The following is a 57,413-nucleotide window of genomic DNA, read 5'->3' as shown; positions in this document are numbered from 1 at the left end:
CGCTGCCGTCCAGCTCGGTGAACACCTCCTGGCACGACCGTAAGGCGACACAAACGGCGGAGAAAGAGCGCATTGCGCGTAAGGTCGCCAGCCAGATCCCCAACGGCGCGACGCTGTTTATTGATATCGGTACCACGCCAGAGGCGGTTGCGCACGCGCTGCTGCAACACGAGAACCTGCGCGTGGTCACCAACAACCTGAACGTCGCCAATACCCTGATGCAGAAAGATGATTTCCGCATCATTCTCGCGGGTGGCGAACTGCGCAGCCGCGACGGCGGGATCATCGGCGAAGCGACGCTCGATTTCATCTCTCAGTTCCGCCTCGATTTCGGCATTCTGGGGATCAGCGGTATCGACAGCGACGGCTCGCTGCTGGAGTTTGATTACCATGAAGTTCGCACCAAGCGTGCGATCATTGAGAATTCACGCCACGTGATGCTGGTGGCGGACCACTCCAAGTTTGGCCGAAACGCGATGGTGAATATGGGCAGCATCAGCATGGTCAACGCGCTTTACACTGACGTGATGCCCCCGGCGGGCGTGTTGCAGGTGATTAAAGATAATAATTTGCAGTTAGAGTTGTGTTGATCGGTCTTTCTCCCTCTCCCTGTGGGAGAGGGCCGGGTGAGGGCATCAGGCCGCACAAAACCTACACGCCATACCCCATCATCTTCAGCAGCTGCTGCGCATGCTGCACCGCATCCTGACGATGCGCCACGCCGAGCTTCTGATACAGATTACGGATGTGCGTCTTAATGGTCGTCGCCGCGACGGCCAGCTCACCGGCAATCTGCTCATTGCTGTACCCTGAATAGATCAGCCCCAGCACCTGCCATTCACGCTGGGTGAGCGGACTGGTGCGGATAAGTTCCGGCACTTCAGGATGGTTCAGCAAACGTTCGACGAAATTCTCGTCAAAATGGGCGAACTTGTGCCGATGGTGCTGATTAATCTCACGCAGAATGCGCTGGGCGCGGTGCTGGTCCAGCTCTGGCAGCGTGTTGAGCTGAATCAGCTGGCGCAGCTGTTGCGCCATCACTTCACCCTCAATCACAAAGTGGCTGATAAACCCGGTACGGTTAGCCAGCTGCAGCGCTTCCAGCAGCACGCGCTGCGCGTCGTTTTTGCGACCCGCCTGCCAGTAAAGCTGGTTGAGCAGCAGCAGGTTGCGGTTCAGATCGCTCATCAGGCGCAGGCTGCGGGCGTTTTCGTTCAACTCTTCCAGCACAATTTCGGCAGGCTCAAATTCACCGAGCAGGATCTGCACGCGGGCAATGTTTCGCCACTGGCTTTGCAGGAAGTGGTTATTAGCAAATTCAGGTTTCGGCGTGTGGCGCAGCCAGTTGGCGGCGGATTTTTTGTCGCCGGTCATCTGCCAGTAAATCACCCGGACCTTATCGGCGTTGGAAACCCAGTCGCTGTGGTACTGGCCGTTGCCGAGCAGGTTTTCCAGGCGGTTAAGATGGTTGCGCGCATTGTCCAAATCCCCGCGCGCCAGCGAGCATTGCACCAGCAGCGCCAGGCATTGCAGCTGCTGCTGCGGCTGGAAGCTGGAGAGCACGTTCACGCCCTGACGCGCGGCGCTTTCCGCCTCGTCCAGACGCGACCACGCCCACAGCAGCTGAGCGCGAATGCGCAGCAGGAACTCGTGCATCGGCAGCTGTTCCAGATGCTGCTCACGAATAAGCTGGAAGGCTTTTTCCTGGTTCTCCCAGGCGGCCTGCAGGAACCCCTGCGCGAATAAAATCTCGCTTTGCTGGATCAGGCTCCACAGCGCGTAATGCCACACGTCATGGCGGCGCGCCATCTGTTCGGTTTGCTGCATCAGCGACAGCGAGCGCGTCAGGTCGCCTTTGCAGTGCAGCACTTCCCCGTGTACCGAGGTCGCCACAATGCGGCTGTAGAAGTTCGCCAGCGGCAGCTCGTCCAGCGCGACCATCGCCAGACGTTCGGCCTCTTCCGGGTCGCCATCGTTGATAGCCACCTGAGCGCGCAGCGCGTTGAACTCGCCGTGCAGGGTGGCGTCCATCTCGCTTTCCATCTCCTGCTCGGCGCGCGCCAGCAGCGTATTCACTTCGCTGTAGCGATGCTGGCTCTGCATCAGCCAGGCCTGCAGCAGCACCAGACGCGGGTTTTCCAGCAGGCTTTCCCACGGCAGCGCTTTTAAGGACTCTTCAAGCAGCGTCAGTTCGCTGTGGTTAAACAGCCCCCACGCATGGTTGAGCAGAATATCGCGCAGCATGTTGGCATCACCGGCGGCCAGCGCATGGTGGATCGCCTCGCTTGGGAAGCCCTGAGCCATCCAGCTCTCGGCGGCGGCGCGGTGGATCTGCGGCAGTTCGGCGGCCAGCTCCCACTGGCAGCGCTGGCGCAGGAAGCTGCCAAACAGCGGGTGATAGCTGAACCATTCGCCGGGATCGTCCATCCGCGTCAGAAAGAGTCCCTGACGTTCAATCTCTTCGAGCTGAAGCTGGCCGTTTTCCGTGCCGGTGACGCGCATAATCAGCGCGTCGTTCATGGAGCGCAGCAGGGAGCTTTTGAGCAGGAAGTTACGGGTAGAGGGATCAACGCTGTCCAGCACCTCGTCCACCAGATAATCCGACAGATGGCTGGCATTGATGCCTGCCAGACGACGCGCGGACTGATGCGTCGGGCTGTTATTTTGTCGCGCAGAGAGGGCAATGAGCTGCAGGGCGGTCGCCCAGCCGGCAACGTCATCGCACAGACGGCTGCTCTCGGAGGCTTCAATCGGGGAGGTCAGGCGGCAGTCAAAGAACTGTTTGGCTTCCTGATGGGTAAAGGCCAGCTGCTGGCTGCCCACCTCGAGAAGCTGATCGCGCACGCGCAGGTTTGCGATGCCGAGCTGCGGTAAATTGCGCGACAGCACCACCAGGGTGAGATTTTCCGGCTGATGGCGCAGGAAAAAGCGCATCGACTCATGAATAACCGGGTTGGTGATCAGATGGTAATCATCAATCACCACGTACAGCGGACGATGCCATTCGGCCAGTTCAATAAAGAGCTGTGAGAAAAGGGAAGACAGGCTGGCGTACTGGCGTTTTTGCACCATCACTTCGCTGGCTACGCAGTGGCCGTTGGTGGCCTGCTGAAGGGCAGCAATTAAATAACTGGCAAAACGCTCCTGCTGGTTATCGCCCTCATCAAGGGAGTACCAGCCGAGATCGCTTTTGCCCGCCGCCCACTGTGAAATGAGCGTTGTCTTTCCATAACCTGCAGGGCTCGTCACCAGCGCCAGTCGGAAATTATGCGCGCCGGAAAGTTTAGCCAGCAGACGCTCGCGAACCACCGTGTGGTCGAGGCGAACCGGGCGACTTAATTTGGACGGAATCAACATAGTTTTCACTTCACTGTGGGGAACGAGAAATTTATTTTTTTTGCGCTTCGTAATTAATAGATATAAGGTCGGTGAATAGAAGAACTATTGCAAGTTATGTCTGGGTTTTGTGCCTCTGAATTTGCACTGTGTCACAAAACATTCCAGCAGGCGGCGGAACTTTTTAAAAATGGCCCTCATGCCGCATGGATACTGGATTGTTTGCATGACATGCGCTTACGCTGAAACGGGTTTCATAACGGGATAATCACGCCCGCGTTAATAAAGTTTGGGTAATGTTCAGCAGGCGTAATACTTCTCTGAGAAACCTCTTATTTGCAAAAAGCGTATTCTCTGTCAGTAATCATTTCAACGTGTATTAATTTCTTACGAAACGGCATTTCATTTTTTTGACACTCTTCCCGGTTATCTTCTCGCCTTCAACGCACACTGCCGCCTGGCTCTCAAAGTGGCCTCGATCACACTTTTCTGCTCATCCCCGCTACTCCTCCCTGGCTAATCCTTTACGGGAGGAGGAAGTGGCGTAATGAGCCAGGCACACTAGCGCCAGTGGTTAATTTTCTTTTTACAGGATGCCGATTCCCTATGTCACAGCCTACCTTCAACAAAGCTCAATTTCAGGCTGCCCTGACGCGTCAGTGGCAGCGTTTTGGCCTTCATGCTGCAAACGAAATGACGCCCCACCAGTGGTGGCAGGCGGTGAGCGGTGCGCTCGCAGAGCAACTGGATGCTCAGCCGGTGGCGAAGCCCGTTAAGGGCCAGCGTCACGTGAACTATATTTCGATGGAATTCCTGATTGGGCGCCTCACCGGCAACAACCTTCTTAATCTCGGCTGGTATCAGGAGGTGGGCGATGTGCTGAAAGAGCACGACGTTAACCTGACCGACCTGCTGGAAGAAGAGACCGACCCGGCGCTGGGCAACGGTGGTTTAGGGCGTCTGGCGGCCTGCTTCCTCGACTCCATGGCGACCGTCGGCCAGTCGGCCATCGGTTATGGCCTGAACTATCAGTACGGCCTGTTCCGTCAGTCGTTCGCCGACGGGCATCAGATGGAAGCACCGGACGACTGGCATCGCAACACCTACCCGTGGTTCCGCCACAACGCGCAGCTGGATGTGCAGGTGGGCATTGGCGGGAAAGTCTCGAAGCAAGGCCTCTGGGAGCCAGCGTTTACTCTTACCGGTGAAGCCTGGGACCTGCCGGTGCTCGGCTACCGTAACGGCGTCTCTCAGCCGCTGCGCCTGTGGCAGGCGAAGCACGCGCATCCGTTCAACCTGACCAAATTCAACGACGGCGATTTCCTGCGTGCCGAGCAGCAGGGCATCGACGCCGAAAAACTGACTAAAGTGCTCTACCCGAACGACAACCATCTGGCGGGTAAAAAGCTGCGCCTGATGCAGCAGTACTTCCAGTGCGCCTGCTCCGTGGCGGATATTCTGCGCCGTCATCATCTGGCGGGCCGTAAACTGGCACAGTTGCCGGACTTCGAAGTGATTCAGCTCAACGACACGCACCCGACGATTGCGATCCCTGAGCTGCTGCGCGTGCTGATCGACGAGCATCAGCTGAGCTGGGATGACGCCTGGGCGATTACCAGCCGCACCTTTGCCTACACCAACCACACCCTGATGCCGGAAGCGCTGGAGTGCTGGGATGAGAAGCTGGTGAAAACCCTGCTGCCGCGCCACATGCAGATCATCAACACGATTAACGACCAGTTTAAAACGCTGGTGGAGAAAACCTGGCCGGGTGATAACGCCGTCTGGGCGAAGCTGGCCGTGGTGTATGACAAACAGGTGCGCATGGCGAACATGTGCGTGGTGAGCGGCTTTGCGGTCAACGGCGTGGCGGCGCTGCACTCCGACCTGGTGGTGAAAGATCTGTTCCCGGAATATCACCAGCTGTGGCCGACCAAATTCCACAACGTGACCAACGGCATCACGCCGCGCCGCTGGATCAAGCAGTGCAACCCGCTGCTGGCGGGCCTGCTGGACAAGACGCTGAAGAAAGAGTGGGCCAACGATCTGGACCAGCTCATCAGTCTGGAAAAACAGGCCGACAACGCCAAATTCCGCGAGCAGTACCGCGCCATCAAGCGGGAGAACAAAGTTCGCCTGGCGGCGTTTGTGAAGATGCGCACCGGAATTGAGATCAACCCGAACGCTATTTTTGATATCCAGATTAAGCGCCTGCACGAGTACAAGCGCCAGCACCTGAACCTGCTGCACATTCTGGCGCTGTACAAGGAGATCCGCGAGAACCCGCAGGCCGACCGCGTGCCGCGCGTGTTCCTGTTCGGTGCGAAAGCCGCGCCGGGCTACTATCTGGCGAAAAACATCATCCTCGCCATTAATAAGGTTGCGGCGGCGATCAACAACGATCCGAAGGTGGGCGACAAGCTGAAGGTGGTGTTCCTGCCGGACTACTGCGTCTCGGCGGCGGAAATGCTGATCCCGGCGGCGGATATCTCTGAGCAGATCTCAACGGCGGGTAAAGAAGCCTCCGGTACGGGCAACATGAAGCTCGCGCTGAACGGCGCGCTGACCGTCGGCACCCTGGACGGTGCGAACGTCGAAATCGCCGAGAAGGTTGGGGAAGAGAACATCTATATCTTCGGCCATACTGTTGAAGAAGTGAAAGCCATCAAAGCCAAAGGCTACGACCCGGTGAAGTGGCGTAAAAAAGACAAAGTGCTGGATGCAGTACTGAAAGAGCTGGAGAGCGGTAAATACAGCGACGGCGACAAGCACGCGTTCGACCAGATGCTGCACAGCATGGGCAAACAGGGCGGCGACCCGTACCTGGTGATGGCGGACTTCACGGCCTACGTGGATGCGCAAAAGCAGGTCGATGTGCTGTACCGCGACCAGGAGGCCTGGACCCGCGCGTGTATCCTGAATACCGCCCGCTGCGGCATGTTCAGCTCTGACCGCTCAATCCGTGACTATCAGGCTCGTATCTGGCAGGCAAAACGCTAAGGAAGCGCGATGGAGAGTAAACGTCTGGATAGCGCCGCGCAGGCGGCGGGGATAAGCCTCAGTTACATTAATGCTCACGGCAAACCACAGTCTATTGGCGCTGAAACCAAAAGACGTTTGCTGGATGCCATGCACAACACCGGCGCGAAAGCGTCGGCCTCCCCGGTGCCGAACGTCAAGGTCTTTACCGCGGGCAAAAAAATGTCGCTGACGGTGGAGGGGCGCGGCGAGTTTAGCTGGCAGCTCACTACCGAAGCGGGGCAGGCGCACACAGGCCACGCCACCGGCGGCAAACGCTTTACCCTTCCGGCAAAACTGCCGGAGGGCTACCACACGTTAACGCTCACCCAGAATGCCAAGCCGTTCGCCTGCCGGGTGATCGTTGCGCCGAAGCGCTGCTATGAGCCGCAGGCGCTGGTGGAGGGCAAAAAGCTGTGGGGTGCCTGCGTACAGCTCTACACGCTGCGCTCCGACAGTAACTGGGGCATCGGCGACTTCGGCGATTTGAAAAAGATGCTCTCGTCAGTGGGTGAGCGCGGCGGGGCGTTTATCGGCCTCAACCCAATCCACGCGCTCTATCCGGCGAACCCGGAAAGCGCCAGCCCGTACAGCCCGTCTTCGCGTCGCTGGTTAAACGTCATTTATATCGACGTTAACGCGCTGGATGATTTCAAAAACAGCAAAGAGGCGCAGGCGTGGTGGAGGCTGGAGACCACGCAGCAGATGCTGAAGCAGGCACGCGACGCCGAGTGGGTGGACTACTCTGCCGTCACCTCGCTGAAAATGGCCGCGCTGCGCCTGGCGTGGAAGGGGTTTGCGAAGCGCGATGACGAGCAGATGGCCGCTTTCCGTCAGTTTGTAGACCGGGAGGGCGAGAGCCTTTACTGGCAGGCGGCGTTCGATGCGCTGCACGCCTACCAGGTGAAGGAAGACGAGATGCGCTGGGGCTGGCCGGTATGGCCGAAGGCGTATCAACGGGTGGATACCCCGGAAGTAAAAGCCTTCTGTAAAAAATATGCCGACGAGGTGGATTTTTATCTCTGGCTGCAGTGGCTGGCGTACAGCCAGTTTGCCGTCTGCTGGCAGGTGAGCCAGGGCTATAACATGCCGATTGGCCTGTACCGTGATCTGGCGGTTGGCGTGGCAGAGGGCGGGGCGGAAACCTGGTGCGACCGCGAGCTTTACTGCCTGAAAGCCTCCGTGGGCGCGCCGCCGGACATCCTCGGCCCGCTGGGCCAGAACTGGGGCCTGCCGCCGATGGATCCGCACGTCATGGCCGCTCGCGCCTACCAGCCGTTCATCGATCTGCTGCGCGCGAATATGCAGAACTGCGGCGCGCTGCGCATTGACCATGTTATGTCGGTGCTGCGCCTGTGGTGGATCCCGTACGGTGAAACGGCCGATCACGGGGCATATGTGCAGTACCCGGTGGACGATCTGCTGTCGATCCTGGCGCTGGAGAGTAAACGTCATCAGTGTATGGTGATCGGCGAAGATCTCGGTACCGTGCCGGTGGAAATCGTCAGCAAGCTGCGCGACAGCGGCGTGTATTCCTACAAAGTGCTTTATTTTGAGAGCGACCATGAGAAAACCTTCCGCGCGCCGAAAGCGTACCCGGAACAATCAATGGCAGTCGCGACGACGCATGACCTTCCTACGCTTCGTGGCTACTGGGAAAGCGGCGACCTGACGCTCGGCAAAACGCTGGGGCTGTATCCGGATGAGGTGGTTTTACGCGGTCTGTACCAGGATCGCGAGCTGGCGAAACAAGGGCTGCTGGATGCGCTGCACAAGCACGGCTGTCTGCCGAAACGCGCCGGGCATAAGGCATCGCTGATGGCGATGACGTCCACGCTCAACCGCGGATTACAGCGCTATATTGCCGACAGCAACAGCGCGTTGCTGGGTCTACAGCCGGAGGACTGGATTGATATGGCGGAGCCGGTGAACATCCCGGGGACCAGCTATCAGTACAAGAACTGGCGACGCAAGCTTTCTGTGGGTCTGGAAGCGATGTTTACTGATGACGGGGTGAACAGGCTGATTAAAGATCTGGATAAGCGCAGAAGAGCGTTAACTAAGAAGCGGTGATTTTTCCCTCACCCTAACCCTCTCCCAAAGGGAGAGGGAATAGAATGTAAGCCGGGTAAGCGTTAGCGCCACCCGGCTTTTTTACATCAGATAGCCATATTCAGCAGCAGAACCCCGACCAGGCCGCACACGGAGATAATGGTTTCCAGCATGGACCAGGATTTGATGGTTTCACCGATCGTCAGGTTGAAGTACTCCTTGAACAGCCAGAAGCCCGGATCGTTGACGTGGGAGAAAATCACGCTGCCGGAACCTACCGCGATAACCATCAGCTCCGGGCTGACGCCCGTGGTGGCGATCAGCGGTGCCACGATGCCACCGGCCGTGATGGCCGCAACGGTTGCGGAACCCAGCGCGATACGCAGAACGGCTGCGATAAACCATGCCATAAACAGTGGGGACAGGTTGGTGGCATGCATCATGGACGCAATGTATTTGTCCACGCCGCTGTCGACCAGAACCTGCTTGAACGCACCGCCACCGCCGATGATCAGCAGCATCATGGCGATGATTTTGATGGACGAGGTCAGCGTGTCGTTGATCTGGTCCATTGAACGGCCACGGTTCAGGCCGAAGGTGAACATCGCAATCAGAACGGCAATCAGCGTCGCCATGACCGGGTCGCCCAGGAACTCTGCCACGCTCAGGAACGCGTGACCTTTCGGCAGAACCATCTCGGCAACGGCGCGCATCGCCATCAGGATCACCGGCACCAGCGAGGTCCAGACGCTGACGCCAAAGCCAGGCATCTCCTCTTCGGTGAAGGTTTTGGCGCTGTAGAGACCTTCCGGGATCGGCTTATCAATGCCTTTCAGGAAGCGGGCAAATACCGGACCGGCCAGAATCACGGTCGGGATCGCCAGGATGGTACCGAACAGCAGGGTTTTACCCATATCGGCGTGGAAGATGGTCGCGATAGCGGTTGGGCCCGGGTGCGGAGGCAGGAAGCCGTGGGTCACGGACAGCGCAGCCGCCATTGGCACACCGACGAACAGTAATGGGATGTTGGCCGCCGCCGCGATGGTGAACACCAATGGCAACATCAGGACGAAGCCCACCTCATAGAACAGTGCGAAACCGACGGTAAAACCGGTTAATACCACCGCCCACTGAATGTGCTGTTTGCCGAATTTGGCAATCAGCGTGGTGGCAATACGCTGCGCGCCACCGCAGTCCGCCAGCATTTTGCCGAGCATGGCACCAAAGCCCATGATCAACGCCAGGCTGCCGAGCGTGCCGCCGACGCCGGCTTTAATTGAGCTGATAACTTTTACCAGCGGCATGCCTTGCATCAGACCGACTGCAAGTGCCACCAGAACCAGAGCGATAAATCCGTTCAGTTTGAAACGGATCATCAAGAGCAGTAATAACACAACACCGATAGCGACGATGACTAATGGCATGATTTACCTGGCCTTTGAATTGTTATGGGTAACGTCATTGTTTCAACGACAAGTTCCGATTGTCCCAACTGGGAACAGAGCGTTAACGGCACTAATACGGTCGCCTGTGAAACGATTAAGTTTAGTCGGCTGTTATGGGTATGTTTAGTGTCCGCAGGAATGATACGGGTAACATGACGTGATTGAGAATCACCCAGGCAGGCAAAATTTAAATAATGAGACGCAGGTCAACATATACAGAGGGGAGAGGCGGGCAAACAAAAGCCGGGCGGCGGCTTCGCCTTACCCGGCTTACGAATCAAAATGTGCAGCGTCACTGTAGGCCCGGTAAGCGCAGCGCCACCGGGCAAAGGCTGGCGGCTTAGTAGTAAGAGTGCTCGCCGCGCTGGTGTTCGGTCAGGTCACGCACGCCTTTCAGCTCAGGGAACTCGTTCAGCAGCTGCTTCTCGATCCCTTCTTTCAGCGTCACGTCAACCATGGAACAGCCGTTACAGCCGCCGCCGAACTGAAGAATAGCCAGGCCATCTTCGGTGATTTCCATCAGGGTGACGCGACCACCGTGGCCGGCCAGCTGTGGGTTAATCTGGGACTGCAACATGTACTCCACGCGTTCCATCAGCGGAGCATCGTCAGACACTTTACGCATTTTCGCGTTCGGTGCTTTCAGGGTCAGCTGGGAACCCAGCTGGTCTGTGACAAAATCAATCTCCGCATCCTCAAGATACGGCGCGCTCAGCTCATCGACATAGGCCGTGAGCTGCTCAAATTTAAGGGCAGTGTCGGTTGCTTCCACGGCGTCCGGTGGACAATAAGAGACACCACATTCTGCATTCGGAGTGCCTGGATTGATCACAAACACGCGGATCTGCGTCCCTTCTTCCTGATTTGCCAGCAGTTTGGCAAAGTGCGCTTGTGCAGAATCGGAAATACGGATCATAGCTTTGGCCTAATAGTTGACTAAATTACCTGGGTATAATCATACGCCCATTGAAGAAGGGCTACAAGGTACGGCACAGACACCATACCTGAACCGACGCGGCGCCGCTTTGCAAAAGCAGCCGTGAAAGTTCGGCGACGGTGCTGCCCGTGGTGACGACATCATCCACCAGCGCGATATGGAGGCCGTTGACCGGCAATTCAAGGCGAAAGGCATTTTTCAGGTTTCGTTTGCGCAGCCGCGCGTTGAGCCGGTGCTGGGTCGCGGTGGCCTGAACGCGCGTTAATGCTGAGGCAGGGTAACGACACCCGAGCCAGTGGGCGAGCGGACGGCAAAGCAGGTCGCTTTGGTTGTAGCCTCGCCGCCAGTGGCGACGGCGATACAGGGGCACGTTCATGATCATGTCCACGCCCGGTAGCTGGCGCGTGCGTCGCGCCTGTAAAAGCGCCAGCAGCAGCAGACGGGCGAGGGGGCGCGCCAGCGAACTCTGACTGGAAAACTTCAGGGAATGAATCAGACCGCTCAGGGGCGGAACGTAGTGGTCTACTGCCACCAGGGCACACCACGGCGGCGGTTTTTTCAGGCAGCGGCCGCACGGGAGCTGCGGGCTAGTCGCCGGTAAACCACATTGCGGGCAGCCGCTGATACCCCCTTGCAGCGAGCGCGTACAGACAGAACAGATGCCCCATCCGCTCAGCGTAAGCGGCATTCGGCATAGCCAGCACAAGCCGGGCGCTGTTAGCATAGACAACCTCCATGTCAAAAAGAGAACGATAGCTGATGAAGACGCTGTGGTGGCAGACCGTTGGGACGGGAAATTGTCATCTTGTGCTGCTGCACGGATGGGGACTGAACGCTGAAGTATGGCGTTGCGTAAGTGAGGAACTGGCCTCGCATTTTACACTGCATCTTGTGGACCTGCCCGGCTATGGCCGCAGCAGCGGCTATGGTGCGATGACGCTTGCTGAGATGGCAAACGAGGTCCTGGACGCGGCGCCGCAAAACGCCATCTGGCTGGGCTGGAGCCTGGGCGGGCTGGTGGCGAGCCAGATTGCGCTTACCCATCCCGAACGCGTGCAGGCGCTGGTCACCGTGGCCTCGTCGCCCTGTTTCAGCGCGCATGATGCATGGCCGGGGATCAAACCGGAGGTGTTGGCCGGGTTCCAGCAGCAGTTAAGCGCTGATTTCCAGCGCACGGTGGAGCGTTTTCTGGCGCTACAGACGATGGGCACGGAAACGGCGCGTCAGGATGCGCGTACGCTGAAACAGACCGTGCTCGCTCTGCCGATGCCGGACGTGGCGGTCCTCAACGGCGGGCTGGAAATCCTGAGAACGGTCGATCTGCGTGAACCGCTTGCCTCGCTGGCGATGCCGCACCTTAGGATCTACGGCTATCTTGATGGCCTGGTGCCGCGCAAAGTCGTTCCTCTGCTTGATACCCTTTGGCCGGAAAGTGAATCGCTGGTGGTGGCGAAAGCCGCCCATGCGCCGTTCATCTCTCATCCTGAGGAGATCGTTTCTGCGCTCGTTGCGCTACGTCAACGTGTGGCCTGATTGATTTCTCACCCGCCTGGCAAAAATGCCGCACCGCAACAATACTCAAGGTGTCGTTGCGGTTGTTCTGCCTACGATAATCAAAACAACAATCCTAAGGAGAGTCGGGTTATGAAACTTGTTACAGGTATTGTCACTTCTCTGGTTATTGGGTCTCTGTCATTTGGCGTGTTTGCGGCAGAAGAGCTGCAAAAAGATAAGGTCAAAGAGATGAATCTGACCAAGGTGGGGGAGATCACCACGTCTGACACCACAGCACCGATGGATGCGAAGCGCGAGCTGTCCAAAAAAGCGGATGAGCTGGGCGGAAAATACTACGTGATTACCAGCGCGCAGAAAGACACCAAAAACGTGCATGCTACGGCTGAAGTCTTTAAGTAATACAAAAGAGCCGGGCAGTTACGCCCGGCTCTCGCTTAACGCAGCGCCCACCACTCCCTGAGGCAGGCCTTTCCTTCAGGACAGCTTTTGCAGCTGCCCGACAGGCAATCGTTCGGCTCTTCCTGAATACGCACGGCTTTTCCCATGGCTTCCAGCCTTTCCAGCATGGCATCGATCATCGGTTGCGGCGTATGCAGGTTGATGCTCATCTGTTTTGCCTCCATCCGTCCCTGTAATGCCAGTAAATCCCGAACCTGAATTAACGATGCCATGGTGTTCACCTCTTAATGACAGTCGCCAGCCGGGCTGTTGCAGCAGGTGGCGGGGGTTTTACGGGTCGCCAGCAGGTTAACGTCAACGCGGCTACGCGCCCGACGCAGCAGGCCGATCACAACCACGTTGAACAGGATCACCGCCAGAATGCAGACCAGGCTGTAGCGCGGATGCTGGCTGAAGTTAGCCGCCTGATAAAACACCGTCGACAGCGAGTAGGCGATGTTAAGCCCCCACAGTACGGAGAAGCCCATCCAGCCGCGGCTGGATTCACGGGCAATCGCCCCCATCACCGAGATGCACGGAATGTACAGCAGCACGAAGATCAGGTAGCTGTAGGCCGCTGACGCGCTGCCAAACTTCTCGCTCATCACGCCCATGGCACCGGTGGCCATTTCGCCGTCGCCTTTACTGGCTTCGATGGGGTTTGCCAGAACGCTCAGGCTAAAGGTGTCTTTCAGGCTCTGCCAGGTCTCATCCACCGCGCCGAGCAACTCGTCACCGAGGTGAAACTCTGCCGGGTTAAACTCCTGCTCCTGAATGTTTTCAGCGGTGTAGAGGGTGTTGAGCGTACCCACAACCACCTCTTTTGCCATCGCCCCGGTGAACAGGCCCACGGTCGCCTGCCAGTTATCTTCATGCACGCCAATCGGTTTGAACACCGGCGTGATGACGCGGCTGACTGAGGCCAGCGCGGAGTCGTTGATGTTATCTGCCGCTTGCCCGCTCAGGGTGAAGCTGTTCAACGCGCTCAGGAAAATACTGACAATCACGATAACTTTACCGGCGCGCAGTACGAAGCCTTTCAGGCGCTGCCAGGTCTGGATCACCAGGCTCTTAAGATGCGGCACGTGGTAAACCGGCAGCTCCATCACAAACGGCGACGCTTCCCCGCGCATGATGGTGTATTTGAGCATCAGGCCGGTCAGGATCGCCATCACGATGCCCAGCACGTACAGCGAGAAGACCGCCAGCGCACCCTGCTGGCCAAAAAAGGCCGCCGCAAAGACCGCGAAAATAGCCAGTCGCGCGCCGCAGGACATAAACGGTGCCATCATGATGGTCATCAGACGTTCACGTGGGGCATCGAGCGTGCGGGCGCCCATCACCGACGGGACGTTGCAGCCGAAGCCGACAATCAGCGGTACGAAAGATTTACCCGGCAGGCCCAGCGCCTGCATCAGACGGTCCATCACGAACGCGGCGCGGGCCATGTAGCCGGAGTCCTCGAGGAAGGAGAGGAACAGGTACATCATGCCGATCTGCGGCACCAGCGGCAGAACGGTATTGATACCGCCGCCCAGGCCCTGTGCGAGGAAGATGGTCAGCCATTCCGGGAAGTGCAGGGTGTAACCCAGCCACTGAATGCCGTGCACAAAGATCGCAACCGATCCGGCGTCGAAAATAGGCTGTAACGCACCGCCGATGTTAATGGCGAGCAGGAACATGAGGTACATCACGAGCAGGAAAACGGGCAGGCCGAGGAAACGATTGAGGACAATTTTATCAATCGCGGCGGTAAAGCGGCTCGGTTCTGCCGTTAACGCGTTGCTGACCACGTCGCAAATGGCCGCGATGGCCTGATAGCGCGCATCCGCGATATGCAGAGCCGGGTCGTCGAGTTCGTCATTGAGACGCGCCAGCGCAACGTCCAGCTTATCCGCCGCGTTGCCTGCATAGGCGCGGCTGTAAATATCGCCTTCCAGCATCTGCAGGCCGAGCCACTGGCGCTGGCGGGCGGGCAGGGTGCCGTCCATTGCCTGGGCCAGGGCGCTGGCTTCGCGCAGCAGCGGCCGGGCGTAATGCACCAGCTCAACGTCGCTGTTTCCGGTGTGACGGTCAATCGCCAGCTTCAGGGCATCAATGCCGCGAGCGCGGGTCGAAACCAGCGGCACCACCGGGCAGCCCAGACGGGCAGAGAGCGCATCGATATCAATACGCAGGTTCTGCTTTTCCGCAATGTCGAGCATGTTGAGCGCGACGATGCAGGGAATGCCCAGCTCAAGCAGCTGCAGCGTCAGGTAGAGGTTACGCTCCAGGTTGGAGGCGTCCACGACGTTAATCAGTAAGTCTGCATCGCCGCTCAAAATATAGTGGCAGGCGATCTGCTCATCAAGCGAGGTTTGCGAAGAGATGGTGGTTAACGAATAGGTGCCGGGCAGGTCAACTAACGTTACCTGATTATCCGTGGTCGTGAATTGACCCTCTTTTCGTTCTACCGTTACGCCTGCCCAGTTCCCCACGCGCTGACGTGCGCCGGTAAGCTGGTTAAATAAGGTTGTCTTGCCGGAATTAGGATTGCCAATTAAGCCAATAGTTAATTTTTTCATTGTAATAGACTCACTGAAACCGCTGGCGTGTTATCGGGATAAGGATTCGACTTCAATTAATGCGAGGTCTTTTTTACGCAATACCAGATTGACGCGTCGGGTTTCGATATGAACGGGATCGCCCAGGGGCGCAACGCGTACGACCTGGAATGACGAGCCGGGGAGCATGCCCAACGACAGCAGCTTCTGCCGATAGGCCGGGCTAATTTCACGGGTAAAACCGGTAATTTTCCATGCACTGTCTGGTGTAAATTGCATAATGCCTGATTCCACGGAAGGTTAAATAATCTACTACAGGATGATAATGAGAATAGTTTTTATCAGCAATAATAAAAATGTGACGGGATGTTGTCGGCGCAATTAATTTCGCGCCAGTTTGACCTTGCTCAATATTAGTGATTTTAAGAAATGAAGCGCAAAAGGGTTATTTGTTAAAGATGTGATAAATAGTGGTGTATATACGGATATACAACCGGTTTCATATTTTTGATAAATGAGTGAGGACTTAATTATTTAATTTTCTGCGATCTGTATGCCGGGCCTACAAAAATCGTAGACCCGGTAAGCGCAGCGCCACCGGGCGTTTAGCCACTTAGCGTTTTTTACCCATTGCCGCCGCCAGCGCATCCATCATCGCGCTATTGCCAGCCGGTTGTGCCTCGCGACCGCGTGGTTTTGCCGCTTTGGCCGCCGGGCGCTGCTGTTCGCGGCCACCGCCGTTGCTGCCACGGCGCGCGTTGGTTTCGCCAGGCTGCTCGTCCAGACGCATGGTCAGGGCGATACGCTTGCGCTGCAGATCCACTTCCAGCACCTTCACCTTCACGATGTCGCCCGCTTTGACCACGGTGTGCGGATCTTCCACGAACTTGTCGGCGAGGGAGGAGATGTGGACCAGGCCATCCTGATGCACGCCGATATCGACAAACGCACCAAAGTTGGTGACGTTGGTCACTGCGCCTTCCAGCACCATGCCCGGCAGCAGGTCGTTCATGGTTTCGACGCCGTCAGCAAAGGTGGCGGTTTTAAACTCAGGACGCGGATCGCGGCCCGGCTTTTCCAGCTCTTTGATGATGTCCGTCACGGTTGGTACGCCGAACTGTTCGTCGGTGAAATCGACCGCTTTCAGATTACGCAGCGCGCTGTTATCGCCCATCAGATCTTTCAGCGCCTGCTGGGTGGCCGCCAGAATACGTTCCACGACAGGATAGGCTTCCGGGTGAACGGTGGACGCATCCAGCGGGTTGTCGCCATGGTTGATACGCAGGAAGCCCGCGCACTGCTCAAAGGCTTTCGGCCCCAGACGGCTCACCTTCAGGAGCTGCTGGCGGTTCTTGAACTGACCGTTCTCGTCGCGCCAGGCCACAATGTTCTGCGCCATCATGCGGGTTAAGCCCGCTACGCGCGTCAGCAGGGGAACGGAAGCGGTGTTGAGATCTACGCCGACGGCGTTAACACAGTCTTCTACTACCGCATCCAGCTTGCGTGCCAGCTGCGTCTGGCTCACGTCGTGTTGATACTGGCCCACGCCGATGGATTTCGGGTCTATCTTCACCAGCTCCGCCAGCGGATCCTGCAGACGGCGGGCAATTGAGACGGCACCGCGCAGTGAAACGTCGAGATCCGGGAACTCCTGCGCCGCCAGTTCGGACGCGGAATAAACGGACGCGCCCGCTTCGCTGACGATGACCTTCTGCGCCGTGACTTTCGGGAATTGCTTCTGTACATCCAGGTAGAAACGCTCGGTTTCGCGTGACGCGGTGCCGTTACCGATGGCAACCAGCTCAACGTTGTACTTCTCGCACAGCGCCGCTACCGCAACAGCCGCTTTGGCTGCCTGGCCGGTATGCGGATAGATGGTGTCGGTCGCGACCAGCTTGCCGGTCCCGTCAACCACCGCCACTTTCACGCCGGTACGCAGGCCCGGATCGAGGCCCATGGTCGCGCGCAGGCCCGCCGGCGCGGCCATCAGCAGGTCGTGCAGGTTACGGGCAAAGACGTTGATCGCCTCGTCTTCCGCACGCTCGCGCACGGTACCCATCAGCTCGGTTTCGAGGTGCATCAGCACCTTAATGCGCCACGTCCAGCTCACTACGCCTTTACGCCAGGCATCTGCCGGGGCGTTGTTCAGGCGCAGGCCGAGGTGATCGATGATGATCTGCTCGCAGTGGCTCTCTTTTGGCGGCTCGTCGAACTGAGGGTCGGCATTCAGGGAGAGCTGCAATACGCCTTCGTTGCGGCCGCGGAACATGGCCAGCGCGCGGTGCGACGGCGCGGTAGAAATGGGTTCGTGATGGTCGAAATAGTCGCGGAACTTCGCGCCTTCTTCCTCTTTACCGCTGACAACGGTCGAGACGATATGGGCATTCTTCCACAGGTAATCACGCACTTTGGCGAGCAGCGCCGCATCTTCAGAGAAGCGCTCCATCAGAATATAGCGTGCGCCATCGAGCGCAGCCTTGGTGTCCGCCACGCCTTTATCGGCGTCGATAAATTTCGCGGCTTCGGTGTCTGGATCGTGAGAGGGGTCGTTCCACAGCAGCTCGGCCAGCGGCTCAAGACCTGCTTCGATCGCAATCTGCCCGCGCGTGCGACGCTTTGGTTTGTACGGCAGATAGAGATCTTCTAATTCGGTTTTGCTGAGGGTGCCGTTAATGGCTTTTTCCAGATCGCTGGTCAGTTTGCCCTGCTCGCCGATGGATTTCAGGATGGCCTGACGTCGGTCTTCCAGCTCGCGCAGGTAGCCCAGGCGGGTCTCCAGATTACGCAGCTGTGTGTCATCCAGACCACCGGTGACTTCCTTACGATAACGTGCAATAAACGGCACGGTGTTCCCTTCATCAAGCAGGCGAACGGCAGCTTCTACCTGTTCGGCTCTGGCCTGAATATCACCCGCAATAATGCGGCAGAGCGACTCTTTCATCATGGCTTTATCATCTGTTGGGTCGAAAAATCAGGGGATAGTTATACGGGCTGACACGGCAAAATGCCAGCCGTGGAGGGCGCTCTCGGACTATTTAACGTACTCGATTTCGTTCACGTACCAGCTCGCTTCCCCGCCAGGGGTCTGGACAACGGCTAAATCGCCCACTTCCTTTTTCAGCAGGGCGCGGGCCATGGGGGAATCGATGGAGATGTAATCCTTACGACCAAAAATTTCATCGTAGCCGACAATCCGAAAACGCAGGGTGTCGCCGTCGTCATTCTCTATTTCCACCCACGCGCCAAAGAACACTTTGCCCTCCTGCTGCGGAGAGTAATCGACGATTTTGAGGTGTTCGAGGCATTTCGTCAGGTAGCGTACGCGGCGGTCGATTTCGCGCAGCCGCTTTTTGTTGTACTGGTAGTCAGCATTTTCGCTGCGATCGCCCAGGCTCGCAGCCCAGGTGACTTTTTTGGTCACTTCCGGACGCTCTTCGCGCCACAGGTAATCCATCTCTTTTTTGAGCTTCTCGTACCCTTCGCGGGTGATCAGGGGCGTTTTCATGGTGTGACCTTCTGACTCGACATCGTTGCAAACCTTTCGCACATTACGTATCACATAAAATAACAGACAGTGTAAATAAGGGTTTATGTGATGATGTGTGCAGATAAGCTGCTGTTAAATATGCTTTGTAACAATTTCGACTAGAATTTATACCAGAATTCGCTGGTCGAATACGTGCACTTTTTTAGAATACGCTGTTATTAAACGATCCGAACCTTTGGGAGTACACATAATGCAAGAGAACTATAAAATTCTGGTCGTGGATGACGACATGCGCCTGCGCGCGCTGCTCGAACGTTATCTGACCGAGCAGGGCTTCCAGGTTCGTAGCGTGGCGAACGCCGAGCAGATGGACCGTCTGCTGACTCGCGAATCGTTCCACCTGATGGTCCTCGACCTGATGCTGCCGGGCGAAGACGGCCTCTCTATTTGCCGCCGCCTGCGTAGCCAGAGCAACCCGATGCCGATCATCATGGTGACGGCGAAGGGCGAAGAAGTTGACCGTATCGTGGGCCTGGAGATCGGCGCTGACGACTACATTCCAAAACCGTTCAACCCGCGCGAGCTGCTGGCCCGTATCCGCGCCGTGCTGCGCCGCCAGGCGAACGAACTGCCTGGCGCACCGTCGCAGGAAGAGGCGGTTATCGCCTTCGGCAAGTTTAAGCTGAACCTCGGCACGCGCGAGATGTTCCGTGAAGACGAGCCAATGCCGCTGACCAGCGGTGAGTTTGCCGTCCTGAAAGCGCTGGTGAGCCACCCGCGTGAGCCGCTCTCCCGCGATAAGCTGATGAACCTGGCGCGTGGCCGCGAATACTCCGCAATGGAACGTTCCATCGACGTGCAGATCTCCCGTCTGCGCCGCATGGTGGAAGAAGATCCGGCGCATCCTCGTTACATTCAGACCGTATGGGGTCTGGGCTACGTCTTTGTCCCGGACGGCGCTAAAGCATGAGGCGAATGCGCTTCTCACCGCGAAGCTCGTTTGCCCGCACTCTGCTCCTGATTGTCACCTTGCTGTTTGTCAGCCTGGTGACAACCTACCTGGTGGTGCTGAACTTTGCGATCCTGCCGAGCCTCCAGCAGTTTAATAAGGTTCTGGCGTACGAAGTCCGTATGCTGATGACCGATAAACTGCAGCTGGAGGACGGCACGCAGTTAGTTGTCCCCCCGGCGTTTCGCCGTGAAATCTACCGTGAACTGGGCATTTCGCTTTACTCGAATGAGGCGGCGGAAGACGCGGGTCTGCGCTGGGCGCAGCACTATGAATTCCTCAGCCAGCAAATGGCGCAGCAGTTGGGTGGCCCAACCGAAGTGCGCGTTGAGGTCAACAAAAGCTCGCCCGTCGTCTGGCTGAAAACCTGGCTGTCACCCAACATCTGGGTGCGCGTCCCGCTGACTGAAATCCATCAGGGCGACTTCTCTCCGCTGTTCCGCTATACCCTTGCGATCATGCTGCTGGCGATAGGGGGCGCGTGGCTGTTTATCCGTATACAGAACCGACCGCTGGTCGACCTGGAGCACGCGGCGCTGCAGGTCGGTAAAGGGATTATTCCACCGCCGCTGCGCGAGTATGGTGCGTCGGAGGTGCGTTCGGTGACGCGCGCCTTTAACCACATGGCGGCAGGCGTGAAGCAGCTGGCGGACGACCGCACGCTGCTGATGGCGGGGGTGAGCCATGACCTGCGTACTCCGCTGACGCGTATTCGTCTGGCAACCGAGATGATGGGCGAGCAGGACGGGTATCTCGCCGAGTCCATCAACAAGGACATCGAAGAGTGTAATGCCATAATCGAGCAGTTCATTGACTACCTGCGCACCGGGCAGGAGATGCCAATGGAAATGGCCGACCTGAACGCGGTACTGGGTGAAGTGGTGGCCGCCGAGAGCGGTTACGAGCGTGAAATTGATACCGACCTTCAGGCGGGCGAGATTCAGGTGCGTATGCATCCTCTCTCTATCAAGCGTGCGGTCGCCAATATGGTGGTTAACGCGGCGCGATACGGCAACGGGTGGATCAAGGTCAGCAGCGGCTCAGAACTTAACCGCGCGTGGTTCCAGGTGGAAGACGATGGTCCGGGCATTAAGCCTGAGCAGCGTAAACACCTGTTCCAGCCGTTTGTACGCGGCGACAGTGCACGCAGTACCAGCGGAACGGGCTTAGGCCTGGCGATTGTGCAGCGTATTGTCGATAACCATAACGGGCTGCTGGAGATTGGCACCAGCGAGCGGGGCGGTTTGAGCATTCGCGCCTGGTTACCGGTGCCGGTGACGCGCGGGCAGGTGAAAGAGAGTTAAAAAAGGGTGGCATCTGCCACCCTTTTTTGTAGGTCGGGTAAGGCGATGCCGCCACCCGACAAAAATACGACCTCTGCGGTCTGATGCCCTCACCCCGGCCCTCTCCCACGGGGAGAGGGAGATGGGTTACAGCTTTGGTCCCGCACTCACCAGCGCAACGCCCGCCGGGGTGTCGGTATACTTCTCAAAGTTCTCAATAAACAGCTTCGCCAGCGATTCCGCCTTCTCACGCCACTGCTCCGGTGAGCCGTAGGTATTGCGCGGGTCGAGAATACGCGTCTCCACGCCCGGCAGCTCCGTCGGGATCGCCAGATCAAACATCGGCAGCGTGAAGGTTTCGGCGTTATCCAGTGAACCATCCAGAATGGCGTCGATAATGGCGCGGGTATCTTTGATAGAGATACGTTTGCCGGTGCCGTTCCAGCCGGTGTTCACCAGATACGCCTGCGCGCCGACGGCCTGCATGCGTTTCACCAGCACTTCGGCGTACTGCGTCGGGTGCAGCGACAGGAACGCCGCGCCGAAGCAGGCGGAGAAGGTTGGCGTTGGCTCCGTTACGCCACGCTCGGTCCCCGCCAGTTTAGCGGTAAAGCCGGAGAGGAAGTGGTACTGCGTCTGGCTGGCCGTCAGGCGAGAAACCGGCGGCAACACGCCGAACGCATCAGCCGTCAGGAAAATCACCTTCGTCGCGTGACCCGCTTTTGACACCGGCTTAACGATATTGTCGATGTGATAGATCGGGTAAGAGACGCGGGTGTTCTCGGTTTTCGAGGCGTCGTCGAAGTCGATGGAGCCATCGGCACGCACGGTGACGTTTTCCAGCAGCGCATCGCGACGGATGGCGTGGTAAATATCTGGCTCCGCCTCTTCAGACAGGCGAATGGTCTTCGCGTAGCAGCCGCCTTCAAAGTTAAACACGCCGTCATCATCCCAACCGTGTTCGTCGTCGCCAATCAGGCGGCGTTTCGGATCGGTGGAGAGGGTGGTTTTACCGGTGCCGGACAGGCCGAAGAATACCGCCACATCGCCTTTCTCGCCGACGTTTGCCGAGCAGTGCATCGAGGCAATACCGCGCAGCGGCAGCAGATAGTTCATCACCGAGAACATCCCTTTCTTCATTTCGCCGCCGTACCAGGTCCCGCCGATCAGCTGGATGCGCTCGGTCAGGTTGAAGGCGATGAAGTTTTCGGAGTTCAGGCCCTGCTCTTTCCACTGTGGGTTAGTGCATTTCGCGCCGTTCATCACGATGAAGTCAGGGGTGAAATCGTGCAGCTCTTCGTCGGTTGGGCGAATAAACATGTTCTTCACGAAATGCGCCTGCCAGGCCACTTCGGTGATAAAACGCACGGAGAGACGAGTGTCGGCGTTCGCGCCGCAGAAAGCATCGACAATAAACAGACGCTTGCCGGAAAGTTGATGGGTGACGAGCCCTTTCAGATGCTGCCAGGTTTCCGGGGAGAGCGGTTTGTTATCGTTCTTCCCTTTGCCTTTATCAGCCCACCACAGCGTATCGCGGGTGGTTTCGTCTCGGACGATATACTTATCTTTCGGCGAACGACCGGTAAAAATACCGGTATCGACGGCGATAGCACCAAGGTTCGTCAACACACCTCGCTCGTATCCTTCCAGTGCTGGATTGAGCTCTTCCTGATACAGCGTATCGTAATCGGGGTTGTAGACGACTTCCTGGACGTCGTGAATACCATAAGCCTTGAGATCTTGCGGGGTTAAACCAGTAACACGCATATCACTGCTCCTTAGCCAATATGTACTGCCTGAAATTGTAGGGTTTTTCTGGGGTTGTTAACCGCGACGGGGCTCATAGATTTACGTATCTGGACAAAACCCTTGCTAACGGAAAACGCTGCGACTCCAGTCACAGGGCAGGCGGATTATCGCAGGAATCGCTTTTTGGGTGGGGAAAATGTTCCTAAAAGGTTAAATGCTGGTGATTTTAACGGAGAGAATGTGAATGTAATCGCATACATGTTGGAAAATTACGTAAGAGTTACAGTGCTAAAAACGATTCACATCGCCTGCGGCAGTGCAGATTTCTGACTATGTTGAGGGTGCCTGTCCTGAAACAATACGCTTTTCGTGAAAAAGGGATGAGAAATGGAAAACAGTGAGACGCTGTCGCTCCCGGCGCGTGGTGCCGTGGTACTTGCCGGCGCATTGCAGGGAGCGCTGTGCTACGCGGTGACCTGGTACATCGACTATGCGTGCAGGTGCGGCTCATCGCCGCATTGCAGCATCTGCTCACGCTTATCGCCACCGGCCTGCTGCCGTTGACGGCGGCGCTGGCGTTGCTCTTTATCGGCGCATTGCCTTTCGTGGGCCTGGATACCATTTCAACACGCATCTCCGCAGCGGGCCTGCTCACGACGCTGGCGTTACTGTTGCTGCTTCTGGTGACGGTCGTCTGGCATCCGCAGCGCCGCACCTTGCCTTACTACTCTGCGCTGAACGCTTTGGTTCGCCTGGCGGTGATCGTTGTGCCGGTTTATCCCGTTCTGGCCGCATGGGCACTGTGGCTGCGCATTTCACAGTACGGCTGGTCGCCCGATCGCCTGTACGGCACGTTGGTCACTATGGTGGCGCTGGTGTGGGCGGTCGGTTTTTGCGTCAGCGTCCTTTTCTACCGTCGTGAATCGCAAAAGCTCCAGGCGTACGTCACGCCAGCGACAGGGTTGCTCTCACTGCTCTTTCTGATGTTGATCCACACCCCCGTGCTCGACCCGTGGCGCATTAGCGTGAACAGCCATATGGCGCGCTACAAGGAAGGGCGGCTCGCGGCAGATCAGTTAAGCCTGTATATGCTCAGCCACAGCGGGCGTAAGGGACGAGAGGCGCTGGAAATGCTGCAAAACGATCCGCAGTTTATTTCAAACCCTAAGCGCCAGCGCGAGCTTAATGGTCTTCTCTCTGGAAACCGTGGCGGGGCGGAGAAAATGACCGCCGCGATGCTGGAAAAGCAGGTCCAGCTCGCGCCGGGAATGGCCCGTCCTGACAAAGGATTATGGCAAGCCATGCTTAGCAATCAGTATCGCTTTGAGAGCTGTGATAGCGCCCAGGGTAACTGTTTGCTCATGTCGCTCGATCTCAACGGAGACGGCAAACCGGAAGCGGTACTGTATCAATTCACCGATCGCACGATCGTGGCTTACACACAAACAGACACAGGCTGGAGGATAGCCGGAGACGCGTGGAAAATGCCGGAGGCATTGACCAGAGAAGAACTCGACCGCGCATTACGGCAGGGGAGGGTGAAATCTATCGTGAAACCCTGGGCGGATATTGAGATTTTCGGGGAGCGTGTCGACATGAGTTACGACAGTTACAACAACGCGCAGTAGCGCTAGCGCACTTTCTTGCCGGGTCCTGCCGGGTGGCGCTACGCTTACCCGGCCTACAATGAGCAATCATATCAAGAGACTGCACAATTTTTGTAGGCCCGTGCAAGCATAGCGCCGCCGGGCAACAGGCTCAGAGCTTAGTGAACCTGCGGATCCGCCGGGGAGGCGTTATTGCGGATTTCCGCAATATCCATCGAATTGAACACGTAATGCGTGCCGCAGTAGTCACAGTGCATGTCGATTTCGCCGTCTTCCGCCATGATGCTGTCGATCTCTTCATCTGGCAGGGTTTTCAGCGCGCCCGCACAACGTTCGCGGGAGCAGGTGCACTTAAACTCAACCGCCTGCGGATCGTAAACCGTCACTTCTTCTTCGTGATACAGACGCCACAGCACGTCGGTCGCTGACAGGGTGAACAGCTCTTCCGCTTTGATGGTTTCCGTCAGCGTCGCCAGGTGCTCGAAATCGTTGGTCTGCGCGTCCTGAGCAGGCAGAACCTGCAGCAGCATACCGCCAGCCGCCGGCTGGCCGTCCACTTCACCGGTGCGGATGAACAGACGGGTAGGCAGCTGTTCAGAACGCATGAAGTAATCTTCCAGACAGGCGGCCAGGGTATCGCCTTCCAGGCCGACAACGCCCTGATAGCGCTCGCCTTCTTCTGGTGAAATGGTGATGACCAGGTAGCCATTACCCACCAGCGTTTTGAGGTCTGCGTTTTCAGGTACGTCGCCCTGAACGCGCGCCACGCCGCGCATCTGCTGCTGGTTGTTGCCATTGATCACTGCCAGCGTCATCGGGCCATCGCCCTGCAGCTGCACGGTGATATCGCCTGCGAATTTCAGCGTGGCGGTCAACAGGCTGGTGGCAACCAGCAGTTCGCCCAACAGGTTTTTCACCGGCAGCGGGTAGTTGTGGTTTTCCAGAATCTGTTTCCAGGTTTCGGATACGGTGACCAGCTCGCCGCGCACGGCGAATTGTTCAAACAGATAGCGGTGTAATTGGTCGTGTTGGGCCATTTTCATCTCTCGTGCAGGTGAGGTTATTCGCTCTCACCGTGTTTAAATTTCATCAGATCGCGGCGCTCTTTCTTATCCGGTCGCCGGTCCGGGTGTGGCATCGTCAGCGCGTTCATTTTGCGCGCCAGCGCGGTTTTCTCGCGCTTCTCAATGCTTTCTGCCGTCTCTTCATAAAGCAAAACGGCTTCGGTTGCGGGGCGCCGCTGCTCGGTGATGGCTTTTACCACCACCGTTTTTTCATCGTTGCCCTGGCGAAGCGTCAGGGTGGCATTCAGTTCAACCAGCTTGCTCGGTTTGCTGCGCTGGCCGTTGTAATGCACTTTGCCGCCGTCAACCATTTCACGGGCAAGGGCACGCGTTTTATAAAAACGGGCAGCCCACAGCCATTTATCCAGTCTTACCCCATCAACGGGCTTTTCTTTCATGGCGTCTCCTTCACGGTGAGTGAGGGGATCATCCGGCGATAATCGTTCAGCCCCGGATGCCGCACGTAGCTTTTCTCGGCCAGGCCAGAATCAGGATTGGTCACGCCCAGGCAGTAGCGGATCCCGAACGTGGCGGCCGCATCCAGAATCGGCTCGCTGTCATCAATGAACAGGGTTCGCTCCGGCTGTAAACCGGTCTCTTCCGCAACCGCATGCCACAAACGCTGATCCTCTTTCGGATAACCAAATGTGTGGGTGGAAAGTAATAAATCAAGGTGCGCAGCAAGACCGGTGTGTTCCAGCTTCACGGCCAGGTTATGAGGATGCGCGTTGGTCAGCAAAATACGGCGCTTGCCGCTTGCTTTCAGGGCATCCAGGAACGGCACCGTGTCTTCACGCAAGACGGCGCGCGGCCCCTGCGTCGTCGTCATGGCACAAATATCCAGGCCGAGGCGCTCGCTCCAGTAATCAAGACAGTACCAGTTTAGCGTATGCTGCACCGCGCTATATTGCGAACGAATGAATTCCTGTGCTTCTGCGGCGGAGATACCCTGCTGCTCGCCATAGGTTTCCGGCACCAGCTTTTGCCAGAAGTAGTTATCAAAGGCGAGATCGAGCAGCGTGCCGTCCATATCCAGCAGGACGGTATCGACGTCCTGCCAGGCGATATCAAGATGCATAAGGGAAACTCCAGCCAGAAGAAACGTGCGCGACAGGGTAGCACAACTTGTCGCGCGGTGACGTTATCCGATCAGGCTCTCGGGGGCGGAGATAAGCTGAGGATTAAGGCAGTTTTCATAATATTGCTGGATGTCGGCCAGACGCGAACGCGAGCGCTGATAGCGGCGTACCGCCAGATAGCCGTTGCAAATAATGCACACCAGCATCGTGAGCATCAGCAGGGAGGTGCCAATGTAACGCCATAACCCGGCGCTATCCGGCATGCGGTGCAGGCCGATATGACGTGTGCCGTTGGCATCGGTATAAATTCCCGTTACGATCCCTTCTGCGGTGAACGGCGTTTGCATCAGCATCTGCGCCAGCCGCTGGAATTCACCCCACTGCTCCTGAGCAGGGTAGTCGTAAAGAGAGACCTGAGGATAAGGCTGGTCGACCAGGTCGCTGCCCTCATCGCTGGCGATAACAAAGCCGCCCGGTGCCGGGCTGTTTAGCGCCTGCGCCGCACGGGTGGTTTCGCGCATCACGAACGGCGCGGTGGACGTTGCCACCAGGTTGTCCAGCGACTCGGCGCTGACCGGGCGCAGCAGCACGTTGACGCCATCCAGTCGTCCCGCTTCGGCGCGTTTCACCAAAGCATCCCAGTCTTTGCTGTTACCCAGGTTCACCAGGGCGTTTTTAAGGCGCACGCACTCGTCCTGAGCGGAACACAAATCCTCTGTCTTCAGCACGATTTCACCGAAGTCATCGAGCAGTACCATGCCGGATTTTTGAATTGCCGAGCGCAGCGCCGGGCTGACGCGAGAATCATCATCCGGTTTGGGGTGAAGCTGGCGGTTGACCGTCTGGGTGAGCGCATTGGCTTTGGTGACGATATCCGATTCCGGTAACGGCAGGGGAGGCGCGTCGTTCCAGATAATTTGCGAACAGTCGAACGGCATAAACGGTGAATTCTGACGGGTGTTCCACGCGCCCGGCGCATGGATATTACACATCCCGGTTCCCTTCAGACGCAGCGTATCGCCGACGCGCACGCCCGCGTCGTCCAGCTGTTTAACGCTGGTGGCTTCGACGGTTTGCGCCCCTTTAAACCACGACAGGGTGAATTTGATCGGCATATCCAGCGGAACGAAAAGCAGCAGCATCGCGAAGACCAGTGCGGCCCCCCCGGCGATCACCGTGCTGCGCAACCAGTGCTGAAGCGGGAAGTTTTTCACTTCATCATGCAGGGAGAGATACCGCCCCTGGCGCACAACGTGGCGGTCGAGGTAGATATCAATATCCGTTTTATGGCCTAAATCCTGGACGATCCACGGTTGCCAGTGGCGCGGGTAGATCAGATCGATAATGCCAAGCGAGATATTGTTGAGATGTTCCTGATCGTTCTCGCCGAACAACCCCCAGCGCTTTGGCGTTCCGCGCAGGCAGTGGATTTCACGCAGCGAAGTTTTCGCGGGAGGGGCATACAGGCCCCATAGCCCGGCGGCCAGCAGCAGAATAGCCCCACCGGCGAGCCACGGCACGAACACGTCGGGCGTGAGCAGGCAGAAGAAAAACAGCAGGAACGCGACCACGATCAGCACCGCTTCGCGGATGCCATCCGGGCGGCTCAGAGCGTACTCTTCATGCGTCTCCTGACGGATGTTCAGCAGCTCAATCTGCTCGGTCTCTTCACCCCGAATCGAGGCCTGCGTGGAGCTTGCGCGCTCCAGCGCAAAGCGCGGCGCTTCCTGAACGTATTCGCTCAGGGTGTGGCCGTTAAGCGTAATCACCAGCGGAAGGGCATCGGTATGGATCAGCTCTACGCTGTTCTCATCGTTGATGTACTGCTCCCAGAAAGGCGGCAGATGCACCTCAACCGAGTCGAGGTAGTAGCGCCATTTATTGGGATCGTCGGTAGTGATGCCATAGCGGGTAATGGAACGCGTCACGCACAGCACCGTGTCGCTTTGCGCGTTCAGGTTGAGCGATACCGGCGCGGCAGTCGCCCCCGTCGGCCCGGGCGATTGCTGAGAGCGATTAAGCGTTTCAAGGTATTGTTCAACTGCGCTGCGTTCTTCTGGCGACAGCTTGCGCGTGGTCGCGCCAGCAAAAGCGTTCAGGAAGGGCAGCCGATATCGGCGATGTACGCGACGCCTGTATAGCCACCCTGCAATCATTGCGCCGGCCAGCATAGCAGCGAGAAAAATCAAAATGGTGCTCATGCTTTCCCCATCTTACTTAATTTTCTTACAGGTGTAGTCAGTTGCACCTTTAAAAATGAAACAGAGTCTGTGGTTGGCTATCGGCAAGTAAGGAGTCGAACTTGAGCATTTTGAAGCGCATCCCAGTGATCGATGATGATAGCAAAGCCTGCCATGGCGCGATATCAGCAAATTCCTGGAAACATTTCAACCTCTTGACTTTTCTTTTGAATTGAGAACTACATCCTTTTACGTTGCAAGAATGTAAATAAAGAACAATTGACATTGCCGAAACCGTGCGGCATATCGCACAATAAAGCCAGATCACACAGCAAAGACCCATCAAGATGAGCAAACCACTACAAAAACCCACCATTCTGCACGTTGAAACGGTCGCGAAATCGCGTCTGTTTAATGTCGAAAGCGTGGACCTGGAGTTCAGCAACGGTGTGCGTCGCGTTTATGAACGTATGCGCCCGTCATCGCGCGAAGCGGTGATGATCATTCCCATCGTTGACGATCATCTGATTTTGATCCACGAATACGCTGTGGGAACGGAATCCTATGAGCTTGGGTTCCCGAAAGGGCTGATTGACCCGGGCGAGTCGGTATTTGAAGCGGCAAACCGCGAGCTAAAAGAAGAGGCGGGTTTTGGCGCAAACGCGCTGTCGTTCCTCAAAAAACTGAGCATGGCACCATCCTACTTTTCCAGCAAAATGAACATTGTGGTGGCGGAAGACCTCTACCCGGAATGGCTGGAAGGGGACGAGCCTGAGCCGTTGCCGCAGGTTCGCTGGCCACTGGCGCATCTGATGGATCTGCTGGAAGAGCCGGACTTTACCGAAGCGCGTAACGTGAGCGCGCTGTTCCTGGTGCGGGAATGGCTAAAAGGACAGGGGCGGCTTTAGCCCATAAAAAAGCCGGGTGGCGGCGTCGCCTTACCCGGCCTGCGATGTTATGCCCGATTTTCATCGGGCATTTTATTTTTTAAAACAGCTCGTGCGTCTCGCCGTTATCAATCAGCTCTGTACCCACCTCATGCACCGCCTGCGTGGTTGGCTGGGTGCCTTCGATGAAATACTCTGCACGACTGTTGCCGCCGTTCGCCAGTTGCCCGGTGCTGCGGTCAATATTAACCGTCACTATGCCAGGTGGTGGCGTCAGCGGCTGCTCCGGCACCCCTTCCAGAACGGTTTTCATGAACGCATCCCAGGCTGGCTGAGCGCTTTTCGCGCCGCCCTCATAACCGGAGATCTGATCTTTGATCGCGCCGGAAGCGGTGGTGCGGCCCAAATCGCGACGGTGATCGTCAAAGCCGATCCAGACGGAAGTCACCACGCCCGGGCCGTAACCGGAGAACCACGCGTCTTTCGAGCTGTTGGTGGTCCCCGTTTTCCCGCCGATGTCGTGGCGCTGCAAATCGCGCCCTGCACGCCAGCCGGTGCCCTGCCAGCCTGGCTCACCGAAGATGTTGGTGTTCAGCGCGCTCTTAATCAGGAATGAGAGCGGAGTGTTGATCACGTGCGGCGCATACTCAGGCGCGCCGGTTTGCGCGACCAGCGCCTGGTTGGCCTGCTCCAGCTGCGGCTGCGGTACGGTTGAATTCTGCTGCTCCTGAGAGATAGCCACATCTTCCATATCCTTGTTCTCAAGCACGTTCGACTTCGGCGTATCGCCGTAAATCACCGGAATATCGCACTCGGCACAGGCGATTTTCGGTTTGGCTTCGAACAGAATGCCGCCCTGGTCGTTCTCAATTTTACTGATGAAATACGGATCGATCAGGAACCCGCCGTTTGCCATCACCGAGTACCCGCGCGCAACCTGCAGCGGGGTAAACGAGGCTGAACCCAGCGCCAGCGATTCAGTGTGAACGATGTTCTGCGCCGGGAAGCCGAAACGCTGCAGATACTCTGCGGCATAATCAACGCCCATCGCGCGCATCGCGCGTACCATCACCACGTTTTTCGACTGTCCCAGCCCCTGACGCAGGCGAATAGGGCCTGCATACTGCGCTGGCGAGTTTTTCGGCTGCCAGTCGGAACCGGCCCCGGCATCCCAGCGGGAAATCGGCACGTCGTTGAGGATGCTGGCGAGCGTCAGGCCTTTATCCATCGCCGCGGTGTAGAGGAACGGCTTGATGTTCGAGCCAACCTGACGCAGTGCCTGGGTGGCACGGTTAAACTTGCTCTGGTTGAAATCAAACCCGCCCACCAGGGCGATCACCGCACCGTTTTGAGGATTGATCGACACCAGCGCAGAGTTCACGTCCGGCACCTGCGCCAGCCACCAGGCATCTCCCACCTGGCGAACCCAGACCTGCTGACCCGTCTGGACGGCGTCGGTCACTTTACGTGGCGTTGGCCCCTGCAGGGTGTCAGACCGGTACGGTCGTGCCCAGCGAATGCCCTCCATGCGCAGCGATACCGAGGTACCGTCGGCCAGCATGGCCACCGCTTCCTGCGGATCGGCCTGGGTAACAACCGCAGGCAGCAGCGGGCCGTAGGTCGGCAGCGATTTCAGCGAGTCGGTGATTTTTTTGCTGTCCCATGCGCTTTCGCCCACTTTCCACAGCACGTTCGACGGACCGCGATAGCCGTGGCGCATGTCGTAATCCATCACGTTGTTACGCACCGCCTGCTGCCCTGCCTGCTGACCTTTGCGGGTCACCGTGGTGTAAACGCGATAGCCATCTTCATAGGCTTTCTCACCGTAACGCCTGACCATTTCCTGGCGAACCATTTCCGTGAGATACGGCGCGGAAAACGCGATCTCCGGGGCATGGTAGTTGGCATCGATAGCATCGCTGCGCGCCTGGTCATACTCGTTCTGGCTGATATAGCCTTCGCTTAACATACGCGACAACACAACGTTACGACGCGCCGTGGCACGTTCCAGCGAGTACAGCGGGTTAAACGTTGAAGGCGCTTTCGGCAGGCCCGCGATAGTCGCCATTTCGCTTAAGGTAAGCTGCTCGATAGGCTTACCGAAATAGACCTGCGCCGCCGCCCCCACGCCATAGGCGCGGTAGCCCAGATAGATCTTGTTGAGATAAAGCTCAAGGATCTCATCTTTGCTCAGCAGTTGCTCAATGCGGATGGCGAGGAACACCTCTTTAATCTTACGCATCAGCGTCTTTTCAGGGCTGAGGAAGAAGTTACGCGCCAGTTGCTGCGTAATGGTACTCGCCCCCTGCGACGCATGGCCGGAGAACAGTGCGACGCTGGCGGCGCGGAAAATCCCCACCGGATCGACACCGTGGTGCTCGTAGAAACGGCTGTCCTCGGTGGCGATAAAGGCCTTCACCATGACGGGCGGAATTTGGTTTAAGGTCAGCGGGATACGGCGTTTTTCGCCATATTGCGCCATGAGCTCGCCATCGGCGCTATAGACCTGCATTGGGATCTGGAGACGCACATCGCGAAGCGTGGCGACATCAGGCAGCTGCGGCTCAATAAATTTGTACAAACCATAAATCGAGCCTGCTCCCAGCAGAATGCAACAGACTGCAAGGATCAATAAATACTTTACGAACTTCACCGGAGATTTCCCATTTGGTTTCACTTGGGCAGTTTCTAAACAATCGCGCGGTAGTATAAAGGCAAGCCTGATTCATTGATATAGCCGTCAACCTGACGGACGATAAGGAGATCGTGAAGCATGGCTTTCAATACATGGCAAACGGGCGTTCATATTCAACAAGATAAGGTGATGATTGTTGCACTGGTTCGCGAGAAAACGGCCTGGCGTTTACGGCGCTGGTGGGCCGTTCCACTGGCGCAAGGCATCATCAGCGAGGGCAAAATTCACAAGCCTGACCAGTTGATTGACGCGCTGCGCGACTGGCGGCGAACGTTGCCGCATTACCACCGGGTTTTCCTCGCCTTTCCCGCAGCGCGAACGCTGCAACGGTCGTTTCCCCGGCCCACCCTGACGCTTTGCGACAGCGAGCAGGTCTCCTGGGTCAGCTCTGCCCTGTCGCGCGAGCTGGAGATGCCAGCCGACGCGCTGTGCTTCGATTATTCTCAGGACACTTTCAGCAGCACCTGGCATGTCACGGCGGCACAAAACAAAGAGGTGGCAACGCTCCTGGCGCTGGCGAAGGCGCTACAGCTGCGCCTGGTGGCCATTACGCCCGATGCGGGCGCGCTGGCAAACTTTCTCCCGGCGGTGGCCCCCGCCTCGTGCGTGGCCTGGCGGGATGAAAGCCAGTGGCTGTGGGCGATGCGTCACCAGTGGGGACGACGTCCGATTGATGACGCGGCCGACATCTCCGGGCTGGCCGCGCTGCTGGCGCTTTCTGCATCGGATATCGCGCTCTTTGATGCGACGCGCGATCCCTGGGAAACGCTAACGCGCTGCCAGCCCCCCTTACCCGAAAACGGTGCGGATTTTACCGTCGCCCTGGCGCTGGCGATGAGTGAGGTGCCCGCATGATCCCGGCAAACCTTTTACCCTGGCGACAGTATCGCCGGACGCGCTGCCTGCGCTTATGGGGCGTGATGTTTACGGGCTCGCTGGTGATGATCCTGACGACATTGTCAGCCCTGCGGGTGGATAAGCTCCTGGCCCTGCGCGCGTGGCAAAGTGAATGGGCGGGTGTACACGCGGTTGAGCAGACGCTGAAAGCCCGCCAGCTGGCGTGGCAGGCTGCGCAAAAACGCGCGGCGGTACCGGAAGCCGCGCCCCGGGTGGCGTGGCGACCGGCACTGACCTCGCTGTCGGCGCTGATTCCGGAGCAGGCGTGGCTCACGGAGCTGCGCTATCAGCCGCCGGGGCTGGTGCTGACCGGTTATGCCACTACGGCTCCGGCCCTGACGGCGATGCGGGATGCGCTCGGGCGCGTGGACGGGTTTAGTCCCGGCACCGTGGGGGCGTTGCAGCAGGATAAGCAGGGCCGCTGGGCGTTTACCTTTCAGCTGAAACATCAGGGGTAGCGCGTGGAGAGGCTGGTTGAACGCTGGTGTACAAGCCCTCCGTGGTTGCGGGTGCTCTGCTGGGCGCTGTGCAGTACTGCGCTTGTGGCGATCGGCTGGGCCGCGCTGCTGCGGCCAGTGGCGGAACAGATCGCCGAAGCACAACATCAGGTGAGTGTCGAGGGGCGTACCAACGCCTCGCTGTGGGCTGCTGTGAGAAAAATCCCGACCGAAACAGAGGAGCCGGTTGCCCCTGCGGTGAGGCCATTTTCACCGCTGGATTTTCAGGCCAACGGCACCCGGCTGGTCCACTGGAAGCCCCTTTCGCGCGGCGGGGAGCTGGAGCTTGACGCCGACTGGGCGGCGATCCCCGGCATCTTTGCGCAGCTGGAACAGTGCAACGTCAGGATCGGCACCTTCGTGATAACGGCCGAAACAGGCCGGTTGCGCCTGCGGATGGAGCTGCAACATGGGGCATAGCATGCGGTTAATGATTGTTGCCTCGCTGGTGTGTCTCACGGGCATGCGCGATCCGTTCCAGCCCCCGGCAGACACCTGTCTTACCGGGCAACTGCCGCAATGGCGCTATCAGGGAAAGGTGAACGACGTGGGTTTTATGCAGGACGGACAACAGCGCTGGCATCGTGTGAAGCAGGATCAGCGCTTGCTTACCGGATGGCGCGTGATGGCAATGGATGAACAACAGCTGACTGTTGACGTTGGCGAAACGTGTGACCCTCGGCAATGGATATGGCAACGAGAAGGAACGAAAAAGCATGAAGATAAGGACAGCCCTGCTGTTAATGGCCCTCAGCGCGTCGCTGTGGGCCGCTGAGCCAAAACCGGTCACGCTGGTGGTGGATGAGGTGCCTGTGGTTCAGGTGCTGCAGGCGCTGGCGACGCAGGAGAACCGCAATCTGGTGGTGTCGCCTGATGTAAATGGCTCGCTTTCGCTCAGCTTAACGCGCGTCCCCTGGCGCAAGGCGCTGCAAACCGTGGTGAATAGCGCCGGGCTTGTCCTGCGGGAGGAGGGCGGGATTTTTTATGTCCATACGGCAGCCTGGCAGCAGGCACAGCAAACGCGTAAGGCGCAAGAGCAGGCCCAGAGACAGCTCGACGCGCCGCTGGTCTCTCACGGCATCTCTTTTTCCTATGCGGATGCCGGGGAGCTACAGAAAGCCGCGGAAAAGCTGCTCAGCCCGAAGGGCAGCCTTTCCGTGGACAAGCGAACCAACCGCTTGCTGGTAAGGGATAACCAAACGGTACTGGATACGCTCGCGCGCTGGGCCGAGCAGATGGACCTGCCGATCGACCAGGTGGAGCTGGCGGCACACATTGTGACCATCAATGAAAAAAGCCTTCGCGAGCTGGGCGTGAAGTGGAACCTTGCTGAGGCGTCAGAGGCGGGGCGGGTCGGGGAGGTGACTGCGCTGGGCGCGGACCTGTCGGTTACCAACGCCACGACGCACGTGGGGTTTAATATCGGGCGCATCGACGGCAGGCTTTTGGATCTGGAGCTGTCGGCCCTCGAGCAGAAACAGCAGGTCGATATTATCGCCAGCCCACGCCTGCTCGCGTCGCACATGCAGCCAGCCAGCATCAAGCAGGGCAGTGAGATCCCCTATCAGGTTTCCAGCGGTGAAAGCGGGGCAACGTCGGTGGAGTTTAAAGAGGCGGTGCTCGGTATGGAGGTGACGCCGGTGGTGCTGCCGGGAGGACGCGTGCGGCTGAAATTACACATCAGCGAAAATATGCCAGGGCAAGTGCTGCAGCAGGCTGATGGCGAAACGCTGGCTATCGATAAACAGGAGATTGAAACTCAGGTTGAGGTCAAAAGCGGTGAAACCCTGGCGCTGGGCGGCATTTTCTCGCAAAAAAATAAAACCGGCAGCGATAGCGTGCCGGGGCTGGGGCGCATCCCCTGGCTTGGACAACTTTTTCGCCATGACGGGAAGGATAACGAGCGGCGGGAGCTGGTAGTGTTTATTACGCCACGGCTGGTTGGCATTCACTGATGGGCGACGATCCCCGCAATGATTTTGCATACAGATTGTTGCAGATGTTTGACGTGGGGCATGAATTAGCATACAAGGAGTACCGATTTGAATCGGACTTACGTCTTATTACCTTATGCGTTTGGAACGGTGATTTAATCAGTTGCCAAACAAGCCGGAGTATTGAGATAATTTTTAGTCTGACTCTCGCTCTATTGCATATGAGGTTTCAGTTCATGTCCCGCTACGCTGGGTGTCTTCGAAGCGGGGATTACCATTAACGAATAGTCTTAGTAGTACCGAAAAAATGGCAGAGAAACGCAATATCTTTCTGGTTGGGCCTATGGGTGCCGGCAAAAGCACTATTGGGCGTCAGTTAGCTCAACAACTCAATATGGAATTCTACGATTCTGATCAAGAGATTGAGAAACGAACCGGAGCGGATGTGGGCTGGGTCTTCGATGTAGAAGGCGAAGAAGGTTTCCGTGACCGAGAAGAAAAAGTGATCAACGAACTCACGGAAAAACAGGGCATTGTGCTGGCGACTGGCGGCGGCTCTGTGAAATCTCGCGAAACCCGTAACCGTCTCTCCGCCCGTGGCGTTGTGGTCTATCTTGAGACGACCATCGAAAAACAGCTGGCACGTACGCAGCGCGATAAAAAGCGCCCGTTGCTGCAGGTTGAAACGCCGCCACGCGAAGTTCTGGAAGCCCTGGCCGGTGAGCGCAATCCTCTGTACGAAGAGATTGCGGATGTTACCATTCGTACTGACGATCAGAGCGCTAAAGTGGTTGCAAACCAGATTATTAATATGCTGGAAAGCAACTGATTCTGGCTTTATATACACTCGCCTGCGGGTAAAAGCATTTAAGGTGGATGTCGCGTCATGGAGAGGATTACAGTTACTCTCGGGGAACGTAGTTACCCTATCACCATCGCGGCTGGTTTGTTTAACGACCCAGCTTCCTTCTTGCCACTGAAAGCGGGTGATCAGGCGATGCTGGTCACCAATGAGACGCTGGCTCCGCTTTATCTCGACCGTGTGCGTCACCTGCTTGAGCAGGCGGGCGTAAAGGTCGACAGTGTGATTCTGCCCGATGGCGAGCAGTATAAAAGCCTGGCGGTGCTCGATATCGTCTTTACCGCATTACTGCAAAAACCGCACGGTCGCGACACCACACTGCTTGCCCTGGGCGGCGGTGTTGTCGGCGATCTTACGGGGTTTGCGGCCGCCAGCTATCAGCGTGGCGTGCGCTTTATTCAGATCCCCACCACGTTATTGTCTCAGGTCGACTCCTCCGTTGGCGGCAAAACGGCCGTTAACCATCCGCTCGGCAAAAACATGATCGGTGCGTTCTACCAGCCGGCCTCGGTGGTGGTGGATCTCGACTGTCTGAAAACGCTGCCTGCACGCGAACTGGCGTCTGGCCTTGCAGAAGTGATCAAATACGGCATTATTCTTGATGGCGAGTTCTTTAACTGGCTGGAAGAGAATATGGACGCTTTGCTACGCCTTGACGGGCAGGCACTGGCGTACTGTATCCGCCGTTGTTGTGAGCTGAAAGCAGAAGTGGTGGCAGCAGACGAGCGTGAAACCGGCTTACGTGCTTTACTGAATCTGGGGCATACGTTTGGTCACGCCATTGAAGCCGAAATGGGCTATGGCAACTGGCTTCACGGCGAAGCGGTGGCTGCCGGAATGGTGATGGCCGCGCGGGCATCTGAACGTCTGGGCCAGTTCAAACCGGAAGAGACGGCGCGTATCATCGCACTGCTTGAACGCGCAGGCTTACCGGTAACCGGTCCGCAGGAGATGTCTGCACAGGCGTATTTACCCCACATGATGCGCGATAAAAAAGTATTGGCAGGCGAGATGCGTCTTGTACTCCCGCTTGCAATAGGGAAGAGTGAAGTACGCGGCGGAGTGTCGCACGACGTGGTTCTTGGCGCTGTGGCTGATTGCCAGCAGGCCTAACAACTAGAAAGGTCAGGCCGCCGTAACAGGTGGTCGTTTAGCTTCAGGTGAAATGCAAAGACGTTGGCATAAGCCTTTGAGTGGGGTGTTAAATGGATGAATTCAAACCAGAAGACGAGCTGAAACCCGATCCCAGCGATCGTCGTACTGGTCGTTCTCGTCAATCTTCAGAACGTGATAACGAGCCGCAGATCAATTTTGACGATGTCGATCTGGATGCAGACGATCGTCGTCCTTCGCGCAGCCGCAACGCACGCGATGAGCAAGAAGAAGATTACGAGTCTGAAGAAGATTCAATGGACGAAGAGCCTGTAGAGCGTCGCCCGCGTAAACGTAAAAAAGCGGCGGCGGCAAAACCCGCTTCCCGTCAGTACATCATGATGGGACTTGGCGTACTGGTGCTCTTGCTGCTGATTATCGGCATCGGCTCCGCGCTAAAATCACCGTCTACCCACTCAGGCGAGCAAACCGCGTCCACTGAGAAGAGCATCAACCTTTCAGGCAACGATGCTGCCGATCAGGCCAATGGCGCGCAGCCTGCTCCGGGCACGACGTCTGCCGAGCAGACTGCGGGTAATCCGCAGGATGTTTCTCTGCCGCCGGTCTCTTCTACGCCGACTCAGGGCCAGACGGTCATTGCGCCGGAAGGCCAGCAGCGTGTTGAGGTTCAGGGCGACCTGAATAATGCGCTGACGCAACCTCAGAATCAGGAGCAGGTGAACAACGTAGTGGTTAACTCTACGTTGCCAACCGAGCCTGCGACCGTAGCACCTGTTCGCGGCGGTAATGCTCAGCAGCAGACTGCGGCGACGGAAACCAAACCGCGCCAGACGCATACGCAAACGCAGACCGCGCCGCGTCAGGAACGTAAGCAGGCGGTGATTGAGCCAAAACGTGAAACTAAGCCTCAGACCGTTGCAAAAGCGCCTGAAGTGAAGGCACCGGCTCAGCCAAAACGCACAGAAACGGCAGCGGCAAGCGAACCGGCCAAAGCGCCAGTGACGCAGACTGCACCGAAAGCGACGGCGACGACCACGGCACCTGCGGCGACAGCCGCACCGGCTGCGACAGCGTCTACGGGTGCATCGGGTAAAACGGCGGGTAATGTGGGTTCTCTGAAATCTGCGCCTTCCAGCAATTACACCCTGCAGCTGAGCAGCTCGTCGAACTACGATAACCTCAACGGCTGGGCGAAAAAATCAAATCTGAAAAACTACGTGGTTTATCAGACGACCCGTAATGGCCAGCCTTGGTATGTCCTGGTGAGCGGTGTTTACGCATCGAAAGATGAAGCGAAACGTGCCGTTGCATCACTGCCAGCCGATGTTCAGGCGAAAAACCCATGGGCGAAGCCGATTCATCAGGTCCAGGCCGATCTGAAGTAATGTTTAAAGCGCAGGATGCTGTCGGAGCTTTCTCCACAGCCGGAGAAGGTGTAACCAGTTAGTCAGCATGAAAAAAAATCGCGCTTTTCTGAAATGGGCAGGGGGGAAATACCCCCTGCTCGACGATATCAAAAAACACCTGCCAAAAGGCGAGTGTCTTATCGAGCCCTTTGTGGGGGCGGGATCGGTGTTCCTGAATACCGATTTTTCGCGTTATATCCTGGCGGATATCAACAGCGACCTGATCAGTCTCTATAACATCGTAAAACTGCGTACCGACGAGTACGTGGATGAGGCGCGTAAACTGTTTACGCCTGAAAACAACAACCCGGATGTCTACTACCAGTTCCGCGCTGAGTTTAACCAGTGCCAGGAGCCGTTCCGTCGCGCCCTGTTGTTCCTCTATCTCAACCGTCATGGCTACAACGGGCTGTGTCGGTATAATCTTCGTGGTGAATTCAACGTGCCGTTTGGCCGCTATAAGCGTCCTTATTTCCCGCAGGCTGAGTTGTACCACTTTGCTGAAAAAGCGCAGAACGCGGAGTTCCACTGCCTCTCTTATGAGGAGTGTATGGATCGCGCTGACGTCAATTCGGTGGTCTATTGCGATCCGCCTTATGCGCCGCTGTCTGCCACCGCAAACTTCACCGCCTATCACACCAACAGCTTCAGCCCGGCTGAACAGGCTCGTCTGGCGGAGATGGCGGAAAAACTGGTCAGCAAAAGAATTCCGGTGTTAATTTCGAATCACGACACGCCTGATACGCGCGAATGGTACAAAGCCGCGAAACATTTTCAGGTTAAGGTGCGGCGCAGCATTAGCAGCAATGGCGGCACGCGTAAAAAGGTGGACGAACTCCTGGCTCTGTATCGACCCTGAGCCGTTTTGCCCGCCGGTAAACACATTTCAAGGAGAAGCGGATGAAACAGTTTTTGATTGCTCCCTCAATTCTGTCGGCCGATTTTGCCCGCCTGGGTGAAGATACCGCCAGCGCCCTTGCGGCCGGCGCGGATGTCGTCCATTTCGACGTTATGGATAACCACTACGTTCCCAATCTGACCATCGGCCCGATGGTGCTTAAGGCGCTGCGCAACTACGGCATTACCGCGCCGATTGACGTGCATCTGATGGTAAAGCCGGTCGACCGCATCGTGCCTGATTTCGCGGCCGCGGGTGCCAGCATCATTACGTTCCACCCTGAAGCCTCTGAACACGTTGACCGCACGCTCCAGCTCATTAAAGAGAACGGCTGTAAAGCCGGTCTGGTGTTTAACCCGGCCACGCCGCTGAGCTATCTCGACCATGTGATGGAAAAGCTGGACGTGATTTTGCTGATGTCCGTTAACCCGGGTTTCGGCGGTCAGTCGTTCATTCCGCACACGCTCGACAAGCTGCGTGAAGTGCGCCGCCGTATTGATGAGTCGGGCTATGACATTCGCCTGGAAGTGGACGGTGGTGTGAAGGTGAACAATATCGGTGAAATCGCGGCGGCGGGTGCAGATATGTTCGTTGCAGGCTCGGCCATCTTCGACCAGCCGGATTACAAAAAAGTCATTGATGAAATGCGCAGTGAACTGGCGAAGGTAAGTCATGGATAAATTGCAGGCAACCCGGGGTGTAGCATTTGACCTCGACGGCACGCTGGTCGACAGCGCGCCGGGCTTAAGCAGCGCGGTTGATCGGGCGCTGTATGCCCTTGAATTACCCGTTGCGGGCGAAGATCGCGTTGTGACGTGGATTGGCAACGGCGCGGACGTGCTGATGGAACGCGCCCTGACCTGGGCGCGCCAGGAGCGTGCGTCACAGCGTTCCGCACAGGGTAAACCGAGCGTCGATCACACTGATATTCCGCAGGAAGAGCAGCAGCGTATTCTGCGCAAACTGTTCGATCGTTTCTACGAAGAGACCGTCGAAGAGGGCAGCTTCCTGTTCCCGGACGTCGCGGAGACGCTGAGTGTTCTGCATGCTAAAGGCATTCCGCTGGGGCTGGTAACCAACAAGCCTACGCCGTTTGTCGCACCTCTGCTTGAGGCGCTGGATATCGCGAAGTATTTCTCGGTAATTGTCGGCGGCGATGACGTGCAGAACAAAAAACCGCATCCGGAACCGCTTTTGCTGGTGGCAGGAAAATTATCCTTAACACCTGCGGAGCTGCTCTTTGTCGGTGATTCGCGCAATGATATTCTGGCCGCCAAAACGGCAGGCTGTCCGTGCGTCGGATTAACCTATGGCTACAACTACGGTGAGGCGATTACGCTGAGTGAGCCGGACGTTGTATTCGATCGTTTCAAAGATTTATTGCCCGCACTCGGGCTTTCGCACAGTGAACATCAGGAATTGAAAAATGACTAAGCCCATCGTTTTTAGCGGCGCACAGCCGTCCGGTGAATTGACCATTGGTAACTACATGGGTGCGTTACGTCAGTGGGTGAGCATGCAGGACGACTACCATTGCATCTATTGCATCGTGGATCTCCATGCCATCACGGCGCGTCAGGATCCTGAGAAGCTGCGCAAAGCCACGCTGGATACGCTGGCACTCTATCTGGCATGCGGTATCGATCCGGAGAAAAGCACCATCTTCGTGCAGTCTCACGTGCCGGAGCACGCGCAACTGGGCTGGGCGCTGAACTGCTACACCTATTTCGGCGAACTGAGCCGTATGACGCAGTTCAAGGACAAATCTGCCCGCTATTCTGAAAACATCAACGCCGGTCTTTTTGACTATCCGGTACTGATGGCGGCCGACATTCTGCTGTATCAGACCAATCAGGTTCCGGTAGGCGAAGACCAGAAGCAGCACCTGGAGCTGAGCCGCGATATCGCCCAGCGCTTCAACGCGCTTTATGGCGACGTGTTCAAAGTGCCTGAGCCGTTTATTCCGAAATCCGGCGCGCGCGTGATGTCGCTGCTGGAGCCAACCAAGAAGATGTCCAAGTCTGACGATAACCGCAACAACGTTATCGGCCTGCTGGAAGATCCAAAATCGGTGGTGAAAAAGCTCAAGCGTGCGGTGACCGACTCCGACGAGCCACCTGTTGTGCGCTACGACGTGCAGAACAAAGCGGGCGTGTCTAACCTGCTGGATATTCTCTCCGGCGTGACCGGTCAAAGCATCCCTGAACTGGAGAAGCACTTCGAAGGCAAGATGTACGGCCACCTGAAAGGCGAAGTGGCGGACGCGGTCTCCGGCATGTTGACCGAGCTGCAGGAGCGCTATAACCGCTACCGCAACGATGAAGCCTTCCTGCAGAAGGTGATGAAGGATGGCGCAGAAAAAGCCAGCGCGCGCGCGTCAGAGACGCTGAAAGCGGTGTATCAGGCGATTGGATTTGTAGGTAAGCCTTAATCCTGTCGTGCCGGGATCCAAACAAAAAAACCGGGAAATTCCCGGTTTTTTTACGCCTGAAAAATGCTTACTGCTGTGCCGCCGGGCCACAGCCACCGATGATCTTGGAAATAGAGATCGCCGGGTGCAGCAGGTAATCATAGCTGCAGTTATTTTTGGTATTTTGAACGTGACCTGTGCAGGCGGTCAGCGTCGATAACATGCCTACCAGAACGGCGGCCTTTGCCAGCTTAAACATACTTATTCCTTGTACTCAAAAACGATAAATTGAAGTGAAACGAGGGAATAAATGGAAAAGTTCCATTTTGCGGGCGGTATGTTATCGATAGCGGTAAGAGGGGAGTAGTCCGGTTAAGGACTACTCAGTAAAGGGGGAGTGTGCGTCAGTGATTTGAGAACCAGTTCAGCTTGTCGCGTAGCTCAACCACCCGACCAACGATAATCAGCGCCGGGCTTTCAACCTGCTGCGCCAGCTCGCCGAGCTGCGTCAGGACGCCATTCACCACGCGCTGCTTCGTGGAGGTACCGTTTTCCACCAGCGCCACGGACATGTCTTCATCCATGCCATGCTCCAGCAGTTTGGCCTGAATGGTCGCGGCCTGATTCAGGCCCATATAGAACACCAGCGTCTGTTTCTCTGCGGCCAGGTTGTGCCAGTCCAGCTCGCTGCCGGTCTTCAGGTGGCCTGTCACCAGCCGCACGCTTTGGGCGTAGTCACGGTGGGTCAGGGGAATACCGGAATAGGCCGAACAGCCCGATGCTGCCGTAATGCCCGGCACCACGGAGAACGGAATGCCCGCGTTGCACAACGTTTCCAGCTCCTCGCCGCCGCGGCCAAAGATAAACGGATCGCCGCCCTTAAGGCGCACCACGCGTTTGCCTTTTTGCGCCTCGCGCAGCAGGATCTGGTTAATCTCTTCCTGAGGTACGCAGTGGTAGCCCGCGCGTTTGCCGACAAACACGCGATCGGCGTCGCGGCGCACCAGGTTCATGATGTCATCCGAGACCAGACGGTCGTACACCACGATGTCCGCCTGCTGGATCTGCTGCAACCCCTTGAGCGTCAGCAAGCCTGCATCGCCCGGCCCTGCGCCTACCAGCACCACTTCACCGCGATGATCCAGCGGCTCGGCAAGCAGCGTTTCTGTGGTCTCTTCAACGGCCTGGCGATCCTGATTAGCCAGCGACTGCGCGAGCCTGTCATTCACAAAGAACTTTTCCCAGAAACGGCGGCGCTCGCCTACGGTCGCGAAGGTTTTCTTCACGCGGGCGCGCAGTTGGCCTGCATACTGCGCCACCTGGCCCAGATGCTGGGGCAGAATCGACTCGAGCTTTTCACGCAGCAGACGCGCTAAAACCGGGGAGGTGCCGCCGGACGACACGGCCACCATCAGCGGGGAACGGTCAATGATCGACGGCATGATAAAGCTGGCTTCTTTCGGTGCATCCACCACGTTACAGAAAATTCGACGCGTTTCGCAGGCATCACTGACGCGCTGGTTAACGGCGTCATCGTCGGTTGCGGCAATGGTGAGCCAGCAGGTATCAAGCAGGGATTCGTCGAACTCGCCCTCGACAAGGGTGAGCATGCCTTCCTGCGCCCAGACGTCGAACTGCGGCGCAAAGGCGAGGGCGTTGACGGTCAGCCGGGCACCGGCCTCTAACAGCAGGCGCGCTTTGCGCTCGGCCACGTCACCGCCGCCGACAAGCAGGCAGTCGCGATGGCGTAATTGACAGAAAATCGGCAGGTGATCCACGACATTACCTCGCAGCATTCAGGGGAGGAGGAGAATTTGAGGTCAGGATAACAGCAGGGATCGTACAGAACATACGGTTTTTCCTGCCGTTACCCATAAGGGGTCATAAGCCTTTCCTATTGAAAAGACTGGAGGTTAGGCTCTTAGCTGCACCATGCCGTCCTTCACGCGGGCGTCGTAGTGCTTCACGGAATGGCTCTCATCTTCCATGCAGCGTCCATCTTTTAAGTTGAAACGCTGCTTTTTCAACGGGCTGGCGACCCACAGTTCGCCCTGATGTTCCGCGATGATGCCGCGGGACAGGACGCTGGCCTCAAAGAACGGGTCAATATTGCTGATGGCAAAAACCTGTTCATCGTGGCGAGGACGGAAAATGGCGACCTGCTCGTGACCTAACAGCGCACAGACGCCGGTTGCTGGCAGAATGTCGTTAATGCTGCAGATATTTACCCACTGGCTCATGCGTTTTCCTCCACCAGAGTCACCGGAATACGTTCGTACGGCGTTGCCGGACGATGCTGTTCACGCTCAGGAACGATCTGTACGTTCGGATCGCGCTGGGTGCTGTTGATAAAGTGTCTGAAGCGCGTCTGCGCCGCCGGGGTATTCACGGTTTCGGTCCACTCGCAGATCACCGCTTCGCGCAGGCGCGCCATCTCTTCTTCCAGATGGTCGTTCAGGCCCAGCTTGTCGTCGATAATGACCGACTTCAGGTAGTCGATGCCACCTTCCAGATTGTCCAGCCAGGAGGCGGTACGGGTCAGCTTGTCGGCAGTGCGGATGTAGAACATCATGAAGCGATCGAGGTACTTAATCAGCGTGTCGTGGTCGAGATCCGCTGCCAGCAGGTCCGCATGACGAGGTTTCATCCCGCCGTTACCGCAGACGTACAGGTTCCAGCCTTTCTCTGTGGCGATAATACCTACGTCTTTACCCTGCGCTTCCGCACATTCACGGGTACAGCCGGAGACGCCGAATTTCATTTTGTGCGGGGTACGAATACCTTTATAGCGGTTTTCCAGTTCTACGCCGAAGCCCACGCTGTCGCCCACGCCGTAGCGGCACCAGGTGCTGCCCACGCAGGTTTTCGCCATACGCAGCGCTTTAGCATACGCGTGACCGGTTTCGAAGCCCGCTTCAATCAGCTGACGCCAGATTTCCGGCAGATCGTCTTTCTGCGCACCGAACAGGCCAATACGCTGAGATCCGGTGATTTTGGTGTAGAGGTTGAATTCGCGGGCGATACGACCCACGGCGACCAGCCCTTCCGGCGTAATTTCGCCCCCGGCTGAACGTGGGATCACCGAGTAGGTGCCGTCTTTCTGGATGTTCGCCAGGAAGTTGTCGTTGGTGTCCTGCAGCGGAGTATGTTCCGGCTTCAGAACGTATTCGTTCCAGCAGGAGGCCAGCAGGGAACCGACGGTCGGTTTACACACTTCACAGCCGTAACCCTGGCCGTGTTTTGCCAGCAGCTCGTCGAAGGACTTAATGCCTTCCACGCGGATCAGGTGATAAATCTCCTGGCGAGAGTAAGCGAAGTGCTCGCACAGGTTGTTATTCACTTCGATACCCTGTTTCGCCAGCTCTGCGTTCAGAACCTGCGTCACCAGTGGAATACAGCCGCCGCAGCCGGTACCGGCTTTGGTTTCAGCTTTCAGCGCGGCGACGGTGTGGCAGCCCTTGTTGATGGCTGCAACCAGCATGCCTTTGGTGACGTCGAAGCAGGAGCAAATCTGCGCGCTGTCCGGGAGTTTATCCACGCCGATGGACGGCTTACCGCTGGAGGCGTGAGCCGGGAGGATCAGCGCGTCCGGGTTTTCCGGTAGCTCAATGGCGTTCAGCACCAGCTGCAGCAGGTTGCCGTAATCGCTGGTGTCACCCACCAGCACCGCGCCGAGCAGGGTTTTGTTGTCCTGGCTTACGATCAGGCGTTTGTAGACCTCTTTGCTTTCGTCGAGGTACACATAGCTGCGGGAGTTCGGGGTGCGGCCGTGCGCATCGCCGATACCGCCCACATCCACGCCCAGCAGCTTCAGCTTGGCGCTCATGTCTGCGCCTTCGAAGGCATTTTCATTACCGAGGATATGGTCAACGGCGACCTGCGCCATTTTGTAGCCAGGTGCGACCAGGCCGTACACGCGGTTATTCCAGCTGGCGCATTCGCCGATGGCGTAAATATCCGGGTCAGAGGTCTGGCAGGAGTCGTTGATCATGATCCCGCCGCGCTGTGCCACGGCCAGACCACACTGGGTCGCCATTTTGTCGCGCGGGCGAATACCGGTGGAGAAGACGATAAAGTCCACTTCCAGCTCGCTGCCGTCGGCAAAGCGCATGGTTTTGCGCGCTTCGGTCCCTTCCTGAACGATCTCTTTGGTGTTTTTGCTGGTGTGAACCTTCACACCCATACTTTCGATTTTACGGCGCAGCTGGTCACCACCCATGTGGTCCAGCTGTTCTGCCATCAGCATCGGGGCAAATTCGATGACGTGGGTTTCAACGCCGAGATTTTTCAGCGCGCCCGCGGCTTCAAGGCCGAGCAGACCGCCGCCAACGACCGCACCGCGTTTGCTGCGACGCGCGCAGGCTTCGATAGCCTTGAGGTCTTCAATGGTACGATAAACGAAGCAATCCTGCGTTTCCGAGCCTTTGATTGGCGGGATCCATGGATATGAGCCAGTCGCCATAATCAGCTTGTCGTAAAAAACCGTGCGTCCGGCGCTGGAGTGGATCACTTTTTCCTGACGGTTGATGGTGATAGCGCGTTCGCCCACCAGCACTTTCACGCCATGCTTCTCGTAGAAACCTTCACGCACCAGAGAGAGCTCTTCGGCGGTATGATGGGAGAAGTAGGAAGACAAGTGCACACGGTCGTACGCCTTGCGGGGTTCTTCACAGAACACGGTAATGTCGAAACGGTCAGCGTCAGCTTTATCGAGTAGATCCTCAATAAAGCGGTGACCGACCATGCCGTTACCGATGATAGCGAGTCTGACTTTGCTCATTTTTGCCTCGATTTCTTTTCTATTACTGCCTACCTTAACGATTCAGCAGGGGCACTTATTGATGCAAATCAAATACGCCTTAACCTACCCCCTAGGGGGTAGGTCGCTGATTTGTCAGGTTTTTTATAAGTTATGGAAATCGCAGGCTTTTCACGGTCGTCGGTTTTATGTACAAAAATGGGTACTATTCCGTAAATTTTTGTACTCCTAAATTTCAGCAGCGTTTTTCGGGGGAAAGGTATGTCAACGACACCACTATGGCTGGTTCAGAATGTCCGTTTACCGGGTCGGGAAGGGCTGTGGCAAATCGCCATCGAAGAAGGTCGGTTCGGTGACATCACGCCGATGGACGTCTCCCATGATGAAAGCCATGAGATATTAAACGGGCGCGGCGGCCTGGCCATACCTCCCTTTATTGAGCCGCATATCCACCTTGATACCACCCAGACGGCGGGGGAGCCTGCCTGGAATGAGTCCGGCACGCTGTTTGAGGGAATAGAGCGCTGGGCCGAACGTAAAGCGCTGCTCAGCCATGAGGATGTCAAAGCGCGGGCGTGGAAAACGCTTAAATGGCAGATCGCCAACGGTATTCAGTTTGTGCGTACCCACGTCGATGTCTCCGACCCGTCGCTGACGGCCCTCAGGGCGATGCTGGAGGTCAGGCAGGAAGTCGCGCCGTGGATCACGCTGCAAATAGTCGCGTTTCCGCAGGAAGGCATACTCTCTTACCCGAACGGTGTGGCACTCCTGGAAGAGGCGTTAAGGCTCGGGGCTGATGTGGTCGGGGCCATTCCCCATTTCGAATTCACCCGCGAGTACGGCGTAAAGTCGCTGCACATCGCCTTTGAGTTGGCAAAGAAATATGACCGTCCGCTCGATATCCACTGCGACGAGATCGACGATGAGCAGTCCCGGTTTGTGGAGACGGTGGCAACCCTGGCCTATGAGGCCGGCATTGGCCCGCGCGTGACGGCCAGCCATACCACGGCCATGCACTCCTACAACGGCGCATACACGTCAAGGCTGTTCCGCCTGCTGAAGATGTCAGGCATAAACTTTGTGGCTAACCCGCTGGTGAACATCCATTTGCAGGGGCGTTTTGACGACTACCCGAAACGACGCGGCATTACGCGCGTGAAAGAGCTACAGGAAGCGGGGATCAACGTCTGCTTCGGCCATGACGATGTCTTTGACCCGTGGTACCCGCTCGGCACCGGTAATATGCTCCAGGTGTTGCATATGGGGCTGCACGTGTGTCAGATGATGGGATATTCACAAATCGACAGCGGCCTGAATCTGATCACCCACAATAGCGCCCGAACCTTTGGGCTGAACGACTACGGTATTGAGAAGGGGAATCCGGCGAATCTGATTATTCTGCCCGCAGAGAGCGGGTTTGAGGCGGTGCGCTGCCAGGTGCCGGTGCGCTGGTCGATTCGTCAGGGCAGGGTGATTGCGTCAACGCAGCTGGCGCAGACGTGGATCCAGATGGATAACGGAGGAGAGGAGCTGTTCTTTACGAAGAATAGCCCCTTTGCCGGGCGCAAAGGGGCGTAGGGAAACCTGTTACGCTGCCGCCGTATTATGCTGGCGGTGGCGGGTCACGAAGCCCAGAACAAAGCACATGATGAACACCACGGCATACAGACCGTTTGCGGTGTGCAGCGCCGCCAGTGGGCCGCTGTGGGCCACAATCGGGCCGGTGACCACGAAGGTCAGCATGGTACCGATGGTGCCGCAGGTCAGCACAAAGTTAACCAGCTTCGGCGAGGCCACTTTGGTCTGCAGCGATCCCAGCGTGATGATTGAGGTGTAAATGGCGCTGGAGAAGAAGCCGAGTGTCAGGATGAACCACGGCATATGCTCAGGCGAGCCGTTGATGAACAGATACATCAGCACGGTAGCCAGGCCAGCCAGCACGGTTAAAATGCGCTGCAGATCGAAGAAGCGCAGAATGAAGCTAAACGCCCACATGCCAAACATGTAAGACATCCAGAAATCGCTCACCAGTTTGCCCGCGTCGTTCAGGCTCATGCCCAGGCCTTTGGCGTATTCCGGCACCCAGGAGATAAAGCCCAGCTGGCCGAGGATGTAGCACAGCGCGGCGATAGAGAGGAACAGCACGCCGATCCCCCATTTCTCTTTCGCAACCGGCTCAGCGGTATCTTGCGACTTTTTGCCCAGAACCGGGAATTCACAGCCGAAGGTCAGGATAAAGATCGCCACGTAGACCAGACCGATACAGGCGTACACCCAGTACCATTCAATGCTGCGGGCCAGCAGCCAGGCGGCAACCATCGGGAAAATCATCCCGGCCATGCTGAAGAAGGAGTCGGTGAACAGCAGACGCGCGCCGCGCTGGCGGCCTTCATACATATGGGTAATCAGGAACGTACCGATGGACATGGTAATACCGCTCACCAGCCCCAGCACGAACATGGCGGCAGAGAACAGGGCAATGCTGTGGCTAAGCATCAGGCCAGCCACGGCGGCGACCATCAGCACAAAGCCAAAGCGCAGCTGCGTTTTCAGCGGCACGATTTCCATCAGCCAGGCGTTAAGGAAGATGGAGATCAGGATCCCCGCGTTGAGGAAGGTGAAGGTGTTACTCATGCTGGAAACGGGCAACTGGAAATAGTCTGCGATATTTCCCATCACCATCCCGGTGACGATCACCAACGCGCCGGTCAGGGCGTAGGAGAAGAAGCTGATCCATGTGAGCTTGATGCGATTGCTGTTAGTCATGTCTGGCCTGTTCAAAGTAAAGTAAAACGCATTGACTGCGTTTGAGCGGGCAGATTTTAGTCGCGAAAGTGATCTATTCCTATCTTTAAGGATTAATTTGCAGGTTATTGCACGATTTAATGTGATCTAAGTCACGTTAACGGCCGTGAAAGCCAATCGTTTGCGCGGTTACAACTGTTTCAAATTCGTAAAATTAGGTAAAAGGCTGGTCTCCGTTCATACTGCTCTTTAGAATCAAGCCATTCGCTTTCTCTACTGCGCTTTGTTAAGGAATTCTCATGCTCAAATCAACACTGGCGGCTGTTGCAGCTGTGTTTGCTCTTTCTGCCGTTTCCCCTGCTGCGCTGGCAGCCAAAGGAGACCCTCACGTCCTGCTGACCACCTCCGCCGGCAATATTGAGCTGGAACTGAACAGTCAGAAAGCTCCCGTCTCTGTGAAAAACTTCCTCGACTACGTGAACAGCGGTTTCTATAACAACACCACGTTCCACCGCGTGATCCCGGGCTTTATGGTGCAGGGCGGTGGCTTTAACGAGCAGATGCAGCAAAAGAAACCTAATCCGCCCATCAAGAACGAAGCGGACAACGGCCTGCTGAACAAGCGCGGCACTATCTCGATGGCGCGTACCGCGGATAAAGACAGCGCGACCAGCCAGTTCTTCCTGAACGTCGCCGATAACGCCTTCCTCGACCACGGCCAGCGCGACTTCGGGTACGCCGTGTTTGGTAAAATTGTGAAAGGCATGGACGTGGCCGACAAGATTTCTCAGGTGCCAACCCATGACGTCGGTCCGTACCAGAATGTGCCGACCAAGCCGGTTGTTATCCTCTCCGCAAAAGTTCTGCCGTAATCCTCTTTAACACGGGCATCTCTGCCCGTGTTGTTTAGCCCTCCCTGCGAAAGCGCGTTTTGCTGCTTATACTTGTGGCAAACGGACATATTCAGGGAGGCGTTAAGTGAAAAAACTCACCGACAGGCAAAAGTCCCGACTCTGGGAACAGCAGCGCAACGTTAATTTTCAGGCCAGCCGCCGCCTTGAAGGCGTCGAAAGTCCCCTTGTCACGCTAAACGCCGAGGATGCCCAGCGCCGCCTTGATGAACTCAGGAGGCACTATGAGCGATAAAATCGGTGACGACCGCGACCCGTATCTCTACCCCGGCCTGAACGTCATGCGCAACCGTCTTAACGTGCGCCAGGCGGACCGGCTGGCGCAGGCGGCGTACGAAATTACCGCGCTGCGTGCTGCCACGCTACCGTTGGGGCCGTCCGCGCCGGGGCTTCCGCACCTGTGCGCTATTCATCGCCATCTTTACCAGGATATTTTCGAGTGGGCGGGGGATATCCGCGAAGTCGATATTTATCAGGGCGATACCCGCTTCTGCCACTTTGCCTATATCGAGAAAGAGGGCAACGCACTGATGCAGGATCTCGAAGAGGAGGGCTATCTGGCGGGGCTGGAGAAAGACGAATTTATCGCTCGTCTCAGCCATTACTACTGCGAGATTAACGTTCTGCATCCGTTCCGCATCGGTAACGGCATCGCGCAGCGCATCTTCTTTGAGCAGCTGGCGCTCCACGCGGGCTATCAGCTGAGCTGGGAAGGCATCGACCCGGACGACTGGGCCACCGCCAACCAGAACGGCGCGATGGGCGATCTCACGGCGCTTAACGCCATCTTTGCCAAAGTAGTGAGCGAAGCGCGGGAAACTGAGTAGAATAGGGCGGCATTTTTTTCCGGAGCCGCCATGATCCTGCTGATTGATAACTACGATTCCTTCACATGGAACCTTTACCAGTATTTTTGCGAACTGGGGGCGGAGGTGGTTGTCCGCCGCAACGACGACATCACCCTGGCTGAGATTGACGTGTTGGCCCCGCAGAAAATAGTGATCTCGCCGGGGCCGTGCACGCCGTCGGAGTCCGGCATCTCTCTGGACGCGATCCGCCACTACGCGGGCAAACTGCCAATTCTGGGCGTTTGTCTCGGCCATCAGGCGATCGCCCAGGCCTTTGGGGCAACCATCGTGCGTGCCGCAAAAGTGATGCACGGCAAAACCTCGCCCGTCACCCACGCAGGCGCTGGCGTGTTTTCCGGGCTGAATAACCCGTTAACCGTTACCCGCTATCACTCTTTAGTAATTGATCCGCCGACGCTGCCCGACTGCTTTGAGGTCACCGCCTGGAGCGAGACGCAGGAAATAATGGGGATCCGCCATCGCGAATGGGATCTCGAAGGCGTGCAGTTCCACCCCGAGAGCATTCTCAGCGAACAGGGACACCCGCTGCTGGGCAATTTCCTCCATCGCTGATTATCTATTGCCTTGTTGTGATTTTTTATGCATATTTTGTGATTATATTTTCACAATCACTGTGACATAAAATGGATGGGCATGACATGGCAACTGAACAATCCGCAATTACCCGCGCAACATTCGACGAAGTGATCCTGCCGGTTTATGCACCGGCCGAGTTTATCCCGGTAAAAGGGAAAGGCAGCCGCGTGTGGGATCAGCAGGGCAAAGAGTATGTGGATTTCGCGGGCGGGATTGCGGTGACGGCGCTGGGTCATTGCCATCCTGCGCTGGTAGACGCCCTGAAAACTCAGGGCGAAACCCTGTGGCACACCAGCAACGTCTTCACCAACGAGCCTGCGCTGCGCCTGGGGCGCAAGATCATCGACGCCACCTTTGCCGAGCGCGTGCTGTTCATGAACTCCGGCACTGAAGCCAACGAAACCGCGTTCAAGCTGGCGCGCTATTACGCATCAACCCGCCACAGCCCGTATAAAACCAAAATCATCGCCTTCCATAATGCCTTTCACGGTCGCTCGCTGTTTACCGTGTCCGTTGGCGGCCAGCCGAAGTATTCCGACGGCTTCGGCCCGAAACCTGCCGACATCATCCACGTGCCGTTCAACGATCTGCATGCGGTGAAGGCGGTGATGGACGACCACACCTGCGCGGTGGTGGTGGAGCCGATTCAGGGCGAAGGCGGCGTGACGGCGGCCACGCCGGAATTCCTGAAAGGGCTGCGCGCGCTGTGCGACGAGCACAAGGCGCTGCTGGTGTTTGATGAGGTGCAATGCGGCATGGGACGCACCGGGGATCTGTTTGCCTACATGCACTACGGCGTCACGCCGGATATCCTGACCAGCGCCAAGGCGCTCGGCGGCGGCTTCCCGATCAGCGCGGTGCTGACCACCCAGGATATCGCTTCCGCGTTCCACGTCGGCTCCCACGGTTCCACCTACGGCGGCAACCCGCTGGCCTGCGCGATTGCCGGTGCGGCGTTTGATATCATCAACACGCCGACGGTTCTCAACGGCGTGAACGCGAAACGCGAGCAGTTTGTGAAGCACCTTCAGCAGATTGACGAACAGTTTGATGTCTTCAGCGAGATCCGCGGGATGGGGCTGTTGATTGGCGCCGAGCTGAAGCCGCAGTACAAAGGCCGCGCCCGTGATTTCCTGCACGCCGCCGCGCACGAAGGGGTGATGGTGCTCAACGCCGGGCCGGACGTGATGCGCTTTGCGCCGTCGCTGGTGGTGGAAGATAAGGATATTGAAGACGGGTTAACCCGGTTTGCCGCGGCGGTCGGTAAGATAGTCCGGGGATAACCTCATTGCCCGGCGGCGCTGCGCTTGCACGGGCCTACAAAACCGTAGGTCGGGTAAGCGTAGCGCCACCCGACAAAACGGCAGGCACGGAGTTCAGGTCTTGTAGGTCGGGTAAGCGTAGCGCCACCCGACATAATCAGTACGGCGTGCGTTTCAGTACGCGCGTTAACCAGATCCCATGATGCGGTCGCTGACGCCATGCCACCGACGAAATGGTGTGCATGGTGTTCAGATGCCCTAACACGCGCTGCAAATGCTGCTCCAGGGTGCTCATCGGCCCGTGGGTTAGCGTTTCCGGCGCTTCCAGAATGTTTGAATCCCCCGACTCACCCGGTGAGTCATACTCCAGACGCTGCTGGCACCGCTGCAGCGCAATCTCGCACGACTGCAAATAGCGCTGCGCCAGATCCGGGGTCAGCATCGTGTGCTCGCGCGCGAGGGTCGTCATCGCATTGATGTGCTCGACGATAAACTGGCTGTGCGTCACCCACAATTTCATGTCTGCCAGATAGTGCGAGTTAAAGCCTGGCTCCTGCATCGCCTGGTTGAGCGAGTTAAACAGGGCGTTGTGCGCCTGGTTGACCTTCATGCGCTGATAGGCCAGCGGCGAGGGCTGCGGGTCGTCGCTAAGGATCAGCCTGATAGCCTCCTGGTCTGCCTCCAGCGCGTCGTGGGCGTTTTGCCTGAGCAGCCCGCTCTGCCACTGCGGCCACAGCCAGACCATGCCGCCAAACGCAATCAGGCAGCCAATCAGCGTATCAACCAGCCGGGCGATGATGAACTGCTCGCCGTTGAGCGTAAGCAACTGCAGGGTATATACCGCCGTGACCGTAAAGCCAACCATCGCCCAGCCGTAGCTTTTGCGGATAATCAGGTAGCTCACCAGCGTAATTGCCAGCATTCCCGCCAGCGTATATCCCTCCGGCACGTGGAAGTGCAGGGTGACCCCGGCAATGACCAGCCCGGCAATCGTGCCGCCCGCCCGGTGCAGGATGCGCACCCGCGTGGCGCCGTAGCCGTTTTGAGTGACAAACAGCACGGTCATTAAGATCCAGTATGGCTTCGGCAGGTGCAGCGCCATCCCCATCAGGCTGGCGATGCTCAGCATCACGCTGATGCGCGCGGCGTTACGCAGCGCCGGGGATTTCAGCGACAGGTAGCTTTTAAGGGCGGGCAGCAGCGGGAGCCGTTTTTGTTTATCGGCCATCAGGTCGCGTGGGTAGAGCGGACGCTGGGTGCGCAGGACGCGCGCGATGCGGCTGAAGTGCCAGGCGGCGAACTGCCCGACCGGGTTATCCGGGTGCTGGCGGGCAATCTTCTCCAGCGCGCCGAGGGGCTTATCCATGTTAAAGCGCGTGGGGTAGCGGTGATAAAGAATGTCGTCCGCCAGCACCCGCAGGCGCGCGGATACTGTCTGAGCGTTCCAGCGGATCACCGCTTCGGCGTGGCTACGCTCGACCAGCTTTTGCACCTCTTGCGGGTGATGCAGGCTGACCGAGATGTGCTCCTGCAGATCCAGCCCCACCTGGAAGATGCGCAGCAGCCGCTTGTAATCATGGTTTTTATTGGCGGCAAGCATATGCAGCTGCTGGTAACACTGGCCAATCAGATCCACCACCTTTTGCTGTCGCGTCAGCAGCGGCGGCAGTGATTTTTCCGGATCGGTGTGCTGGGTCAGCAGGGTGTATTTGGCCTCGCAGTACTCCGCCAGCTGCACGTAGAGCAGGCTCAGGGATTCGCGCAGCGGCTGTTCCCGCCACAGCCAGAACCAAAACCAGTTGAATACGCCGTACCACAGCGTGCCGAGGGCGTAGATTAGCAGCGGCTCCCACACCGGCATATTGCCCGCCAGGCTCAGCGTAAAGATGGCGGCAATCAGCGAGGCGGGCAGCAGTCGGGCGTGCAGCGAGCTGATTTCAGCAGTCACGCCGAGCGTCATTGCCAGCACGGTCAGAATGAGCGGCAGCGGAATATCCCGGGCCAGCAGAAGCTGCACCGCCAGGCTACAGCCTGCAAACAGGCAGCCGCCAACGATCAGGCGTTTGAAAAAGCGCTTATGCGGCGTGTCGAGGCCCGCAATGTTGCAGCAGGCAGGCACAAGGGAAAACAGCAGACCCTGCTGGAGATGACCAAGGATCAGGCCCACGGCCACAGGAAGGCACAACACCAGCGTTTGCCGCAGTGCGTAGTTAACTTCCGGGTGATAGATCAGCCTGCGCCACATGGGGAGTAGAGACAAAAACGGCGTGTCACCTTGCGGTGGCACGCCGTTTGACCGTAATTAACGGGTTCCGTAGACCACGATGGTTTTACCGTGGGCAGAGATCAGGTTCTGGTCTTCCAGCATTTTCAGGATACGGCCCACTGTTTCACGGGAGCAACCGACGATCTGACCAATTTCCTGGCGGGTAATTTTAATTTGCATGCCGTCAGGGTGGGTCATCGCGTCCGGCTGTTTAGCCAGGTTCAGCAGGGTCTGCGCGATACGGCCGGTAACGTCGAGGAAGGCAAGGTTGCCCACTTTCTCAGACGTCACCTGCAGACGGCGAGCCATCTGGGAAGAGAGACGCATCAGGATGTCAGGGTTTACCTGAATCAACTGACGGAACTTCTTGTAAGAAATTTCAGCCACTTCACATGCGGTTTTCGCACGAACCCAGGCGCTACGTTCCTGGCCCTCTTCAAACAGGCCCAGTTCACCGATGAAATCGCCCTGGTTCAGATAAGAAAGGATCATCTCTTTCCCTTCTTCATCTTTGATCAGCACTGCCACCGAGCCTTTGACGATGTAATACAACGTTTCCGCTTTTTCACCCTGGTGAATCAGCGTGCTCTTCGATGGGTACTTATGAATGTGGCAATGAGACAAGAACCATTCGAGAGTCGGGTCTGTTTGCGGTTTGCCAAGCACCATGCGCTGTTATCCTCTGTTATAAGCTGTCACCAGAGCCATAAATCGCATCCTGACTCTGGGGTTGCAATCGAATTCTTACCCATACCCTGGGAAGTCGGCTGTCGTAACGTTTCGCAGCCAGTAAAGTTTGATGTCCTCTGCATACATGTGTAACGTCAATGTATTACTGTAGCATCCTGAGTGTTTTAGCATAGCTTTTGACGCGTGTCTCCTGGTGTCTCGCTTCAGCATGATGCAGGTCGCCTTCCGTTGCGTGAAATGTAACGCGCGCGTACTCTGTCACCAAAAATGCAACGTTGGAGTTAATGAATATGCAAGCGCGTGTAAAGTGGGTAGAAGGGCTGACGTTCCTGGGCGAGTCTGCGTCAGGCCACCAAATTTTGATGGACGGTAACTCCGGCGATAAAGCCCCAAGCCCTATGGAGATGGTGCTGATGGCGGCGGGGGGATGCAGCGCTATCGACGTGGTGTCGATCCTGCAAAAAGGCCGTCACGACGTGACCGATTGCGAAGTGAAGCTCACGTCTGAACGCCGCGAAGAGGCGCCACGCCTGTTCACGCATATCAATCTGCACTTTATTGTTACAGGTAAAGACCTGAAAGACGCGGCGGTGTCGCGCGCGGTTGACCTGTCTGCGGAGAAGTACTGCTCTGTGGCGTTAATGCTTGAGAAAGCGGTGAATATTACCCATTCGTATGAAGTGATTGAGGCCTAATCTTTTGGCGGGTGGCGCTTCGCTGACCCGCCCTACAAAAGCACGACCGTAGGCCAGGTAAGCGCAGCGCCACCGGGCAAAACAACTCACGCGATCTGCTTGCCTTCCATCAACCGCTGCACCAGCGGCGTCATGATTAACTCCATCGCCAGCCCCATTTTTCCGCCCGGCACCACCAACGTATTGATATGTGAAATAAACGACCCCTGCAGCATCGCCAGCAGCCACGGGTAGTCGATCCCGTCCAGATTGCGGAAATGGATGACCACAAAGCTCTCGTCCAGCGACGGAATGGTTTT

51 protein-coding genes (2 of these 51 only partly in view) are annotated in these 57,413 nt (G+C 57.3%); 28 read left to right on the top strand and 23 right to left on the bottom strand.

Annotated features, from left to right (window positions below; all coding sequences use genetic code 11):
• Nucleotides 1-590, top strand: partial view of a DeoR/GlpR family transcriptional regulator gene (locus tag FFS28_RS19195; protein WP_006177906.1) — the 3' portion only. Its footprint begins 169 nt before the window's first position; the window shows 590 of its 759 coding nt (coding positions 170-759); the start codon falls outside the window, past its left edge; the stop codon is at nucleotides 588-590.
• A 61-nt stretch (nucleotides 591-651) separates the two neighbouring features.
• Here FFS28_RS19195 and malT read toward each other — a convergent pair whose 3' ends face one another.
• Entirely contained in the window at nucleotides 652-3,357 is a 2,706-nt protein-coding gene (gene malT / locus FFS28_RS19190; RefSeq protein ID WP_006177905.1) for an HTH-type transcriptional regulator MalT, read from the bottom strand.
• A gap of 585 nt (nucleotides 3,358-3,942) precedes the next feature.
• Here malT and malP point away from each other — a divergent pair.
• Both malP and malQ read left to right on the top strand, forming a co-directional pair.
• A complete protein-coding gene (gene malP / locus FFS28_RS19185) occupies nucleotides 3,943-6,336 on the top strand; it encodes a maltodextrin phosphorylase (RefSeq protein ID WP_137903718.1) in 2,394 nt (797 codons plus the stop codon).
• 9 nt (nucleotides 6,337-6,345) lie between these two features.
• Nucleotides 6,346-8,427: a 4-alpha-glucanotransferase gene (gene malQ / locus FFS28_RS19180; RefSeq protein WP_137903717.1), complete on the top strand. Its 2,082-nt coding sequence runs from the start codon at nucleotides 6,346-6,348 to the stop codon at nucleotides 8,425-8,427.
• Nucleotides 8,428-8,513: 86 nt separating this feature from the next.
• Here malQ and gntT read toward each other — a convergent pair whose 3' ends face one another.
• From gntT to gntX, 3 genes are all read right to left on the bottom strand, one after another.
• Complete coding sequence (gene gntT / locus FFS28_RS19175; protein ID WP_137903716.1) at nucleotides 8,514-9,830, bottom strand: gluconate transporter; 1,317 nt, start codon at nucleotides 9,828-9,830, stop codon at nucleotides 8,514-8,516.
• Nucleotides 9,831-10,191: 361 nt separating this feature from the next.
• Nucleotides 10,192-10,767: a Fe-S biogenesis protein NfuA gene (gene nfuA, locus FFS28_RS19170; RefSeq protein WP_006177899.1), complete on the bottom strand. Its 576-nt coding sequence runs from the start codon at nucleotides 10,765-10,767 to the stop codon at nucleotides 10,192-10,194.
• Between the two features lie 61 nt (nucleotides 10,768-10,828).
• A complete protein-coding gene (gene gntX / locus FFS28_RS19165) occupies nucleotides 10,829-11,512 on the bottom strand; it encodes a DNA utilization protein GntX (RefSeq protein WP_137903715.1) in 684 nt (227 codons plus the stop codon).
• A 35-nt stretch (nucleotides 11,513-11,547) separates the two neighbouring features.
• On the opposite strand from gntX, the gene bioH reads away from it, so the two are divergent.
• Entirely contained in the window at nucleotides 11,548-12,321 is a 774-nt protein-coding gene (gene bioH, locus FFS28_RS19160) for a pimeloyl-ACP methyl ester esterase BioH (RefSeq protein WP_137903714.1), read from the top strand.
• 111 nt (nucleotides 12,322-12,432) lie between these two features.
• Nucleotides 12,433-12,702: a YdgH/BhsA/McbA-like domain containing protein gene (locus FFS28_RS19155; protein ID WP_006177896.1), complete on the top strand. Its 270-nt coding sequence runs from the start codon at nucleotides 12,433-12,435 to the stop codon at nucleotides 12,700-12,702.
• Nucleotides 12,703-12,737: 35 nt separating this feature from the next.
• On the opposite strand, the gene feoC is transcribed toward FFS28_RS19155, so the two are convergent.
• The 5 genes from feoC to greB all read right to left on the bottom strand — a co-directional run bounded on the left by feoC (nucleotide 12,738) and on the right by greB (nucleotide 18,789).
• Nucleotides 12,738-12,974 (bottom strand): [Fe-S]-dependent transcriptional repressor FeoC, encoded by a 237-nt coding sequence (feoC, locus tag FFS28_RS19150; protein ID WP_137903713.1) that lies wholly within the window; start codon nucleotides 12,972-12,974, stop codon nucleotides 12,738-12,740.
• Nucleotides 12,975-12,986: 12 nt separating this feature from the next.
• Nucleotides 12,987-15,305 (bottom strand): Fe(2+) transporter permease subunit FeoB, encoded by a 2,319-nt coding sequence (feoB, locus tag FFS28_RS19145; RefSeq protein ID WP_137903712.1) that lies wholly within the window; start codon nucleotides 15,303-15,305, stop codon nucleotides 12,987-12,989.
• Nucleotides 15,306-15,335: 30 nt separating this feature from the next.
• Entirely contained in the window at nucleotides 15,336-15,563 is a 228-nt protein-coding gene (gene feoA, locus FFS28_RS19140) for a ferrous iron transporter A (RefSeq protein WP_006177893.1), read from the bottom strand.
• Nucleotides 15,564-15,897: 334 nt separating this feature from the next.
• The gene (locus FFS28_RS19135; protein WP_137903711.1) at nucleotides 15,898-18,228 is read right to left on the bottom strand and encodes a Tex family protein; all 2,331 of its coding nucleotides are present in this window, start codon (nucleotides 18,226-18,228) and stop codon (nucleotides 15,898-15,900) included.
• A gap of 87 nt (nucleotides 18,229-18,315) precedes the next feature.
• Nucleotides 18,316-18,789 (bottom strand): transcription elongation factor GreB, encoded by a 474-nt coding sequence (gene greB / locus FFS28_RS19130; protein ID WP_006177891.1) that lies wholly within the window; start codon nucleotides 18,787-18,789, stop codon nucleotides 18,316-18,318.
• A gap of 232 nt (nucleotides 18,790-19,021) precedes the next feature.
• Here greB and ompR point away from each other — a divergent pair, with 232 nt between their 5' ends.
• Together ompR and envZ are read left to right on the top strand one after the other, a co-directional pair.
• Nucleotides 19,022-19,741, top strand: coding sequence for an osmolarity response regulator transcription factor OmpR (gene ompR, locus FFS28_RS19125; protein ID WP_006177890.1), 720 nt, complete (start codon nucleotides 19,022-19,024; stop codon nucleotides 19,739-19,741).
• Entirely contained in the window at nucleotides 19,738-21,084 is a 1,347-nt protein-coding gene (envZ, locus tag FFS28_RS19120) for a two-component system sensor histidine kinase EnvZ (RefSeq protein WP_058609488.1), read from the top strand. Before ompR ends, envZ begins: the two co-directional genes overlap by 4 nt.
• A gap of 126 nt (nucleotides 21,085-21,210) precedes the next feature.
• Here envZ and pckA read toward each other — a convergent pair whose 3' ends face one another.
• The gene (gene pckA, locus FFS28_RS19115) at nucleotides 21,211-22,830 is read right to left on the bottom strand and encodes a phosphoenolpyruvate carboxykinase (ATP) (protein ID WP_058609487.1); all 1,620 of its coding nucleotides are present in this window, start codon (nucleotides 22,828-22,830) and stop codon (nucleotides 21,211-21,213) included.
• Between the two features lie 443 nt (nucleotides 22,831-23,273).
• Here pckA and FFS28_RS19110 point away from each other — a divergent pair, with 443 nt between their 5' ends.
• Nucleotides 23,274-24,440: a DUF4153 domain-containing protein gene (locus tag FFS28_RS19110; RefSeq protein ID WP_249357457.1), complete on the top strand. Its 1,167-nt coding sequence runs from the start codon at nucleotides 23,274-23,276 to the stop codon at nucleotides 24,438-24,440.
• Between the two features lie 137 nt (nucleotides 24,441-24,577).
• Here the strand turns inward: FFS28_RS19110 and hslO are convergent, their stop codons facing one another.
• From hslO to FFS28_RS19090, 4 genes are all read right to left on the bottom strand, one after another.
• Complete coding sequence (gene hslO / locus FFS28_RS19105; RefSeq protein WP_058609502.1) at nucleotides 24,578-25,456, bottom strand: Hsp33 family molecular chaperone HslO; 879 nt, start codon at nucleotides 25,454-25,456, stop codon at nucleotides 24,578-24,580.
• Between the two features lie 23 nt (nucleotides 25,457-25,479).
• Complete coding sequence (gene hslR, locus FFS28_RS19100) at nucleotides 25,480-25,881, bottom strand: ribosome-associated heat shock protein Hsp15 (RefSeq protein ID WP_006177885.1); 402 nt, start codon at nucleotides 25,879-25,881, stop codon at nucleotides 25,480-25,482.
• Entirely contained in the window at nucleotides 25,878-26,561 is a 684-nt protein-coding gene (gene yrfG, locus FFS28_RS19095) for a GMP/IMP nucleotidase (RefSeq protein ID WP_006177884.1), read from the bottom strand. The genes hslR and yrfG overlap by 4 nt, the downstream gene beginning before the upstream one ends.
• A 63-nt stretch (nucleotides 26,562-26,624) precedes the next feature.
• Nucleotides 26,625-28,763 carry an intracellular growth attenuator family protein gene (locus tag FFS28_RS19090; protein ID WP_058609484.1) on the bottom strand — a complete coding sequence of 713 codons (2,139 nt, stop codon included), beginning with the start codon at nucleotides 28,761-28,763 and terminating at the stop codon, nucleotides 26,625-26,627.
• Nucleotides 28,764-29,089: 326 nt separating this feature from the next.
• Between FFS28_RS19090 and nudE the strand changes: the two genes are divergently transcribed.
• The gene (nudE, locus tag FFS28_RS19085) at nucleotides 29,090-29,650 is read left to right on the top strand and encodes an ADP compounds hydrolase NudE (protein ID WP_006177881.1); all 561 of its coding nucleotides are present in this window, start codon (nucleotides 29,090-29,092) and stop codon (nucleotides 29,648-29,650) included.
• A 79-nt stretch (nucleotides 29,651-29,729) separates the two neighbouring features.
• On the opposite strand, the gene mrcA is transcribed toward nudE, so the two are convergent.
• Nucleotides 29,730-32,282: a peptidoglycan glycosyltransferase/peptidoglycan DD-transpeptidase MrcA gene (gene mrcA / locus FFS28_RS19080; RefSeq protein ID WP_171007422.1), complete on the bottom strand. Its 2,553-nt coding sequence runs from the start codon at nucleotides 32,280-32,282 to the stop codon at nucleotides 29,730-29,732.
• A 120-nt stretch (nucleotides 32,283-32,402) separates the two neighbouring features.
• Here mrcA and pilM point away from each other — a divergent pair, with 120 nt between their 5' ends.
• The 12 genes from pilM to trpS all read left to right on the top strand — a co-directional run bounded on the left by pilM (nucleotide 32,403) and on the right by trpS (nucleotide 42,362).
• Entirely contained in the window at nucleotides 32,403-33,179 is a 777-nt protein-coding gene (pilM, locus tag FFS28_RS19075; protein ID WP_137903709.1) for a pilus assembly protein PilM, read from the top strand.
• Nucleotides 33,176-33,679, top strand: coding sequence for a PilN domain-containing protein (locus tag FFS28_RS19070; protein WP_137903708.1), 504 nt, complete (start codon nucleotides 33,176-33,178; stop codon nucleotides 33,677-33,679). Before pilM ends, FFS28_RS19070 begins: the two co-directional genes overlap by 4 nt.
• Nucleotides 33,680-33,763: 84 nt before the next feature.
• Nucleotides 33,764-34,138, top strand: coding sequence for a HofO family protein (locus FFS28_RS19065; RefSeq protein ID WP_137903707.1), 375 nt, complete (start codon nucleotides 33,764-33,766; stop codon nucleotides 34,136-34,138).
• Entirely contained in the window at nucleotides 34,128-34,493 is a 366-nt protein-coding gene (locus FFS28_RS19060; protein ID WP_137903706.1) for a HofP DNA utilization family protein, read from the top strand. The genes FFS28_RS19065 and FFS28_RS19060 overlap by 11 nt, the downstream gene beginning before the upstream one ends.
• Nucleotides 34,435-35,673, top strand: coding sequence for a DNA uptake porin HofQ (hofQ, locus tag FFS28_RS19055; RefSeq protein ID WP_137903705.1), 1,239 nt, complete (start codon nucleotides 34,435-34,437; stop codon nucleotides 35,671-35,673). The genes FFS28_RS19060 and hofQ overlap by 59 nt, the downstream gene beginning before the upstream one ends.
• A gap of 286 nt (nucleotides 35,674-35,959) precedes the next feature.
• Complete coding sequence (aroK, locus tag FFS28_RS19050; RefSeq protein WP_006177873.1) at nucleotides 35,960-36,481, top strand: shikimate kinase AroK; 522 nt, start codon at nucleotides 35,960-35,962, stop codon at nucleotides 36,479-36,481.
• 57 nt (nucleotides 36,482-36,538) lie between these two features.
• A complete protein-coding gene (gene aroB / locus FFS28_RS19045; protein WP_137903704.1) occupies nucleotides 36,539-37,627 on the top strand; it encodes a 3-dehydroquinate synthase in 1,089 nt (362 codons plus the stop codon).
• 92 nt (nucleotides 37,628-37,719) lie between these two features.
• Nucleotides 37,720-39,012 carry a cell division protein DamX gene (damX, locus tag FFS28_RS19040; protein WP_137903703.1) on the top strand — a complete coding sequence of 431 codons (1,293 nt, stop codon included), beginning with the start codon at nucleotides 37,720-37,722 and terminating at the stop codon, nucleotides 39,010-39,012.
• A gap of 67 nt (nucleotides 39,013-39,079) precedes the next feature.
• The gene (dam, locus tag FFS28_RS19035) at nucleotides 39,080-39,892 is read left to right on the top strand and encodes an adenine-specific DNA-methyltransferase (protein WP_006177870.1); all 813 of its coding nucleotides are present in this window, start codon (nucleotides 39,080-39,082) and stop codon (nucleotides 39,890-39,892) included.
• A gap of 41 nt (nucleotides 39,893-39,933) precedes the next feature.
• Nucleotides 39,934-40,611, top strand: a complete 678-nt coding sequence (gene rpe, locus FFS28_RS19030) for a ribulose-phosphate 3-epimerase (RefSeq protein ID WP_058609476.1) — start codon at nucleotides 39,934-39,936, stop codon at nucleotides 40,609-40,611.
• Nucleotides 40,604-41,365 carry a phosphoglycolate phosphatase gene (gene gph / locus FFS28_RS19025; protein WP_137903702.1) on the top strand — a complete coding sequence of 254 codons (762 nt, stop codon included), beginning with the start codon at nucleotides 40,604-40,606 and terminating at the stop codon, nucleotides 41,363-41,365. Before rpe ends, gph begins: the two co-directional genes overlap by 8 nt.
• Nucleotides 41,358-42,362, top strand: a complete 1,005-nt coding sequence (gene trpS / locus FFS28_RS19020) for a tryptophan--tRNA ligase (protein WP_006177867.1) — start codon at nucleotides 41,358-41,360, stop codon at nucleotides 42,360-42,362. The genes gph and trpS overlap by 8 nt, the downstream gene beginning before the upstream one ends.
• A 67-nt stretch (nucleotides 42,363-42,429) precedes the next feature.
• Here trpS and FFS28_RS19015 read toward each other — a convergent pair whose 3' ends face one another.
• From FFS28_RS19015 to nirB, 4 genes are all read right to left on the bottom strand, one after another.
• The gene (locus tag FFS28_RS19015; protein WP_020884583.1) at nucleotides 42,430-42,600 is read right to left on the bottom strand and encodes a YhfL family protein; all 171 of its coding nucleotides are present in this window, start codon (nucleotides 42,598-42,600) and stop codon (nucleotides 42,430-42,432) included.
• Nucleotides 42,601-42,745: 145 nt separating this feature from the next.
• On the bottom strand, nucleotides 42,746-44,119 hold the full coding sequence (gene cysG, locus FFS28_RS19010; protein WP_088209216.1) for a siroheme synthase CysG: 1,374 nt from the start codon (nucleotides 44,117-44,119) through the stop codon (nucleotides 42,746-42,748).
• 135 nt (nucleotides 44,120-44,254) lie between these two features.
• Entirely contained in the window at nucleotides 44,255-44,581 is a 327-nt protein-coding gene (gene nirD / locus FFS28_RS19005; RefSeq protein WP_006177864.1) for a nitrite reductase small subunit NirD, read from the bottom strand.
• Nucleotides 44,578-47,121: a nitrite reductase large subunit NirB gene (nirB, locus tag FFS28_RS19000; RefSeq protein WP_101738412.1), complete on the bottom strand. Its 2,544-nt coding sequence runs from the start codon at nucleotides 47,119-47,121 to the stop codon at nucleotides 44,578-44,580. The genes nirD and nirB overlap by 4 nt, the downstream gene beginning before the upstream one ends.
• 240 nt (nucleotides 47,122-47,361) lie before the next feature.
• Here nirB and FFS28_RS18990 point away from each other — a divergent pair, with 240 nt between their 5' ends.
• Nucleotides 47,362-48,678 carry a cytosine deaminase gene (locus FFS28_RS18990; RefSeq protein ID WP_137903700.1) on the top strand — a complete coding sequence of 439 codons (1,317 nt, stop codon included), beginning with the start codon at nucleotides 47,362-47,364 and terminating at the stop codon, nucleotides 48,676-48,678.
• 9 nt (nucleotides 48,679-48,687) lie between these two features.
• On the opposite strand, the gene tsgA is transcribed toward FFS28_RS18990, so the two are convergent.
• Nucleotides 48,688-49,866 carry an MFS transporter TsgA gene (gene tsgA / locus FFS28_RS18985; protein WP_058609471.1) on the bottom strand — a complete coding sequence of 393 codons (1,179 nt, stop codon included), beginning with the start codon at nucleotides 49,864-49,866 and terminating at the stop codon, nucleotides 48,688-48,690.
• A gap of 278 nt (nucleotides 49,867-50,144) precedes the next feature.
• On the opposite strand from tsgA, the gene ppiA reads away from it, so the two are divergent.
• From ppiA to argD, 5 genes are all read left to right on the top strand, one after another.
• Nucleotides 50,145-50,717: a peptidylprolyl isomerase A gene (ppiA, locus tag FFS28_RS18980; protein ID WP_006177859.1), complete on the top strand. Its 573-nt coding sequence runs from the start codon at nucleotides 50,145-50,147 to the stop codon at nucleotides 50,715-50,717.
• 106 nt (nucleotides 50,718-50,823) lie between these two features.
• Nucleotides 50,824-50,991, top strand: coding sequence for a FicA/YhfG family antitoxin (ficA, locus tag FFS28_RS18975; RefSeq protein WP_006177858.1), 168 nt, complete (start codon nucleotides 50,824-50,826; stop codon nucleotides 50,989-50,991).
• Entirely contained in the window at nucleotides 50,981-51,583 is a 603-nt protein-coding gene (locus tag FFS28_RS18970) for a putative adenosine monophosphate-protein transferase Fic (RefSeq protein ID WP_042321619.1), read from the top strand. The genes ficA and FFS28_RS18970 overlap by 11 nt, the downstream gene beginning before the upstream one ends.
• Nucleotides 51,584-51,613: 30 nt before the next feature.
• Nucleotides 51,614-52,177: an aminodeoxychorismate synthase component 2 gene (pabA, locus tag FFS28_RS18965; RefSeq protein ID WP_058609469.1), complete on the top strand. Its 564-nt coding sequence runs from the start codon at nucleotides 51,614-51,616 to the stop codon at nucleotides 52,175-52,177.
• A gap of 86 nt (nucleotides 52,178-52,263) precedes the next feature.
• Nucleotides 52,264-53,484 carry a bifunctional acetylornithine/succinyldiaminopimelate transaminase gene (gene argD, locus FFS28_RS18960; protein WP_171007421.1) on the top strand — a complete coding sequence of 407 codons (1,221 nt, stop codon included), beginning with the start codon at nucleotides 52,264-52,266 and terminating at the stop codon, nucleotides 53,482-53,484.
• A 136-nt stretch (nucleotides 53,485-53,620) separates the two neighbouring features.
• Here the strand turns inward: argD and FFS28_RS18950 are convergent, their stop codons facing one another.
• Nucleotides 53,621-55,708, bottom strand: coding sequence for a YccS/YhfK family putative transporter (locus tag FFS28_RS18950; RefSeq protein WP_006177852.1), 2,088 nt, complete (start codon nucleotides 55,706-55,708; stop codon nucleotides 53,621-53,623).
• A 57-nt stretch (nucleotides 55,709-55,765) separates the two neighbouring features.
• Nucleotides 55,766-56,398: a cAMP-activated global transcriptional regulator CRP gene (gene crp, locus FFS28_RS18945; protein WP_000242758.1), complete on the bottom strand. Its 633-nt coding sequence runs from the start codon at nucleotides 56,396-56,398 to the stop codon at nucleotides 55,766-55,768.
• 311 nt (nucleotides 56,399-56,709) lie between these two features.
• Here crp and FFS28_RS18940 point away from each other — a divergent pair, with 311 nt between their 5' ends.
• Nucleotides 56,710-57,114, top strand: a complete 405-nt coding sequence (locus FFS28_RS18940; RefSeq protein WP_058609467.1) for an OsmC family protein — start codon at nucleotides 56,710-56,712, stop codon at nucleotides 57,112-57,114.
• Between the two features lie 86 nt (nucleotides 57,115-57,200).
• Here FFS28_RS18940 and FFS28_RS18935 read toward each other — a convergent pair whose 3' ends face one another.
• Nucleotides 57,201-57,413, bottom strand: partial view of a phosphoribulokinase gene (locus FFS28_RS18935; RefSeq protein ID WP_006177850.1) — the final stretch only. Its footprint extends 657 nt past the window's final position; the window shows 213 of its 870 coding nt (coding positions 658-870); the start codon falls outside the window, past its right edge; it ends in the stop codon at nucleotides 57,201-57,203.

It is taken from the genome of Enterobacter sp. 2VL (genome assembly GCF_005503595.1).
In the GTDB taxonomy this organism is placed as follows: Bacteria; Pseudomonadota; Gammaproteobacteria; order Enterobacterales; family Enterobacteriaceae; genus Enterobacter; species Enterobacter cancerogenus.
Note: the sequence above shows the minus strand (reverse complement) of the source record. Positions and strands in the feature narration are given on the sequence as shown.

What these genes read in the sequence shown, in the direction of transcription:
- FFS28_RS19060 (WP_137903706.1), top strand. Translation starts at nt 34,128, where the DNA reads ATGGGGCATAGCATGCGGTTAATGATTGTTGCCTCGCTGGTGTGTCTC.
- FFS28_RS18950 (WP_006177852.1), bottom strand. Translation starts at nt 55,708, where the DNA reads ATGTGGCGCAGGCTGATCTATCACCCGGAAGTTAACTACGCACTGCGG.
- nirB (WP_101738412.1), bottom strand. Translation starts at nt 47,121, where the DNA reads ATGAGCAAAGTCAGACTCGCTATCATCGGTAACGGCATGGTCGGTCAC.
- dam (WP_006177870.1), top strand. Translation starts at nt 39,080, where the DNA reads ATGAAAAAAAATCGCGCTTTTCTGAAATGGGCAGGGGGGAAATACCCC.
- gntT (WP_137903716.1), bottom strand. Translation starts at nt 9,830, where the DNA reads ATGCCATTAGTCATCGTCGCTATCGGTGTTGTGTTATTACTGCTCTTG.
- crp (WP_000242758.1), bottom strand. Translation starts at nt 56,398, where the DNA reads ATGGTGCTTGGCAAACCGCAAACAGACCCGACTCTCGAATGGTTCTTG.
- FFS28_RS19135 (WP_137903711.1), bottom strand. Translation starts at nt 18,228, where the DNA reads ATGATGAAAGAGTCGCTCTGCCGCATTATTGCGGGTGATATTCAGGCC.
- tsgA (WP_058609471.1), bottom strand. Translation starts at nt 49,866, where the DNA reads ATGACTAACAGCAATCGCATCAAGCTCACATGGATCAGCTTCTTCTCC.
- damX (WP_137903703.1), top strand. Translation starts at nt 37,720, where the DNA reads ATGGATGAATTCAAACCAGAAGACGAGCTGAAACCCGATCCCAGCGAT.
- malQ (WP_137903717.1), top strand. Translation starts at nt 6,346, where the DNA reads ATGGAGAGTAAACGTCTGGATAGCGCCGCGCAGGCGGCGGGGATAAGC.
- greB (WP_006177891.1), bottom strand. Translation starts at nt 18,789, where the DNA reads ATGAAAACGCCCCTGATCACCCGCGAAGGGTACGAGAAGCTCAAAAAA.
- argD (WP_171007421.1), top strand. Translation starts at nt 52,264, where the DNA reads ATGGCAACTGAACAATCCGCAATTACCCGCGCAACATTCGACGAAGTG.
- ompR (WP_006177890.1), top strand. Translation starts at nt 19,022, where the DNA reads ATGCAAGAGAACTATAAAATTCTGGTCGTGGATGACGACATGCGCCTG.
- FFS28_RS18940 (WP_058609467.1), top strand. Translation starts at nt 56,710, where the DNA reads ATGCAAGCGCGTGTAAAGTGGGTAGAAGGGCTGACGTTCCTGGGCGAG.
- pabA (WP_058609469.1), top strand. Translation starts at nt 51,614, where the DNA reads ATGATCCTGCTGATTGATAACTACGATTCCTTCACATGGAACCTTTAC.
- rpe (WP_058609476.1), top strand. Translation starts at nt 39,934, where the DNA reads ATGAAACAGTTTTTGATTGCTCCCTCAATTCTGTCGGCCGATTTTGCC.
- nirD (WP_006177864.1), bottom strand. Translation starts at nt 44,581, where the DNA reads ATGAGCCAGTGGGTAAATATCTGCAGCATTAACGACATTCTGCCAGCA.
- FFS28_RS19155 (WP_006177896.1), top strand. Translation starts at nt 12,433, where the DNA reads ATGAAACTTGTTACAGGTATTGTCACTTCTCTGGTTATTGGGTCTCTG.
- feoA (WP_006177893.1), bottom strand. Translation starts at nt 15,563, where the DNA reads ATGCAATTTACACCAGACAGTGCATGGAAAATTACCGGTTTTACCCGT.
- envZ (WP_058609488.1), top strand. Translation starts at nt 19,738, where the DNA reads ATGAGGCGAATGCGCTTCTCACCGCGAAGCTCGTTTGCCCGCACTCTG.
- pckA (WP_058609487.1), bottom strand. Translation starts at nt 22,830, where the DNA reads ATGCGTGTTACTGGTTTAACCCCGCAAGATCTCAAGGCTTATGGTATT.
- ppiA (WP_006177859.1), top strand. Translation starts at nt 50,145, where the DNA reads ATGCTCAAATCAACACTGGCGGCTGTTGCAGCTGTGTTTGCTCTTTCT.
- hofQ (WP_137903705.1), top strand. Translation starts at nt 34,435, where the DNA reads ATGAAGATAAGGACAGCCCTGCTGTTAATGGCCCTCAGCGCGTCGCTG.
- pilM (WP_137903709.1), top strand. Translation starts at nt 32,403, where the DNA reads ATGGCTTTCAATACATGGCAAACGGGCGTTCATATTCAACAAGATAAG.
- FFS28_RS19090 (WP_058609484.1), bottom strand. Translation starts at nt 28,763, where the DNA reads ATGAGCACCATTTTGATTTTTCTCGCTGCTATGCTGGCCGGCGCAATG.
- aroB (WP_137903704.1), top strand. Translation starts at nt 36,539, where the DNA reads ATGGAGAGGATTACAGTTACTCTCGGGGAACGTAGTTACCCTATCACC.
- yrfG (WP_006177884.1), bottom strand. Translation starts at nt 26,561, where the DNA reads ATGCATCTTGATATCGCCTGGCAGGACGTCGATACCGTCCTGCTGGAT.
- nfuA (WP_006177899.1), bottom strand. Translation starts at nt 10,767, where the DNA reads ATGATCCGTATTTCCGATTCTGCACAAGCGCACTTTGCCAAACTGCTG.
- bioH (WP_137903714.1), top strand. Translation starts at nt 11,548, where the DNA reads ATGAAGACGCTGTGGTGGCAGACCGTTGGGACGGGAAATTGTCATCTT.
- FFS28_RS19070 (WP_137903708.1), top strand. Translation starts at nt 33,176, where the DNA reads ATGATCCCGGCAAACCTTTTACCCTGGCGACAGTATCGCCGGACGCGC.
- hslR (WP_006177885.1), bottom strand. Translation starts at nt 25,881, where the DNA reads ATGAAAGAAAAGCCCGTTGATGGGGTAAGACTGGATAAATGGCTGTGG.
- malP (WP_137903718.1), top strand. Translation starts at nt 3,943, where the DNA reads ATGTCACAGCCTACCTTCAACAAAGCTCAATTTCAGGCTGCCCTGACG.
- gph (WP_137903702.1), top strand. Translation starts at nt 40,604, where the DNA reads ATGGATAAATTGCAGGCAACCCGGGGTGTAGCATTTGACCTCGACGGC.
- malT (WP_006177905.1), bottom strand. Translation starts at nt 3,357, where the DNA reads ATGTTGATTCCGTCCAAATTAAGTCGCCCGGTTCGCCTCGACCACACG.
- FFS28_RS18990 (WP_137903700.1), top strand. Translation starts at nt 47,362, where the DNA reads ATGTCAACGACACCACTATGGCTGGTTCAGAATGTCCGTTTACCGGGT.
- hslO (WP_058609502.1), bottom strand. Translation starts at nt 25,456, where the DNA reads ATGGCCCAACACGACCAATTACACCGCTATCTGTTTGAACAATTCGCC.
- FFS28_RS18970 (WP_042321619.1), top strand. Translation starts at nt 50,981, where the DNA reads ATGAGCGATAAAATCGGTGACGACCGCGACCCGTATCTCTACCCCGGC.
- gntX (WP_137903715.1), bottom strand. Translation starts at nt 11,512, where the DNA reads ATGCTAACAGCGCCCGGCTTGTGCTGGCTATGCCGAATGCCGCTTACG.
- feoB (WP_137903712.1), bottom strand. Translation starts at nt 15,305, where the DNA reads ATGAAAAAATTAACTATTGGCTTAATTGGCAATCCTAATTCCGGCAAG.
- feoC (WP_137903713.1), bottom strand. Translation starts at nt 12,974, where the DNA reads ATGGCATCGTTAATTCAGGTTCGGGATTTACTGGCATTACAGGGACGG.
- nudE (WP_006177881.1), top strand. Translation starts at nt 29,090, where the DNA reads ATGAGCAAACCACTACAAAAACCCACCATTCTGCACGTTGAAACGGTC.
- FFS28_RS19015 (WP_020884583.1), bottom strand. Translation starts at nt 42,600, where the DNA reads ATGTTTAAGCTGGCAAAGGCCGCCGTTCTGGTAGGCATGTTATCGACG.
- aroK (WP_006177873.1), top strand. Translation starts at nt 35,960, where the DNA reads ATGGCAGAGAAACGCAATATCTTTCTGGTTGGGCCTATGGGTGCCGGC.
- trpS (WP_006177867.1), top strand. Translation starts at nt 41,358, where the DNA reads ATGACTAAGCCCATCGTTTTTAGCGGCGCACAGCCGTCCGGTGAATTG.